The 57,671-nt window shown below is 56.9% G+C and carries 49 protein-coding genes and 2 tRNA genes (2 of these 51 cut by a window edge); 30 read left to right on the forward strand and 21 right to left on the reverse strand.

Annotated elements, in window-relative coordinates; translation table 11 throughout:
* From PKC29_05070 to PKC29_05090, 5 genes are all read left to right on the forward strand, one after another.
* Positions 1 to 847: the 3' portion of a TRAM domain-containing protein gene (locus PKC29_05070; protein HML94782.1), read on the forward strand. The gene continues 188 nt to the left of window position 1, outside the view; only the last 847 of its 1,035 coding nucleotides appear in the window; its start codon lies beyond the left edge, outside the window; it ends in the stop codon at positions 845 to 847.
* 1 nt (position 848) lies between these two features.
* The gene (gene ispD / locus PKC29_05075) at positions 849 to 1,550 is read left to right on the forward strand and encodes a 2-C-methyl-D-erythritol 4-phosphate cytidylyltransferase (GenBank protein HML94783.1); all 702 of its coding nucleotides are present in this window, start codon (positions 849 to 851) and stop codon (positions 1,548 to 1,550) included.
* A 28-nt stretch (positions 1,551 to 1,578) separates the two neighbouring features.
* Positions 1,579 to 2,055 carry a 2-C-methyl-D-erythritol 2,4-cyclodiphosphate synthase gene (gene ispF, locus PKC29_05080; protein HML94784.1) on the forward strand — a complete coding sequence of 159 codons (477 nt, stop codon included), beginning with the start codon at positions 1,579 to 1,581 and terminating at the stop codon, positions 2,053 to 2,055.
* Between the two features lie 140 nt (positions 2,056 to 2,195).
* Complete coding sequence (locus PKC29_05085; GenBank protein HML94785.1) at positions 2,196 to 4,562, forward strand: ComEC/Rec2 family competence protein; 2,367 nt, start codon at positions 2,196 to 2,198, stop codon at positions 4,560 to 4,562.
* 9 nt (positions 4,563 to 4,571) lie between these two features.
* The gene (locus tag PKC29_05090; protein HML94786.1) at positions 4,572 to 5,042 is read left to right on the forward strand and encodes a hypothetical protein; all 471 of its coding nucleotides are present in this window, start codon (positions 4,572 to 4,574) and stop codon (positions 5,040 to 5,042) included.
* A gap of 42 nt (positions 5,043 to 5,084) precedes the next feature.
* Here the strand turns inward: PKC29_05090 and PKC29_05095 are convergent, their stop codons facing one another.
* On the reverse strand, positions 5,085 to 5,840 hold the full coding sequence (locus tag PKC29_05095; protein HML94787.1) for an ABC transporter ATP-binding protein: 756 nt from the start codon (positions 5,838 to 5,840) through the stop codon (positions 5,085 to 5,087).
* Between the two features lie 243 nt (positions 5,841 to 6,083).
* On the opposite strand from PKC29_05095, the gene PKC29_05100 reads away from it, so the two are divergent.
* Both PKC29_05100 and PKC29_05105 read left to right on the forward strand, forming a co-directional pair.
* A complete protein-coding gene (locus tag PKC29_05100) occupies positions 6,084 to 6,707 on the forward strand; it encodes a methyltransferase domain-containing protein (protein ID HML94788.1) in 624 nt (207 codons plus the stop codon).
* A gap of 346 nt (positions 6,708 to 7,053) precedes the next feature.
* The gene (locus PKC29_05105; protein HML94789.1) at positions 7,054 to 7,833 is read left to right on the forward strand and encodes an acetoacetate decarboxylase family protein; all 780 of its coding nucleotides are present in this window, start codon (positions 7,054 to 7,056) and stop codon (positions 7,831 to 7,833) included.
* A 137-nt stretch (positions 7,834 to 7,970) separates the two neighbouring features.
* Here PKC29_05105 and PKC29_05110 read toward each other — a convergent pair whose 3' ends face one another.
* Complete coding sequence (locus PKC29_05110) at positions 7,971 to 8,471, reverse strand: DUF4168 domain-containing protein (GenBank protein HML94790.1); 501 nt, start codon at positions 8,469 to 8,471, stop codon at positions 7,971 to 7,973.
* Between the two features lie 380 nt (positions 8,472 to 8,851).
* Here PKC29_05110 and PKC29_05115 point away from each other — a divergent pair, with 380 nt between their 5' ends.
* Positions 8,852 to 10,411, forward strand: a complete 1,560-nt coding sequence (locus tag PKC29_05115) for a cobalamin-dependent protein (protein HML94791.1) — start codon at positions 8,852 to 8,854, stop codon at positions 10,409 to 10,411.
* 54 nt (positions 10,412 to 10,465) lie between these two features.
* On the opposite strand, the gene PKC29_05120 is transcribed toward PKC29_05115, so the two are convergent.
* Positions 10,466 to 12,040, reverse strand: coding sequence for an aryl-sulfate sulfotransferase (locus PKC29_05120; GenBank protein ID HML94792.1), 1,575 nt, complete (start codon positions 12,038 to 12,040; stop codon positions 10,466 to 10,468).
* Positions 12,041 to 12,592: 552 nt separating this feature from the next.
* Between PKC29_05120 and PKC29_05125 the strand changes: the two genes are divergently transcribed.
* The 3 genes from PKC29_05125 (at position 12,593) to PKC29_05135 (ending at position 14,831) form a co-directional block, all read left to right on the forward strand.
* On the forward strand, positions 12,593 to 13,330 hold the full coding sequence (locus PKC29_05125; protein HML94793.1) for a cytochrome b/b6 domain-containing protein: 738 nt from the start codon (positions 12,593 to 12,595) through the stop codon (positions 13,328 to 13,330).
* An 11-nt stretch (positions 13,331 to 13,341) separates the two neighbouring features.
* Entirely contained in the window at positions 13,342 to 13,851 is a 510-nt protein-coding gene (locus PKC29_05130) for a helix-turn-helix transcriptional regulator (protein ID HML94794.1), read from the forward strand.
* Positions 13,852 to 14,345: 494 nt separating this feature from the next.
* Positions 14,346 to 14,831, forward strand: coding sequence for a DM13 domain-containing protein (locus PKC29_05135; GenBank protein ID HML94795.1), 486 nt, complete (start codon positions 14,346 to 14,348; stop codon positions 14,829 to 14,831).
* A 286-nt stretch (positions 14,832 to 15,117) separates the two neighbouring features.
* On the opposite strand, the gene PKC29_05140 is transcribed toward PKC29_05135, so the two are convergent.
* Positions 15,118 to 15,194, reverse strand: a tRNA-Ala gene (locus PKC29_05140).
* A gap of 593 nt (positions 15,195 to 15,787) precedes the next feature.
* On the opposite strand from PKC29_05140, the gene PKC29_05145 reads away from it, so the two are divergent.
* On the forward strand, positions 15,788 to 16,492 hold the full coding sequence (locus PKC29_05145) for a DUF4336 domain-containing protein (protein ID HML94796.1): 705 nt from the start codon (positions 15,788 to 15,790) through the stop codon (positions 16,490 to 16,492).
* Positions 16,493 to 16,543: 51 nt separating this feature from the next.
* Here the strand turns inward: PKC29_05145 and PKC29_05150 are convergent, their stop codons facing one another.
* From PKC29_05150 to PKC29_05180, 7 genes are all read right to left on the reverse strand, one after another.
* Entirely contained in the window at positions 16,544 to 18,028 is a 1,485-nt protein-coding gene (locus tag PKC29_05150; GenBank protein HML94797.1) for an AAA family ATPase, read from the reverse strand.
* A gap of 68 nt (positions 18,029 to 18,096) precedes the next feature.
* The gene (locus PKC29_05155) at positions 18,097 to 19,644 is read right to left on the reverse strand and encodes a 2-isopropylmalate synthase (protein HML94798.1); all 1,548 of its coding nucleotides are present in this window, start codon (positions 19,642 to 19,644) and stop codon (positions 18,097 to 18,099) included.
* Between the two features lie 95 nt (positions 19,645 to 19,739).
* Positions 19,740 to 20,498, reverse strand: coding sequence for a Nif3-like dinuclear metal center hexameric protein (locus PKC29_05160; protein HML94799.1), 759 nt, complete (start codon positions 20,496 to 20,498; stop codon positions 19,740 to 19,742).
* A 47-nt stretch (positions 20,499 to 20,545) separates the two neighbouring features.
* Positions 20,546 to 20,809, reverse strand: coding sequence for a GlsB/YeaQ/YmgE family stress response membrane protein (locus tag PKC29_05165; protein ID HML94800.1), 264 nt, complete (start codon positions 20,807 to 20,809; stop codon positions 20,546 to 20,548).
* Positions 20,810 to 21,014: 205 nt separating this feature from the next.
* On the reverse strand, positions 21,015 to 22,418 hold the full coding sequence (locus PKC29_05170) for a YncE family protein (GenBank protein ID HML94801.1): 1,404 nt from the start codon (positions 22,416 to 22,418) through the stop codon (positions 21,015 to 21,017).
* Positions 22,419 to 22,604: 186 nt separating this feature from the next.
* Complete coding sequence (locus PKC29_05175; GenBank protein HML94802.1) at positions 22,605 to 23,981, reverse strand: sigma-54 dependent transcriptional regulator; 1,377 nt, start codon at positions 23,979 to 23,981, stop codon at positions 22,605 to 22,607.
* 47 nt (positions 23,982 to 24,028) lie between these two features.
* Positions 24,029 to 25,312 carry an ATP-binding protein gene (locus PKC29_05180; protein ID HML94803.1) on the reverse strand — a complete coding sequence of 428 codons (1,284 nt, stop codon included), beginning with the start codon at positions 25,310 to 25,312 and terminating at the stop codon, positions 24,029 to 24,031.
* A 303-nt stretch (positions 25,313 to 25,615) separates the two neighbouring features.
* Between PKC29_05180 and PKC29_05185 the strand changes: the two genes are divergently transcribed.
* The 3 genes from PKC29_05185 (at position 25,616) to PKC29_05195 (ending at position 27,954) form a co-directional block, all read left to right on the forward strand.
* Positions 25,616 to 26,407, forward strand: a complete 792-nt coding sequence (locus PKC29_05185) for a LysM peptidoglycan-binding domain-containing protein (protein ID HML94804.1) — start codon at positions 25,616 to 25,618, stop codon at positions 26,405 to 26,407.
* A 214-nt stretch (positions 26,408 to 26,621) separates the two neighbouring features.
* Positions 26,622 to 27,203, forward strand: coding sequence for a tetratricopeptide repeat protein (locus tag PKC29_05190; protein HML94805.1), 582 nt, complete (start codon positions 26,622 to 26,624; stop codon positions 27,201 to 27,203).
* Positions 27,204 to 27,396: 193 nt separating this feature from the next.
* Complete coding sequence (locus PKC29_05195; GenBank protein HML94806.1) at positions 27,397 to 27,954, forward strand: OmpA family protein; 558 nt, start codon at positions 27,397 to 27,399, stop codon at positions 27,952 to 27,954.
* Positions 27,955 to 28,052: 98 nt separating this feature from the next.
* Here the strand turns inward: PKC29_05195 and PKC29_05200 are convergent, their stop codons facing one another.
* Both PKC29_05200 and PKC29_05205 read right to left on the reverse strand, forming a co-directional pair.
* Positions 28,053 to 30,134: a DUF11 domain-containing protein gene (locus PKC29_05200; protein HML94807.1), complete on the reverse strand. Its 2,082-nt coding sequence runs from the start codon at positions 30,132 to 30,134 to the stop codon at positions 28,053 to 28,055.
* Positions 30,135 to 30,628: 494 nt separating this feature from the next.
* A tRNA-Gln gene (locus PKC29_05205) sits at positions 30,629 to 30,702 on the reverse strand.
* Between the two features lie 114 nt (positions 30,703 to 30,816).
* Between PKC29_05205 and PKC29_05210 the strand changes: the two genes are divergently transcribed.
* From PKC29_05210 to PKC29_05225, 4 genes are all read left to right on the forward strand, one after another.
* Complete coding sequence (locus tag PKC29_05210; protein ID HML94808.1) at positions 30,817 to 30,996, forward strand: hypothetical protein; 180 nt, start codon at positions 30,817 to 30,819, stop codon at positions 30,994 to 30,996.
* 13 nt (positions 30,997 to 31,009) lie between these two features.
* Positions 31,010 to 31,366 (forward strand): preQ(1) synthase, encoded by a 357-nt coding sequence (gene queF / locus PKC29_05215; GenBank protein ID HML94809.1) that lies wholly within the window; start codon positions 31,010 to 31,012, stop codon positions 31,364 to 31,366.
* 102 nt (positions 31,367 to 31,468) lie between these two features.
* A complete protein-coding gene (locus PKC29_05220) occupies positions 31,469 to 32,281 on the forward strand; it encodes an ABC transporter permease (GenBank protein ID HML94810.1) in 813 nt (270 codons plus the stop codon).
* Positions 32,282 to 32,288: 7 nt separating this feature from the next.
* Positions 32,289 to 34,373 (forward strand): transglycosylase SLT domain-containing protein, encoded by a 2,085-nt coding sequence (locus PKC29_05225; protein ID HML94811.1) that lies wholly within the window; start codon positions 32,289 to 32,291, stop codon positions 34,371 to 34,373.
* Here PKC29_05225 and hisH read toward each other — a convergent pair.
* Together hisH and hisB are read right to left on the reverse strand one after the other, a co-directional pair.
* Positions 34,370 to 35,011: an imidazole glycerol phosphate synthase subunit HisH gene (gene hisH, locus PKC29_05230; GenBank protein HML94812.1), complete on the reverse strand. Its 642-nt coding sequence runs from the start codon at positions 35,009 to 35,011 to the stop codon at positions 34,370 to 34,372. The genes PKC29_05225 and hisH overlap by 4 nt on opposite strands.
* A gap of 8 nt (positions 35,012 to 35,019) precedes the next feature.
* On the reverse strand, positions 35,020 to 35,610 hold the full coding sequence (gene hisB / locus PKC29_05235; protein HML94813.1) for an imidazoleglycerol-phosphate dehydratase HisB: 591 nt from the start codon (positions 35,608 to 35,610) through the stop codon (positions 35,020 to 35,022).
* A gap of 107 nt (positions 35,611 to 35,717) precedes the next feature.
* Between hisB and ybeY the strand changes: the two genes are divergently transcribed.
* Positions 35,718 to 36,149 (forward strand): rRNA maturation RNase YbeY, encoded by a 432-nt coding sequence (gene ybeY / locus PKC29_05240; protein HML94814.1) that lies wholly within the window; start codon positions 35,718 to 35,720, stop codon positions 36,147 to 36,149.
* A gap of 9 nt (positions 36,150 to 36,158) precedes the next feature.
* Here the strand turns inward: ybeY and PKC29_05245 are convergent, their stop codons facing one another.
* The 3 genes from PKC29_05245 to thiL are packed head-to-tail and all read right to left on the reverse strand — an operon-like array spanning position 36,159 to position 39,705.
* Positions 36,159 to 37,391, reverse strand: a complete 1,233-nt coding sequence (locus PKC29_05245; protein ID HML94815.1) for a hemolysin family protein — start codon at positions 37,389 to 37,391, stop codon at positions 36,159 to 36,161.
* The gene (locus PKC29_05250) at positions 37,381 to 38,724 is read right to left on the reverse strand and encodes a hemolysin family protein (protein HML94816.1); all 1,344 of its coding nucleotides are present in this window, start codon (positions 38,722 to 38,724) and stop codon (positions 37,381 to 37,383) included. Before PKC29_05250 ends, PKC29_05245 begins: the two co-directional genes overlap by 11 nt.
* Positions 38,725 to 39,705, reverse strand: a complete 981-nt coding sequence (gene thiL / locus PKC29_05255; protein HML94817.1) for a thiamine-phosphate kinase — start codon at positions 39,703 to 39,705, stop codon at positions 38,725 to 38,727.
* A gap of 216 nt (positions 39,706 to 39,921) precedes the next feature.
* Between thiL and PKC29_05260 the strand changes: the two genes are divergently transcribed.
* On the forward strand, positions 39,922 to 41,454 hold the full coding sequence (locus PKC29_05260) for a hypothetical protein (protein ID HML94818.1): 1,533 nt from the start codon (positions 39,922 to 39,924) through the stop codon (positions 41,452 to 41,454).
* A gap of 530 nt (positions 41,455 to 41,984) precedes the next feature.
* Here PKC29_05260 and PKC29_05265 read toward each other — a convergent pair.
* Both PKC29_05265 and PKC29_05270 read right to left on the reverse strand, forming a co-directional pair.
* Positions 41,985 to 45,113 carry an efflux RND transporter permease subunit gene (locus tag PKC29_05265; GenBank protein HML94819.1) on the reverse strand — a complete coding sequence of 1,043 codons (3,129 nt, stop codon included), beginning with the start codon at positions 45,111 to 45,113 and terminating at the stop codon, positions 41,985 to 41,987.
* Positions 45,114 to 45,153: 40 nt separating this feature from the next.
* A complete protein-coding gene (locus PKC29_05270; protein ID HML94820.1) occupies positions 45,154 to 46,392 on the reverse strand; it encodes an efflux RND transporter periplasmic adaptor subunit in 1,239 nt (412 codons plus the stop codon).
* Positions 46,393 to 46,801: 409 nt separating this feature from the next.
* Between PKC29_05270 and PKC29_05275 the strand changes: the two genes are divergently transcribed.
* The 7 genes from PKC29_05275 to PKC29_05305 all read left to right on the forward strand — a co-directional run bounded on the left by PKC29_05275 (position 46,802) and on the right by PKC29_05305 (position 53,404).
* Positions 46,802 to 47,134 carry a metalloregulator ArsR/SmtB family transcription factor gene (locus tag PKC29_05275; protein ID HML94821.1) on the forward strand — a complete coding sequence of 111 codons (333 nt, stop codon included), beginning with the start codon at positions 46,802 to 46,804 and terminating at the stop codon, positions 47,132 to 47,134.
* An 85-nt stretch (positions 47,135 to 47,219) separates the two neighbouring features.
* Positions 47,220 to 47,786, forward strand: coding sequence for a rhodanese-like domain-containing protein (locus tag PKC29_05280; protein HML94822.1), 567 nt, complete (start codon positions 47,220 to 47,222; stop codon positions 47,784 to 47,786).
* Positions 47,787 to 47,843: 57 nt separating this feature from the next.
* Positions 47,844 to 49,247 (forward strand): MBL fold metallo-hydrolase, encoded by a 1,404-nt coding sequence (locus tag PKC29_05285; protein HML94823.1) that lies wholly within the window; start codon positions 47,844 to 47,846, stop codon positions 49,245 to 49,247.
* A gap of 22 nt (positions 49,248 to 49,269) precedes the next feature.
* Positions 49,270 to 50,091, forward strand: coding sequence for a sulfite exporter TauE/SafE family protein (locus PKC29_05290; GenBank protein ID HML94824.1), 822 nt, complete (start codon positions 49,270 to 49,272; stop codon positions 50,089 to 50,091).
* A 125-nt stretch (positions 50,092 to 50,216) separates the two neighbouring features.
* A complete protein-coding gene (locus PKC29_05295) occupies positions 50,217 to 52,169 on the forward strand; it encodes a sigma 54-interacting transcriptional regulator (GenBank protein ID HML94825.1) in 1,953 nt (650 codons plus the stop codon).
* A gap of 195 nt (positions 52,170 to 52,364) precedes the next feature.
* Positions 52,365 to 52,631: a hypothetical protein gene (locus tag PKC29_05300; protein HML94826.1), complete on the forward strand. Its 267-nt coding sequence runs from the start codon at positions 52,365 to 52,367 to the stop codon at positions 52,629 to 52,631.
* 68 nt (positions 52,632 to 52,699) lie between these two features.
* On the forward strand, positions 52,700 to 53,404 hold the full coding sequence (locus tag PKC29_05305; protein HML94827.1) for a class I SAM-dependent methyltransferase: 705 nt from the start codon (positions 52,700 to 52,702) through the stop codon (positions 53,402 to 53,404).
* Between the two features lie 122 nt (positions 53,405 to 53,526).
* Here PKC29_05305 and PKC29_05310 read toward each other — a convergent pair whose 3' ends face one another.
* On the reverse strand, positions 53,527 to 54,702 hold the full coding sequence (locus PKC29_05310; protein HML94828.1) for a tetratricopeptide repeat protein: 1,176 nt from the start codon (positions 54,700 to 54,702) through the stop codon (positions 53,527 to 53,529).
* Positions 54,703 to 54,844: 142 nt separating this feature from the next.
* Between PKC29_05310 and PKC29_05315 the strand changes: the two genes are divergently transcribed.
* Both PKC29_05315 and PKC29_05320 read left to right on the forward strand, forming a co-directional pair.
* Positions 54,845 to 56,368 (forward strand): YifB family Mg chelatase-like AAA ATPase, encoded by a 1,524-nt coding sequence (locus PKC29_05315; protein ID HML94829.1) that lies wholly within the window; start codon positions 54,845 to 54,847, stop codon positions 56,366 to 56,368.
* A gap of 380 nt (positions 56,369 to 56,748) precedes the next feature.
* Positions 56,749 to 57,671, forward strand: partial view of an imelysin family protein gene (locus tag PKC29_05320; GenBank protein ID HML94830.1) — the 5' portion only. 160 nt of this gene lie beyond the right edge of the window; the window shows 923 of its 1,083 coding nt (coding positions 1–923); it begins with the start codon at positions 56,749 to 56,751; the stop codon falls past the right edge of the window.

Below are 57,671 nucleotides of genomic sequence, written 5' to 3' on the forward strand. Positions count from 1 at the left end.
CGGAATCGTAGCCGCCTCTTTCGCCTTTATGGCCGTGAACAGCGTTCTCGCGCGCCTTGTTCTGCCGGAGGGGATAGTCTCCTTCGTATCGGCAGTCATTTTACTCACGCTCTTTAACATCGCGATAACCGTGGGCTACAGGAAGGGGAAGGAAATCGACCAGCAGCAGTCCTCCGCTTCGAAGCAGCGCTCCCAGCAGCAAAGGACGGCGGCGGTCGAGACGAAGATACTCGACACGAGCGTCATCATCGACGGCAGGATAGCCGATGTCGCCGAGGCCGGGTTCATAACGGGCCCGATGATAATCCCCAAGTTCATCATCAAGGAGCTCCAGCACATCGCCGACTCCTCCGAGCCCATAAAGCGCGTCAGGGGAAGGCGCGGGCTCGACGTCCTGAAGCGTATGCAGAAGGACATCCCCAACGTTTCGGTCAAGATAACGAACCACGACTTCCCGAATATAAAGGAGGCCGACCTCAAGCTCGTCGAGCTCGCCAGGAGGCTCCGCGGCATCATCATAACGAACGACTTTAACCTGAACAAGGTGGCCGGCCTTCAGAACGTAAAGGTCCTCAACCTGAACCAGCTCTCCAACGCCCTCAAGCCCGTCGTCCTTCCGGGCGAAACGATGCACATCCACGTGGTCAAGGAAGGAAAGGAAGAGAACCAGGGCGTGGGCTACCTCGAGGACGGTACGATGGTCGTCGTCGACGACGCGAGAAAATATCTCGGCGACGAGATAGACGTCTCCGTCACGAGCGTGCTCCAAACCCCCACGGGAAGGATGATATTTTCCCGCGTGAAGGACGACGACGGCAGGCCGATGGTGTCGGATTCGCGTGGCTGAGATGACCGCCTCGGCGATAATAACCGCCGGTGGAAGGGGTGCGAGGTTCGGCTCGGGCGCGCCGAAGCAGTTCGCGGCGCTCGGCGGGAAACCGCTCCTCGCTCATTCCGTAGAGACCTTTTCAAGTCTGGACATCATAGGCGAAATCGTGCTTGTCGCGCCCGATGACTGGGTTCCCTACGTCGAGGAAATGATAGCCGGTATCCCGGGCTCGCGGGTGAGCCGGGTCGTCCCGGGGGGTCCCGAAAGGCAGCATTCCGTCGAAAACGGCTTAAGCGCCCTTTCCGGCACGCCCGAAGTCGTCGTGATTCACGACGGCGTGCGGCCCTTCGCCGAGGCCGCGCTCATAGAAGAGGTGATACGCGAGGCCCGCGCGCACGGGGCCGCGCTCGCCGCACTGCCGGCGGGCGATACGGTCAAAAAGGCCGGAGAGACGGGACTCGTCGAGTCTACGGTCCCCAGGGACACGCTCTGGCTCGCACAGACCCCCCAGGCCTTCAGGTACGGCGTCCTCAGGGAGGCGTTCGAGAGGGCGCGTAAGGACGGCTTCCTCGCCACGGACGAGGCGCTCCTGGCGGAGAGGATCGGAGCCCGTGTAAGGCTCGTCAGGGGCTCGCCTCTCAATATAAAAATTACGACGAGGGAAGACCTCGCCCTCGGCGAGCTTCTCCTTAAGCTCAGGGCCGAAGACGGCTCGGAGTAAACACGCGAGGGTGGTATACTGACGCACGATGCAGAGGATAGGATTCGGTTTTGACGCGCACAGGTTTTCGAGCGAGACGAGGCTCGTCCTCGGGGGCGTCGAGGTGCCCTTCGAGCTCGGGCTCAGGGGCCACTCGGACGCCGACGTGCTGACCCACGCCATATGCGACGCCCTCCTCGGCGCGGCCGCCGAGGGCGATATAGGCACACACTTCCCCGACAAGGACCCCAAGTGGAAGGGCGCTTCAAGCCTCGTCTTCCTGAAAGAAATACTCTCCCTCCTTGGCTCCAAAGGCTATAGCGTCGTAAACATAGATACAGTCATCGTGTGCGAGAAGCCGAGGATATCGCCCCACGTGGCCGGAATAAGAAGCTCCCTCGCAAGAGCGACAGGCCTTCCGGAGGGCGTCATCAGCGTAAAGGCAACGACGACCGACGGCATGGGGTTCACAGGGCGCGGCGAGGGCATCGCCTCCTACGCCACCGTGCTGCTGGAATCCGCCTGAAGCGCAGCCCGTCCGGACGCCGCTGACCTGATTGCAGGCTCACCCGCCGCCCGGGAAATCCACCGTGCACGTTAGGCAGGTATTTGAGTAACGGCCCCACTTCGTCATATAATTGATTACCTTCGCCCACGGCCGCGCCCATGATACGCCCCGACAAAAACGCCCTCCGGAGATTCTCGTACGGATTCCCGATAATCCCGTCCCTCGCGGGTCTCGTCTTCGGAATACTCCTCGCCGGGTATTTCCAGAACCCCTGGCCCTGGATCGTGATACTCGCGCCGCTCTCGGGGGCCGCGGCCCTGTTCGTACCCCCGCTCAGGTTCCTCCTGCTCGTCCCGGTCGGCATGGTGCTGGCCGCGCCGGCCCCTTATCACCCGGTGGACACGATCGAATCCTGCGCAGGGAGGAAGGTGGACGTCGGCGGCTCGCTATACTCTTCGCCGGAGAAGAGGGAGCGCGGCTCGCGGATGTTTATCGACGTCGATTACGTGATAGAGGACGGCGTCGTAAAGCCCGCGACGGGACGGACGGCGATATACTCCGACACGCTCGCCCCCGGCCTTTCCTACGGCGACAGCGTGCGCGTCATAGGGGTCAAATTGAGGCCGATAGAGAACTTCCGGAACCCGGGGGCTTTCGACATGAAGGCCCACTTCGGGAGGCAGGGGATCTATACGACGGGATACGTCGAGGGCGCGGAGCGCATAATCTCGTTCGGAAGGGGCGAGGATTACGGGCCCGTTCTCCACGGCCTCGACAGGCTCCGGCACAGGTACGGGAATTTCGTGAGGTCCAATTTCCGTCAGCCCGCGAGCGAAGTGCTGAACGCGCTGACAATCGGCGAAGACGGCGGCATCCCGAATGAGCTGAGGGCCGAGTTCTCGAAGTCCGGCGTCGCGCACGTGCTTTCGATATCCGGGCTCCACGTGGCGGCCGTCGCCGTCGTCTTCTTCTTCCTTTTCAAATGGCTCCTCAAAAGGTCCGAATACGTGATGCTGAGGTGGAGCGTTTCCAGGATCGCGGCCGCGCTCACGATACTCCCGCTCTTTTTCTACATGGCCCTCGCGGGCTTTTCGACGCCTACCGTAAGGGCGTTTATCATGATTTCCATCTTCCTCGTCGCTATAATAGCCGGGAAGAACGAGAACAAGATAAACACCCTCGGCGTCGCCGCGTTCGTAATCCTCCTCGTGCGGCCCGAGGCGCTTTTCGACCTCTCGTTCCGGCTCTCGTTCCTGGCCGTCCTGGGAATACTCCTCGTAAACAGGTTCTACCCGTTTGGGCTCGGAACCACACGCGACTTCGTCCTGACAACCGTCAAAACCACGTGCGCCGCCACGTTTGCGACCCTGCCGCTAGTGCTGAATTCATTCGGCGTCCTGCCAGTCGTTTCCATCCCGGCTAACCTCATATTCGTGCCGCTGGTGGAGCTCCTGATAGTCCCGCTCGGGCTCGTCTCGTTCGCCCTGTTCCTCCTCTCACCGTACGTCGCGTCGCTATTCATATGGCTGAACATGCTGTTTACGGAGATGATGGTCTTCGGCATAGGGCTCTTCCTCAAAATCCCGTACTCGTCGGTATCGGTCCGGCCGCTGGGGGCCGTTCAGCTCACGCTCTACGCGGCGCTCGGCGTGGCGGCCCTCCTCGCGGCAAGGCGCGCGAGGGCGAGATACGCCGTTCCGGTGCTCGCTATTCTCTTTCTGATCAGCGCGGCCTGGCCCGCGGTGTCGAGGCATTTCGGCGGTGGCGTGACCGTAACTTTCCTCGACACCGGCAGGGACAGGAGCACAGTCCTTTTCGAGCTCCCGGGCGGGCGGAACGTCCTCGTGAGCGGCGGCCCGGCGAAGCCGGCCGGGAGCGGCTTCATCGACAGCGCCGTCATCGGCGGGTTTCTCCACGGGAGAGGCGTCAACACCATCGACTGCCTCGTCCTGACCTCGCCCGGGAAAGACGTCCTCGGCGGCGGGGCGTACATCGTCGAGAACTTCGGCGTAGGCAAAGTCGTTACGGACGGCGACAGGCTCGAAGGCGCGCTCTGGGAGGCGATCAGGGAAAGCGGCGCCGAGTGGGAGAATCTTAGAAGCATCGGCGAGATCGACGTGCCCGGCGGCTACAGTATAAGCGTGATGCGCCCCGAAGGCTGGGAAGCCGTCGAGGACTCCGCCGGTCCGCGTCCTCTGGCGCTCAGGCTCGAAGCCGCCGGGGCGAGCTTTCTTCTCGCGGAATCGCTGGACGGGGAAGACGGGAGATCCCTCGGGGAGATATACGGCGGGGAGATCGAAAGCACCGTCCTTTTCATCCCGGGAACGCCGGACGGCGGTTCCGGTACGGTGCTGGCCGGGCAGGTCAAGCCGCGCATCCTCATTACGGAAGGCGGAGAGTCGGCCGCGCCGGAATCCCCAAAGACTTACAGCATTACCGAGGACGGGGCCGTAACCGTAACGGCGGACGGGGACGCGATCACGGTAAAATCGTACGAGGATGAAAGGGCCTTACGCCTTGAGTAAACTTCAGGCATGAGAAGATTCCTGTTCCCGCTTATAGTGCTCGCAGTAGCCCTCGGCTATATGATGTTCCGCCCCGGCGACGACCCGAGCGACATAGAGGAGCTATTCGACAGGATGGCCGAAGCGGCGCGGGCGAAAGACCTCGAAGGAGTGATGGAGGGGTTTTCGCTCCAGTACAAGGACGGCTCCGGGGCGAGCTACCCCGTCGTGAAGAATATAGTCTCCGAAACGTTCGAAAAGTACGGCGAGATAGACGCCGCATATTCGGACTTCGAAGCCTTCCTGAGCGCCGACGAGCACGGTAATCCCGAAGCCTACATCAGCGTCGGAGTCGTTGTGACTGCCGCCGATAACGGCGAGACGAGGGAGCTTCTCGGCAGCCCCGGCCGGCCGGAGCGCATCAACGTAACCCTTAAGTACTCGGCGATAAGCGGCTGGAAGATAGATGCCGTCGAAGGCCTCGACGGCGAGCGTCCATAAAGCCTGAACGGGGCCCCCGCTTCCGCAGTCCGCGCGCGGCGGCTAATCGTCGGCGCTGTCCATGCGGCCGTTGATGAAATCGCTCAGTATTTCGATGTCCGTATTCTTCGCCTCTTCGACGGTCCCCGTGAAAATGATCTTTCCCCGGTAGAGAAACGCTACCCTGTCCGAAATCTCGAACGCGCTCTGAACGTCGTGGGTGATTATCACGCCCGTTATGCCGAACCGCGCCTGCATGTTCCTGACAAGCTGGTTTATTCTGCTTATGTTAGGCGGGTCGAGGCCGGTCGTGGGCTCGTCGTAAAGGAGAATCTTCGGGTTCATCGCCAACGCCCTGGCGAGCCCCACCCTCTTTTTCATACCGCCGCTCAGGTCGGACGGCATCTTGTCTTCTATCCCGGGGAGGCCCACGAGCTCGAGGTTACGCGCCACGACCTCCTCGATCTCGTTTTCGGGAAGCTCGGTATTTTCCCTGAGAGGATAGGCGATATTCTCCTGGACCGTAAGCGAATCGAAAAGGGCGGCCCCCTGGAAGAGCATCCCCATCTTCTTTCTCACGTGGACGAGGTCCTTTTCTTCGAGCGGCACTATATCTTCGCCCTCTATTATCACCTTCCCCGATTCGGGCTTCAGAAGCCCCGTTATCTCTTTAAGCAGCACGCTCTTTCCCGAGCCGCTGCCCCCGAGGACGGTTATATTCTCCCCGCGCCTTATAGAAAGAGAAAGCCCCGTGTGGACTTCCTTCGGTCCGAAGGACTTATAAACGTCTACTAGGTCGATTATTATTTCGTCCGGCATGAGAATCCCGTAAAGGCCGCTTGAATTTACGGAAAAGGGTAATATTATCTCCGTGAATCAAGTGGGATTGTAATTATACGCTCATTGTTTGTCAAAGAAAAAGGGCTTTGCATCGAGAGGAAAATCTTCGATTCCGGAAATTGACATTTTATTTTGCCCGGTGTATATACATGGCTTATTGAAATGTTGGCTGCCTGACGGTTACACACGCTGGGACTCCACTGCATCTCCGGGAAGAACTATATGAAGCGGACGAATATGGGTGTTGAAACAGATCTGGAATACAACCTTAAGTTCTTTACACAATTCATAATTCACCCCACCAAGACAGGCGCCATACTGCCGTCGAACGAAAAGCTCTGCGAGCTGATGACGGATATTGCCGACCTCAACGACGTTTCCGCGGTAGTCGAGCTCGGCTCCGGTACGGGCGTAATCACCGAGAAAATCCTGAGAAAAAAGGGGCCCGAAACGAAGTTTTTCGCAATGGAGATCAACCCCACCTTCGTCGAGGCAACCAAAAGGCGCTGCCCGGAAGCCACCGTCTACCAGTCCTCGGCCGAAAATGCGGGGTATCATCTCGAGCTCCACGGCGAAAGCGGGTGCGACCGCGTAATAAGCAGCCTCCCCTGGTCGACTTTCGACTACGAAACCCAGGAGCTCATCCTGAACTCTATATACGAAACCCTAAAGCCCGGCGGGAAATTCCTGACGTACGCCTACTCGCTCGGTCTCCTCTTCCCGTCCGCGTGGAGGCTAAGACGCCTTCTTAAAAGCAAATTCGATAAGGTGGTCAAAAGCAGCATCGTATGGAGCAATATCCCCCCCGCGTTCATCTACATATGCGAGAAAGCGCCGGCCGAATAACTTTTCACGGCCCGTATAGATAAGTCTTGACATGTCCATCAAAATTTGATAAGAATATTTGTGTAGCCGATTGACCTTTCTTCGATTGAATAAAGGAGGATTGGAGGATGATCAATATCGGCGTTTTTTACCTTCCATTTATTTCCGGGCAATCATGTAAAGGATTGGAGACTGCATAGCACGGGGGGTTCTTTGGAACTGCCCGTTCGGAGTGTGTGTGTTTTATCCGGGTGCGGCCTTAATGCGCCTGTACGCCCGTATCAAAAACACCCTTGAAATATCCACCCCACTCGTATTAAGATTGACTGTAGTTACACAGTAATTCCCGCCACATAGGAGAAATGAGATGAGGAGAATAGCAAGAACGCATCTGTTCGTGTTACTGGTTTTGCTCGCCGCCGTGTCCGTTCCGGGCGGCAGGACTGCGGGCGCCATGGACGTGGCCGACCTGCCCGCCCCCCAGCTTGTGACAGGCGCATGGATGTTCATGGCGGCATACAAGGCCGACCCCGAGGCCTTAAAGGCGCTCCTTCCCGAGGGCCTCGAAACCACGGGCAACATTGTCATCAATATGTACACCGTCCCCGAGGCGGCGCAGACATCCGGCTTCGGCGCGTATACGCTGACATACCTCACCGTGGAGCTCAAGGGGCACGATTCCTACATAATGAACTCCGATACGACGATACCGGGAAGGTACTTCGTCTACTACTTCAACAGCTCGCCCTTCATGCGCGACTACACGAAGCGTATAGGCATCCCGGCCGAGGAAGGCATGACCACGACGACGGTCGAGGACGGCAAGCTCACGGCTACGCTTACGGTAGGCGGCCGGAAATTCATCGAATCCACGGCCGAGGTCGGGAGCGAGCTCGGTAATTTCGGCGGGGGTCACCTCAACTACTTCGGCCTCCTCGAAACGGAAAAAGACGGGAAGACCGTAAAACAGGTCGTCAAGTATCCGATACCCTGGAACGGCGGCACCGTCGATATAAAGAACCCGAAGATCACCTTCTCGGTCCCCGAAGACCATCCGCTGAGCAAGATAAAGCCCGAGGGTGACCCGGTCTGGGCAATATGGACCAAGGGCAGCTTCGTTTACCCACAGTATGTTGTCGTGGATTAACTGAACGCGAAGATAGAATGGATATCCCCCGCGGTGCGCATACGCCGCGGGGGATATTTACAGGTTGACTTAGAAGAACGGGGCTCTGCCGCCGGTTTCCCGGAATGCCGGAATTGCAGGCCCGACTTCTCGAGCGGCTAATTCTTCTGCATGTCCTGAACCTTCTTCATCAGGCCCGGATCCTGCTGCACGGCTTTTGCTATTTGCACATACCGGTTTACGTCCAGCCCCTCCTGTTCGATAATCTTAATCTGCTCGGTTTGCGCGCCCTGCTGGATGGACTGCACTTCCTTCATCGCCTTATTGTAGTTGTCCAGTTCTTTCTCCGATACTGCATTTTCCGTGTCGGCGGCGGGGTTCTGCTGCAGAGTATTTATCTCTACGAAGCGGTTGGGCTCGAGCCCCTCGTCCTGAATGGCCTTTACCATCTTGCCTTCCGACTCTTTCTGTAATTCTTCGACCTTAACGGCCGCTTTGACGAAGCTCTCCAGCTCCTGATCGCTTATGCCGGCGTCCGGGGCTTCCTGCTGCTGTAACGCCGGCGGCTGCTGGGCCGGGGGAGCTTCCTCCGCATGTAACGAATACGCTCCGGTAACGACAAGCATCAAAACAAACGTGTAAAACATCTTGCGAAACATAAACTGCCTCCTTATGCCTTTATTCCCAAGGCTAAATGACCGCACACGTCATCTCAAGCATTTTTTGGAAGCCGGCCGGCGCGAAGGTGCGTCATTATGAAATAGCGAAACGTCCCTGACATTTCTCCGAACCGGGGGCAGTCCGGACAATGCCTTACCCGACAGATTGAAATCCATTCGCCCGGCAGGGGGGGGAAATTCGCATTGCTTTATAATGTTGGATAGTGTATGGTTTCCTTTAATCAACGTGGGCTATATGGGATCCTTGGATTGTATCCAATCTTCTTCTGAGGTCTGCAGAAAAATATCTGGTAGACCTTTCTGAATCTATACCTTTCCTGACCCAGATTGGACCTACTGCCGGGTTGTATGGGAGCTGGATGCGCAAACTCAGGATAGGAATTGTCGATTTCATAACCAAATCACCGAATCACTCTCTCTGGGCACGCGTAATGCATGCGAATTTCATGGGCATCATGCCGCAGGTCATAGCCAGATGGTGCGAAAACGCCGGACACGAAGTTGATTATTTCATCTTCACCGGTCTCGAAGACCTCGCCGAGGACGCCCCAAAAAACGTAGACATGGTCTTCATAAGCGCCTTCACGCAATCCGCCATACATGCCTACGCGCTGAGCGGCAAATACAGGAAAGAGGGCGTCGTCACGGTACTCGGCGGCCCGCACGCCAGGTGCTATCCCGAAGACGCCGTCAAGTATTTCGATTACGTCATGGGCGTTACGGACGAAGAGCTTTGCAGGGAGGTCCTGGCCAACTGCTCGCAGTACAGGCCCATAGGCGTGCAGCTCGCGGCGAAGAGCTCGCCCCGGCACCTTCCCGGCGTGAGGGAGCGCTGGAAATTCATATCGAAGGCGCTCGAAAAGACGACACGTCTTTTCAGGGTGGTCCCGATGATAGGGAGCCTCGGGTGTCCCTATACCTGCAGCTTCTGCATCGACGCGAACGAGCCCTACCAGCCTCTCGATTTCGAGGTGTTGAAAGAAGACCTGAGATTCATTCTGACAAAAATTAAGCGCCCGCTGGTGAGCTGGTACGACCCCAACTTCGGCGTCCGGTTCGACGATTACATGAACGCCATAGAAGAAGCGGTTCCCCAGAACAGCATAGACTTCATAGCCGAGAGCAGCCTCTCGCTCCTGTCCGAGCCCCATCTGAAGCGCCTCCGGCAGAACGGCTTTCAGGCCCTTCTCCCGGGCATCGAATCGTGGTTCGACATGGGGAACAAATCCAAGACCGGCGCGAAGCAGGGCATCGACAAGGTAAACGCCGTCTCAGAGCACATAAACCTGATATTGAGTTATATACCCTACGTGCAGACGAACTTCGTCGTGGGGCTCGACAGCGACAATGGCCCAGAATCCTTCGAGCTGACAAAGAGATTCGTCGACAAGGCGCCGGCCGCTTTCCCGGCGTATCCGCTCATAACGGCGTTCGGCAGGGCCGCCCCCCTTAACCTCGAATACCAGAGCGACGGCAGGGTGCTCCCGTTCCCTTTTCACTTCCTCAACAACAACCACGCCTCTAACGTAAAGCCGAAGAACTATTCCTGGCCCGAATTCTACGATCTCCTTATAGGTCTCGCACAGTATTCCTATTCGTGGCGCGCCATATACAACCGATTCCGCGCGACACGGACGAGGATACCCCGGTGGATGAACCTCATGCGCGCGATATCCACCGAAGGCTCGGGCAGGCTCAAGTTCTACAGGAAGATCAGGAAATTCCTCGACGAAGACATACAGTTCAGGGCGTTCTTCGAGGGCGAGACGCGCGTCGTTCCGCAGTTCTACGTGGACATGATAAAGAAAGACCTCGGAAAGCTCTGGCATTATCTCCCCGAAGACGGGATATACCACGACCCCAACGCCTACCTCAAATCAGAGATGGAAAAGAGGCAGAAGAAAGCCCGGACGGCGTAGAGCCGCCCGGTTTTTTTCAGTGTCTTTGTCCTCGGATAATACCTCCGGAAATTCCTACGGATAAACCCCCGGGAGCCTTTCGGCCCTGTATATAAAGTTGTTCGGGTCGCTGATCTCGAATACCTTCACGGGCGGCGTCGTGTGCGTCACCTCGGCGATGACCGCGGGCGTGCGCCCTCCGAATGTTATGAGCACGTTTCCCGTATGCGGCAGCTTGTCGGCGTCTCCCAGGAAGCCCGCGAAGATCGGCTCCGGCGAAAATCCCGTGGACTCCCAGGCTATGGAGACGTCCATCGAAGACTCGTCGATGCTGTATTCGATAGCCCTGCTGAAGTTCTCCGGATATACCGGCTCGAACGGGCTCGAACGGAAATTGCCGTTGTCGAAGAGCATTATATTCCCCTCTTCCGTGATCATCGGTGCGTGCTGATGATACTGGAAGAAAAGCTCGTCGTCCGTGTCGGGGTTTAAGAGGAACGGGCCGAAGACGTCCGGGTCCCAGTTCGAATGCGTGCCGAGAATCCATATAAGCCCGCCCGTCTGCCTGTCTATTTTTATCACGGCGTCCTGGTGCCGCATGGATATTATGAGCGAATCGTCCCTGGTGTCGTGGATGACGGCGTTTGCGTGAGCCCAGTCCCTCGTCGGGCCTTCGACGCCGAAATAATCGTGGAAGAACCAGTCCCAATGACCGAGTAGAGAGCTGTAGTTAATACGGTACGGGTCGATTATGTCGAGGAGATGGTATTCGTTCACCACCGTCCCGTCGGGCGCGAACTCGACTATAACGTCTCCGACGACGTTCGCTGTTTCGAGGGGAGCGGCGGGATTGGTCGTGCTCGAAGGATAGTCCGGATACTCCCTCAGCTCGCCGCTCAGCGTCAGGAAATTCCCGTTCTCCATCGCAAAGACCTCGTGGTGAAACGCCGCTGCGTCTACCGGTATACCGCCCGGGGAACCCCCCGACGTCTGTGCCGTGTACCAGCTCCTGACTGTGTTTCCCAGCATGTCGATCTCGATTATGTCGTGAATAGGGAGGAGAAGGAGCAGATTCCCGTTCGGCATTCTCCTCACGTCTCGGTCAAGCGACGAGGAACCCTCCGGTATCCTGTAGTACCATACGACCTCGCCTGTCTCGTCCAACATTATCAGGAACCCGCCGGACTCGAAAAGCGTCACGCCCGGCTCCATGAGCCCGGGATCGCTCGTAACTTCGAGCCGGGGGAAATTCTCGGGCAACTGGCCGGTTACCGCTTCGAGTGATTTTTGGAACACCGTCTCGCCGGCCTCGTCCACCGCGCTTACGAGAACCGTATTCGTCCTGCCCGGCCTGAGGCCGAGCACCGGAAGGGAGTGGTGGGCGGCGAGTCCCTCGAATTCCACGTGTGACGTGTTCGTGCCGTCGCTGATGTCTATCGCTATCCTGGTTTCGACGGGCGTATTCACTTCGAGCACTCGGCTCAGCGGGGCCCTTTCGTTAGCCGGCTTTATCTCGGCCGAAGGCTCTTCGACCGGGGGCCCGTTCAAAAGGATATTGTCGCCGCTGCATCCCGATATGCTGAGAAAAGCGACCAGAACCAGCAGAGATAAATGCACGATTACGCGCCGCGTATTTAAAAAGTAAACCATCAGGCAGACCCTCCCTTATAAATCGGCCTTGGCTTTTGGAGTTTTTAGAATAGACCGGATTGGTCACATTATCGCATATAATGTAGCTGCAATGCAACATATGTTGTAGCATTAGCGCTACAACGCGTAATACAAACACTACACGTCAACCCAAATTGGATGAATCGGAAGGGACTTACACCGAAAAAACGGGCGCTTTAAGCGCTAACCGAAAGGGGAGTCCGGAATAAATGAATAGAGGAAAAACGTGGTGGAGATGAGGGCAACCGAACCCTCGACCTCCATGTTGTGAAGGCCAATTTAGCGAGTCGTGCGTGCAGGCGCACACATTCGCATCGATTGGTTTTATTCAGTCCGCCAATATCGAATATGATTAATTGTATTGCATCAATTAGTTCGGATTTGAACGCGTACCAGCTTTAACTCCTCCCAACGTCCCAACCTCTATACACTAAAAACTGTAAATACGGCTTTATACACCATATGACCGATGCGGAATTACCCCTCCTTCCATATATTTAAAAGTGAAATTTGAATATCGGGAGGCTTACAATGAAAAAGATTTTTGTTTACGACCTGCCTACGCGTTTCTTTCACTGGCTTTTCGCTTTCCTTTTCGTGGCGGCTTTTGCCATTGCAAAAACCGTGGACGACGAAAGCCCGCTTTTTAGCTACCACATGCTGGCGGGTATAGCCATTGCGTTTTTACTGGTGCTGAGGTTTATATGGGGATTTATAGGCACGACCTACGCGCGTTTTTCATCCTTCAAACTAAATCCCATCGAGCTGATCGTCTACTTTAAAGACGCGGTCGTCTCCAGAACCAAATCATATCTCGGTCACAACCCGGCTTCCAGCTACGCGGCGGTGATCATGTTTGCCTGTGCTATCGGACTGGCCGTCTCTGGTATATTAATGGCTAACGGCGGCGAAAACGATACACTTGAGGAGCTCCACGAGCTGCTGGCTAACATATTCCTGATTTCTGTTATTATTCACGTAGCCGGCATCGTCTTTCACCATCTTAAGAAAAGAGATTCTTTATGGTCGAGCATGCTGGACGGCAAAAAGAAGACAGGTTCGGGCGCCCCCGGTATTGCCGGCACGAGGCCGGTTGCGGGGCTGCTTCTCGTGGTTCTTTTTGTATCGTGGCTCGGGTATTTGGCTGCTAACTACGACAGCAGCACTCGGACCTTGAATATACTGGGAACCGAGCTAAGACTCGGAGAAGCGGAACATGGAGCAGAGGGCGGTTATGGAGAACACGGCGAAGAGCACGATGACGACTGAATTTGCATAAAATGACCAAAAAAGAACGACTTGTAATATCCGCTATTTTGGTCCTTATAGCCGTTCTGACTTTTATAGATATCTTCAATGACTATCTGGAGGGGGTAGCATTCTGGCATATCTCGGTTGAAACCATAATAGGGTTAGCGGCGCTGGCAGGGGTTTACTATCTGATAAAAAGCCATTTTACCATGCAGCGTACGCTTGAGAAGGAGAAACGATTCTCGAATGAGCTTAATATCGAAGCTCAAAAATGGAAGCGCGTATCGAAGGCTTATGTGGACGGATTGAGTGTTGAAATTAACAAGCAGCTGGACAAATGGGAGCTTACCAACGCCGAGAAACGGGTCGCATTCCTGCTGTTAAAAGGGCTCAGCATAAAGGAAATAGCAGATTTGAGAAAAACAAGTGAAAAAACCGTCCGCACACAGGCGAATTCTATCTATTTCAAGTCCGGGCTCCCGGGCCGTTCCTCGTTATCAGCCTTTTTCCTCGAAGACCTGCTGCCTCCAAAACTATAAGTACTCTTGCTATCAATGCTTGTTTTTGCTCCTTCACGCTCCATACAAACGCGCTGCGAAGGTGAAAGAGTGATATAGCGATAGCAAGTTAGAAATTGTGAAAACATAGGTACGTGCGATTTGTGCTATAGCGCCGGCCAGCGTTAAAAAGCAAGTGACCATTCGAGTGGCCGTGATTTCCATGCCCATTCGTTTCTGGAGTGTTGACATCCCGTTGGTCGGATACGCCGCCCTACTCCCGTTATATACGAGTCCGGGCAGGATGTCATCCCATGCCCCGGCCGCGTAATAGGTACAAATTAAGCCCGTGTAACCGGTTTTTGATTTGCAATCTGTATCTGTACGACAGGAATATCCGGTCCGAGCTTCTTATGTGAATAAAGCAATTATACGGTTTCTTAAATCTTTCGCTAACAACCGGTCATCTAATCCTGCAACAAAGCCTGAAAACCGGACAGTGCTCTTCAGGCAGGATCGAGAGGAGGCTTTTCATCATGAAAAAAGTATTTGTAATCGGAGGGATAATCGTAATCATCGTCGCCTGGTATCTGTTCAGACCGGAGAAGCTGTTCATCGACGAAAGTGTAAATGAAGGGTTCCCCTCTCGGTACTCCGAGCAGAGTGATGATTCCCCTCGGGTCGTATCGGAAGGCGAATTCCACGGCGTGGCTCATGAGACCAGCGGAACAGCCTCTATCTTTAGGCTGCCGGAAGGAAGCTATGTGCTCAGGCTCACAGATTTTGAGACCTCGAACGGCCCCGACGTGCGGGTATATCTCGGCCGGGCGGAGGATGCCAACGACAACGACACCGTAACGAATGCAGGTTATATAGAGCTTGGGGCCCTGAAGGGTAACGTTGGAGATCAGAACTACGACATACCCGCGGATACCGACCTTGGGAAATACCACTCCGTAACTATCTGGTGCAAAAGATTCGCAGTCAACTTCGGTACGGCTCCATTAACGGTAAAGAACTGACGCTTGGAGCCTGGGTGATGCCGGCGAATAACCATTACGATGTGATAGTTATAGGAACGGGGGCGGCTGGAGGGAAAACTCTGGCCTATTCGACGCCCGTTTGGAATTAGTAAGGCCCTCTATCGTTTCTTGAGCCGCTCCCGGGATAAATCAATTGTCACGGACTCGGCTCACAGAGCGTGGAATTCGTTGCCTAAATGCCGTTTACGCGAAAGCATGAATAACACATCCCTGGACGGTTGGAGATTTACAATCAGGGGAAGGTGATGTAAGTCACTGATATTATTGGTGGAGATGAAGGGAATCGAACCCTCGACCTCCGCGTTGCGAACGCGGCGCTCTCCCAGGCTGAGCTACATCCCCACGGAAAGGACTCAAAAAAAATTTCTAGATATCTGCTCTATCATGCGAATTGAGTCTAATTAGGATTAGACGATGGTTTGAAATCCGATACTTACATATCTCCCATGTAAGCTACTAGCATACATAATAATTACCAGAAATAAATAGTGAGAGGTTACTAAAAAAGCAAGTTAACCCCGGGAGACCTCCCTCCTTGCATGCGCCGGCATGGCCGGAAGGAATTTCATCCCCAACCGCGGTCTCGGGATAAACAAGCTCCCGCATTCTTTTCTGGAAATGAGCCCCCGTATAAATACCGGCAAAGGCAATCACGAATAAAAAAGAACCTGACGCGCCTAAGGAGAGGAGCTTCCAGAAAAAGTACGAGCCGCAATGGGACTTCGGTATAAATACTGCATAAGACTTTTGCTCTGTCGTAGCCTGCCCCCTATACCATATTCAGACAAGTTTTCGATACAATCCTACGTAGGAAGTGGCTTGGCAGGATTACATGCCATATAATTCAACGTATCGAGGTACTCTCGACGTTGACTGCTTCCCGGATTTTTTGACACTAAATTTATGGCATATAAACTCAGACCGTGGGCATAAGAATGAGCGCGCTTCTGCTTGAATTCGGATCGGACATCTGGGTGGGTGAAGGCCCGGTGGTGCCCTTTTTTCTCGGCTTCCGGTACCCGACCCGTATGGCGGCGATCCGATTGTCCGACGGAAGCCTGTTCGTATGGTCACCTATAGCGCTTTCGGACGAGCTGAAAGGCGAGGTCGATTCCCTGGGGCCAGTCCGCTACCTGGTTTCCCCCAATTTCCTCCACCACCTTTTTCTGGGGGAATGGAAGTCCGCCTATCCGAATGCCCGCCTCTTCGCCTCCCCGGGACTACGCAAGCGTCGGAAGGACCTCACCTTCGACGGAGACCTGGCCGATACACCCGACGAGGGTTGGGCGGCCGACCTGGATCAGGTCCTTGTGCACGGCAGCTTCGTGATGACGGAGGCCGTCTTCTTCCATCGCGCCAGCCGCACCGCAATGTTCGCCGACCTTATTGAAAACCTGCCGCACGACTGGTTCGGCGGCTGGCGGAAGTACATAGCCCGCCTCGACGGAATAATAGAGCCGAATCCCGGCGCTCCGCGGGAATGGCGCGCGAGCTTCATCGATCGCCGGAGAGCCCGCGCCGCGCTTGGACGAATTCTCGACTGGCCGATCGAACGGGTGCTGATAGCCCACGGCAAACCCGCGGCCTCGAACGGCAAGGCCTTTGTCCGAAACGCCTTCACGTGGCTGCCGGGGTCTTAACTTCATTGAAACGACTGAAAACCCGGAGGGGAATTGAGCGAACCATTGCGCTTACCTCGACGCCTTCACCGCCCTGTTAGACGCCCAGCGCTCGAGCTTGGATATCTCCTCGCGCATAGTCGTCGAAAGCGGCACTATGGACGAGGCCGCTATGATGAGCTCCCTGTCGGTGAGCTCCTTCTCGCGCGAGAATGATTCGAACAGCGCCGATATGACGGCCTGCTCTATCTCGGCCCCGCTCAGCCCCTCGGTATTTTTAGCGAGCGAATCGAGGTCGAAGTCGTCCGGATTCTTGCCGCGGTTAAGGAGATGTATCCTGAATATCTCCCTCCGCTCCTTCTGGTTCGGGAGCGTGACGAAGAAGATTTCGTCGAACCTTCCTTTTCTCAGGATTTCCGGCGGAAGAAGGTCTATCTGGTTCGCGGTCGCCGTGACGAATACGGGATACTTCTTTTCCTGCATCCACGTGAGAAAATATCCGAATATCCTCGACGTCGGGCTGTCGCCGGATTTCTCGCCGCTCCTCGTTATCCCCGCCTCGATCTCGTCTATCCACAGGACGCACGGCGACGTCGCTTCTACAGTTTTGATCGATTTTCGAAAGGCCTCTTCCGGGCTCCCCTGCGATTCGCTGTACACCTGGTTAAGGTCGAGCCTGAGTAGCGGCAGGTTCCACGACGTCGCTATCGCCTTCGCGCAGAGGCTCTTCCCGCAACCGCTTATACCCATGAGCAAAACCCCCTTGGGGACGTCGAGGCCGAACTCCTTCGCCTCGCTCGAAAACGCGAGCCTCCTCACGTCGAGCCACTCTTTTATGTTTTCGAGTCCGCCCACCTCGTCTATATCGACGCGGCTCCTGACGAAATCGAGCGTGCCGGTCTTCCGTACGAGCTGCGCCTTCTCTTCGAGAAGCGCATCGACCGCTTCGTCCCCTAGCCCGTCCCTTCCGACGAGCGTACGTCTTAAGGCGAGCTCCATTTCGAGCGCACCCAAACCCTGGAGCGCGTTTATGGAAGCCTCCCTGAACGTCGGGCTCATCGAATTCCGGAGCGCCTCGCCCGCATGCGATTTAATAATGTAGTCGAAGATCTTCCCCGTCTCGGCCCTGTCCGGAAGGTCTATGTCTATGACGGCCATTTCCTTTTCGAGCTCTGGGGGGATGGCGACGCTGCTTGCGAGGATAAAAAGCGTCTTCGGAGTTTTTCTGAGCTTCTGGTACGCGTCCTTCAGCTTCCGGACCACACGCGGATCGCCGAGGTAAAAGCCGATGTCCTTGAAGAAGTAAAATCCCTTTCCCGGCTCTTCGAGGACCCTGTCGAGCGCTTCGATAAGTCCCTTCGATTCGCTGAAAGGTCCCGAGCCGTCGCTGAGCCCGTCCGTGCACGACCAGACCGAAAACCGCGGCGAGTCCGGGTACAAACCCTTCCCGATGGACCTTATCGTGTTCTCTACCCGCTCCTCCTCCCACGAGACGAGATAGATAATCGGGTACCCTGCCCTCACGAAGGTTTCGATTGTTTTTGTGGGGAAAGCCATACCTGTCTAAGTATATAGCAGACCGCGCGGTAAACACCCGGCTAATTATAAAACCGGGGCGCTTCGCCCTACATACCCTGAGACACGACCTTCTTCGGGTGCTCTTTCCGCCAGCGGAGCTTGTTGAGGGCGTTTATGTACGCCTTGACGCTCGCGACGACAATGTCCGTGTTGGCGCCCTGCCCCTGCGTGATTATGCCCTCGTCGGCGACCCTCACCGTCACCTCGCCCTGCGCGTCGATGCCCTCGGTAATGGAGGCGACGACGTAGGTTTCGAGTACGGGAGAAAGCCCCGTCGCTTTCGACACCGCCTGGTAGGCCGCGTCCACGGGGCCGTCGCCGCTTTCGGAAACGGTTACTTCGTTCCCGTCGATGAGGAGCTTCACGGTGGCAACGGGATGCATGTCCGAGCCGCCCGAGTAGTTGGCGGATATGAGCTTGTAAAAATCCGAGGACCTTACGAACTCCTCGCTGATTAGCGCCTCGATGTCCTCGTCGAAGACGTATTTCTTCTTGTCGGCGAGGTCCTTGAACTTCTTAAACGCCTGTTCGAGGGCGTCGCCTTCGAGAAAGTATCCATACTCTTCCAGGCGGTCCTTGAACGCGTGCCGTCCGGAATGCTTTCCGAGTATCAGCTTGTTCGAGGGAATGCCCACTTCCTCGGGGTCCATGATTTCGTATGTGATTCTTTCCTTGAGCACGCCGTCCTGGTGTATCCCGGCCTCGTGGGCGAACGCGTTCGCGCCCACTATCGCCTTGTTCGGCTGTACGCTCACGCCCGTCACCTGCGTAACGAGCCTGCTCGTCGGGTACAGGTGCTCGGTGTTTATCCTCGTCTTATACGGGTTCCGGTCGTTACGGACCTTGAGCCCCATGACTATCTCTTCGAGCGATGCGTTGCCCGCCCTTTCGCCGAGGCCGTTTATCGTGCACTCCACCTGCCTCGCCCCCTCTTTGATGGCGGCGATTGAGTTGGCGACGGCAAGGCCAAGATCATTATGGCAGTGTACGCTCAGGACAGCATTATCGAGTCCCGACACCCTTTCCCTGAGCGTCCTTATTATATAGGTGAACTCCTCGGGAACCGTATAGCCCACGGTATCGGGGATGTTTATGATCTTCGCCCCGGACCTGACGGCGACGTCCACGGCCTTACACAGGTAGTCGAGGTCGGTCCTCGTCGCGTCCTCGCACGAAAACTCGACGTTCTCGGTGTAGTGAGTCGCATGCTTCACGGCGGTGCTTATGATTTCCAGCACCTCGTCGCGCGACTTTCTCAGCTTATGCTTCAAATGAATGTCGGAGGTGGCGATGAAGGTATGAATCCTCGGATACTCCGCCCCCTTGACGGCCTCCCAGCCCCTGTCGATGTCGTTGAAGTTCGCCCGGCAAAGGCCGGCTATCTCGCAGCCGCGTATCTTTTCGGCGATGATCTTGACCGACTGGAAATCCCCCTCGGACGAAATGGGGAACCCCGCTTCGATTATGTCGACGCCGAGCTTTTCGAGCTGATGCGCCACCCTGAGCTTCTCTTCCGCGGTCATGCCGCAGCCCGGGGCCTGTTCACCGTCTCTCAAAGTTGTGTCGAATATTCTAACGACGTTGTCGCTTCCCATTTCTGAAACCTCCTCGATTTAAGATAGTCTAAGCATGCGGGAGAGTTCTGTCAATGTTGGGAAACCGCGCCCCGCCGTCCCTTGAGGGCGCGAAATCAGAGTCCCGTCGGGAGGTCGATGAAAACAGTCTCTACGCCGAACTGCCCCGAGACGATCTTCGAAAGGGCCTTTAAACCTATGGTCTCCGTCGCATGGTGACCGGCGAATACGACGTTCATCCCGGCGTCCTTAGCGGTGTAGTAAACTTCTACGGCGTCGCCGGTGATGTATAGATCGATCCCTGCGTCCATTGCCTCGTAGAATCCGCCGTAGCTTCCGCCGCCGGTGCATACGGCTATCGTCTTCACCTGCTCCGGCCCGAAGGCGAGCGTCCTGCACTCGGCGCCGAGGCCCTCCGCGAGCCTGGTTTCTATCTCGGCGACCGTGCGGGCGTTCTTGAGCCGCCCCGTCCATCCCACGTTCTTCCCGCGGAAAGGCAGGAACTCGTCCTCGACCTTCGCCCCGAGGAGCTTTAAAATCTGGACGTTATGGCCGACTTCCTCGTGCCTGTCCAGGGGCAGGTGACTGCAGTAAAGGGACATGCCGTTTTCGAGGAGGATTCCGACCCTGTCCAGCATCCATCCGGCGAGAGACGGATTACGGTTGGTCCAGAAGAGGCCGTGATGGACGACGACCATATCCGCCTTCTCTTCGGCGGCCCGCTCGAATGTTTCGATCCCGGCGTCTACGGCGAAGGCCACCCTTTCGACCTTCTCCTTCCCCTCGACCTGAAGGCCGTTCCACGACGTGTCGTCGATGTCGCCGGTCCTGAGATAGTCGTCCAGGAACCGGGTGATTTCTTTAATATCGGGCATAGGTGAAATGATACTCGCTTAACGCCCGATTCCAAGCTGTGGGCCGCTCAGGCCGACTTGCCCTTCACCATGCGGTATATGAGCAGGAGCACTATGGAGCCTATGACGGCGAATATGAAGCTCCGGAGATTAAACCCCTGCTGAAAATCCGCATCTCCCAGCACCTGCGTCGCGATAAGCCCCCCGATGAACGCCCCGACTATGCCTATGATAATGGTCCAGATGAACCCGCCCGGGTCCCTGCCGGGCATAAGGAGCTTTGCGACGGCGCCCGCTATGAGGCCGAATATTATCCACGATAGAATCCCCATACCTTTAACCTCCTTAAGAGCGTTTAAATAGATATTACAATTTTTCATTGCAAGGTCCAAGCACTTTCGCCCCCCACCCATCGGTTCGCCACCGGCAGCAGCTGTCGGCAGCGCGCCGCAGATACAGGAGAATCTGAACGTATATGGCCCGGCCCCGCTTTAATCCACGGGGGGCCGGGCATCCGGTAAAATTCGGCAAGTACCGCTATTCGGCTTTATTTGGAGAGGCTTTCCTGTAGAATCTCTTCGCCAGCATCATGGCGGGGATTATAAAATAAAGCAGGTAAGAGAACGCCGTTCCGGTGGTGTCTCCCGAGGATAGGGAGCAGCCGCCGCCCCCGTTTCCGCCCGTATCGCCCCCGATAGTCGGGTCCTTGTAATCGTGTATGCCGTCGCCGTCGGAATCGACAGGGCTCTTCGGGTCGGGTCCCGCTTCTTCGGCGTCGGTTGCGCCGTCGCCGTCGGAGTCCGTATCGAGCGAATCCTTGACGCCGTCCCCGTCCGTGTCTTCGCTCCCCTCGACTGAATCCGGAATACCGTCACCGTCGCTGTCGCCGTCCGATATCGCTATCGCGAAGGGGCTCCCCGGAAGGCCGCTCACGGTCGCGGTAACGGAGCTGCTCTTCGTATCGATGACTGAAAGCGAATCGCCATCGCCGCCCACGTAGGCGCTGCCGCCGTCCGGGGTGAGCGCGATTATGGACGGCTCGCTGACGACCGTGCCGGACACGGTGGAAACGGTGCACTCGGGCCCGCACGATTCGACCTCGAACACGGATACGGACTGGCCGTTCATATTCGCGACGTAAACCGTCTTCCCGCCGGGGGTCACGGCGAGCCCCTCGGGGCTCATGCCCACCTCGGCGATATCCTCGATGAGGTTCTCCATGGATATGTTCATGCCGAGCACCTGGTTTTCGCCGAATATCGATATGAAGAGCGTTTGACCGTCGGGGCTCGCGGCAAGCCAAATTGGCCCGCACGCCTGGTCGTGTCCGCACGTAACCGGGACGTTCTCCTTAAGCGTATTATCAGACGTATCTATAACCGAAACCCCTGTATTCGTCGCAACGTAAACGTAAACCGGGCCCGCGCTTGATGTCGGCGTCACCGTGATGGACGGTGTCGACGAGCAGTTGTTCGTCCCGTCGCTGTCGCACCCTATGTCTATGCTCGAAACTGCGCTCGTTCCGAGGTCCACTACCGTAACGCTGCTCGCCCCGGCGTTCGCTATGTAGAGCGTGCCGCCGTCCGGGGTTATGACGAGACCGAATGGATTTACGTCGGGAAGATGTATCATCGAGTACGACGGGTTATCGTCCGGCGAATCTATAACATGAACGGTCTTATTGAGATCGACCGCGTACACGGTGCCGCTGTCGGGATTGACGGCTATGCCCATAAGGCTCGAAGCTATAGTAGGATCGAGGCTGCCTTTAACCTCGTTGGTCGAGGTATCGACGACGGTTATCGAATTGCCGAGGTCGGTTATATAGGCGAGCGGCGTCTGCGCCCGGGACGGCGCGGCAAAAACCAGAAGGGCTGCAGCGAATGCGAAAAACAGAAGTGCGAGACGGTTTCCGCTTTCCGCGATGTTTTTCAAGAGCATTGGCGTTTTCCTCCACGTTTCCGAATTCAGGATTTCAAATCGATATTCGAATTCCCTTCGCAGGAACAGGTGCCTCATTCAGAAATAGCCGTAAGCCCCGGCGGGAGTTTCGCATACCCGCCGGGCGCCGTCCCTGCACTATAATATACGTCACCACGGAGGCAGCCGGTTTAAACCTTTTTCAGCTCAGTTCAAAAGGTCCATCTTTATCATGCGGTTCCGGAGAATCTGTCTCGTCACGCCGAGCATTTCGGCCGCCTTCGTCTGGTTCCAGTCGGTGAGCTCGAGGGCTTTTTTTATGACCATCTCCTCGACGCTGTCGAGCGTCATCTTGTCGAGGTCGAGCTCGAAGAACATCTTGCTATCGTCGTTGTGAATCTTGACGCCCTTCCCCTGCTCGTCGAGCTGAATGTACTTGGGGTCGAGCACGTTTCCCGTGCTGAGGAGAACCGCCCTTTCGATGGTGCTGCGGAGCTCCCTGACGTTGCCCGGCCAGTGATAGCTCATGAACGCTTTTTCGACTTCTTCCGGCACCGTATCTATGGTCTTGTTGAAATCGACGTTGAAGAAATCTATAAAATGCTTCGTGAGAAGCGGGATGTCTTCCCGCCGCTCCCTGAGCGTCGGCATTTCGAAATTAATGACGTTCAGCCTGTGGTAGAGGTCTTCCCTGAACTGGTTATTCTCGACGAGGGTTTTAAGGTCCTTGTTGGTGGCGGCGACTACCCGGACGTCTACCTTTATATCCCGCTTCCCGCCTATTCTCCTGAAGGTCCTTTCCTCTACCACCTTCACGAGCTTTGCCTGAAGCGTCGGGCTCATGTCGCCTATCTCGTCGAGGAATATGGTGCCGCCGTTCGCGTCTTCGAGTATGCCGGTCTTCATCTTCTTGGCGTCGGTGAACGAGCCCGCCTCGTACCCGAATATCTCGCTTTCGAGAAGCGTTTCCGGTATTGCGGCGCAGTTGAGCTCTATTATGGGCTTTTCGGCGCGGACGCCGTTATGATGGAGCACCTTCGCCGCGAGCCCCTTGCCCGTGCCGCTCTCCCCACCTATGAGAATCGTCTTGGGGTCCGTCGTAACCAGCTTCTCGAAAAGCTCGATTATATTTTTAACGGCCTCGCTCTTCCCTATGATGGAATGAAATCCATACTCCTTCTGCTCGGTCTTGAGCCTCATGTCGAGGTTTCTCTTGAGCCTCGCGTTATCGAGCGCGTTTTTTACGATGACCTTGAGCTTGTCGAGGGAAAACGGCTTTTCTATGAAGTCGTAGGCCCCCTTCTTGATAGCCTCGACCGCCGTATCCACGTTCCCCTGGCCGCTCATGAGAATCGTTACCGGGGCGGGATCGACGGCGCTTAGCTGCCCGAGGACCTCGAGGCCGTCCATGTCCGGGAGCTTGTAATCGAGAAGGACGAGTGAAGGATTATCCCTTTTGGCCATGAGTACCCCCATGTCGCCCATGCCGGCCGTATTCACGACGTATCCTTCGTCGGTCAGACCCTCTTTAAGTCCGGCGCAGAGAAATTCCTCGTCGTCTATAATAAGTATCGTTTCGCTCATTCACCCCTCGCAGCCATCGTTATTTCCTGTGACATGACTCTCAAAATCTACGCGGAACCCGTTTCCATCGCCGGGAGCTCTTCGTCCCGCTGCGTGTAAGGAATTATAACCGTAAACTGCGAGCCCTTTCCCTCTTCGCTCGAAACCACGATCTGGCCCGAGTGGGATTCGATAATCTTTTTCGATATGGGTAGACCGAGCCCCGTGCCCTGTTTCTTGCTCGAATAAAACGGCTCGAATATTTTTTCGATCTCCGACTCGGGAATCCCGGAGCCTTCGTCCCGTACCGTTATTCGGAGCGTGTCGTCCACGCTCTCTGTCTCGACCGAGACAGGGCCCTTGCCCGGCTCGGTGCTGTCGATCGCGTTTATGAGGAGATTGATTAAAACCTGCTGGCATTTTTCGTAATCCAGACGGCACGGCGCTGCGGCCCCGTGCTTTATGTTCAGCGATACCCCTTTCCCCTCTGCGCGTGGCCTTACCAGAACGACCGACCTTTCCACGACCTCGTTGGGGTCGATCTCCCGGAAATCCATCTTCTTCGACACGGACAGCTGCAGAAGGTCCCTCAGTATGCCGTCGAGCCTTCGAACCTCCTTCAGCACCTCCGTTATTGAATGCTCCTGCTCCTCGCTCCCCACCTTCCCTCTCATGATTTCGAGCGCGACTGTAATGCCGGAAAGCGGGTTTTTTATTTCGTGGGCTATCCTCGTCGCGAACTCTCCTATTATCGCCAGCCTCTCGGCGCGTATCAGCTCGTTCTGCTGCTCCCTTATGGCGAGCGTTGCCTCGTCTATCTTCTCCCTCAGCGTTTCGTTAAACCTCTTCGTTTGCTCCAGGAGCTCGAGGTTACTGTTGTGCGTATCCTCTATATTCCTCAGCATGTCGTTAAAGGACCCTGCGAGCTTCGATATCTCCCCCGTCCCTTCGAGGCCAGTTATCCTGTACGAGTAATCCCCCTTCTTCACGGTCTGCGTGGCTTTGACGAGCCTCTCGACAGGCCTCGTGATCTTCCAGGGGAAAAGAACCGCTATCATGCCGCCGAAAAGAAGCGCCGCCCCCACTATGACCAGGAGAAAGGTATAGTTGTACTTCACCTGCTCGCCTACGATCGTAACGGCCTGCTCGACCATCTCCTTTCCGAACCCGGCCTCCGAATCCACATCGGAAGACGGATTCGCAAAGAGCTTATAGAGCGTGGAATAGCGGCCTTCTAGATTCTCCGCCGCCTCGTTCAGCTTGTGCGCGTTATAAAGGGATAGTCCTCCGGCTATAAGCATGAGCGTAAGCATCAGCGCGAAACCGAGTCTTATCTGAGTACTTAAATTCAATTCCCCGCTCCTCTATATATAATGAAGCGCAAACTTCCGCCGCCTCTTCCCGCGCGCTTTCGAATCCGCATACCCCGGAAGAGACGCGTTCCCCGCGAATTATCAGGTCAGATGCGAAGTGTACAAATCGGTACACTGCCGATTGTTTATATGATTACTAAAACCCAACCCCACATATTACAGTAAACAGTATAAAACATTAGCAACCAACTATGAATATTGAATCTTTGGAATGCCTCCGCATAATTGGCACGCCCCTTGCACTTTATCACGGTCAAAACCAATGCACAGGAGGCATTTACTATGAGACATTTACTAGTAACTTCACTATTATTGACGGGACTTACGCTCGGCGGTGTAAGCGCGGTTCACGCCGAGGGCAATTACGACAAGAACGCCCCCGAACAGGAAATGACGCAGCCGAGGACCGACTCGGACTTTTCCGGCGAGGGCAGCCAGTACACCGTTCAGGAAGGCGATACGCTCGCGAGCATAGCCGAGGAGCATCTTGGCTCGGCCGACCAGTGGCAGCTGATTGCCCAGGCGAACGATATAAGCAACCCCGATCAGCTCGAGGTAGGACAGACTCTGACCATACCGGCGAGCGGCGAGAGGTCGGACACCGGGAACCTTTCCACCGACAGCTCCTCCATGCAGAGCGCGAACGACATGAACAGCCCTGACAACTCCGATTTACAGGCCAGTGATATGAACGACCCTGACCGTATACAAAACCGCGGTGACATGAATGATCCTGACAGTGCGACCATTCCAGGCGGCGAGAACGTTGCGGAACCTGATCAGGAAACGTACGGGGAAACGGCTCGCGACTTCGAGAGCGACAAGGTAAACGACCCTGCAGCCGAGAACGATTCCGCCCTCGACCAGCAGCAGGAAATCAGGGGTGAGATAACGGAAATAGCGTCAGGCAACGAGTCCGTCACCCTTAAAGACGAGCAGGGAATGACGCATAATCTCAAGCTCGAAGATGAAGGCATAGTCGACGGGGTTTCGGTAGGCGACTTCGTTAAGGCCGAGATTGAAGGCGGAACGGTAGTTTCGCTTGAGAAAGTAGACAGAACCGCTTCCAGATAACAGAAGCGCTCAAAGAAAGACTCTCACACTTTCATCCTCTGGGGCGAATCGAATCGCCCGGATACGGGCCGGCATGGGCAACAAACCCATGTCGGCCCTTTTTTTCATTTTCGCCCTGCCGGGCGCATAACTTTGACAACCCATGCTTTATATCAAATAATTTCTTCTCCGGGTTTCCGGAATAAAAAGGCGATCCGGGGAGGAAAAGCTGAGAATGAAATATTTCCGATATACGACGCTTGCGTTGTCGTGTTTTCTTACCGGGTGTATCACGGCCCCCGGAACGATACAGGAGCTCAGCGAAAGGCAGGAGAATCTCGAGGCCGAAGTAGGCCGCATGTCGGATACGCTCACGGACGTCCAGCGGAAGCTCGAGATACAGAGCGCGCGGATCCGGAACCTCGAGCAGAACTATTCCGATATATACCTGAAGCTGGACGAGCTCCGGGCCGAGCCGCCCGCAAGCGAGCCCCCCGCATCCGCCCCCGAGGGGGGGGCCGTGGGTCCGCCGGCGCCCACCGCGGTGCAGGCCGAGAAGGACCTTTACCTCAAGGCCGGAAAGCTCTACAACCAGGGCCAGTTTTTAAACGCCATTCTCGCTTACCAGGTATTCATAGATACATACCCCGACGACAGCCGCGTGGCCGACGCCTATTTGAAACAGGGCCTTTCGCTCGTCAGGATCGGCCGAAAGGACGGGGCCAAGTTTTTCTTCAGGACCCTCATAACGAGGTTCCCGAACACCCCCGAAGCGCAGAGGGCGCGTGAGGAGCTGAAAAGTATCGATTCCGAATAGCCCGGGGCGGTAATTTCTGTACCTTTTCGTACAATTCCCACTGTCTTCATCCGTACCATACGGCTTTCCACGGCTCGAGCTGTATCGCTAAGCCGCTTCCATTATTAAACATTTGCCGCGTTACCATTCTGGCATGACGGTTGCACTATAGTCATCGCAAAACATACTGCCATGATTGGAAGGAGGCATAAAAATGGATAGGGTTAACACATTGGAAGCGATTTGGAACAAAATTACTGGATACATAGTCCCGGGAACCCTGGGTGTTCTCATGATATACGGGGTCGGGACCTCGGTCTTGTCCCAGCAGTCGATAGGCTCCGAGCCCGAGGGCGAGGCGCCGTCATACGACGCCCTTTCAGGCGCCGCGGCGTCCGACCCGTACACCCCCGAGCTGAAGGACATATTCTTCGATACGAACAGCCATCTTATAAGGGAAGACGCAAAGCCGGTCCTCGATGAAAACGCCGAGGCGCTCAGGAGCGAGCCCGACACGTTCGTCGTTATAGAAGCGCTCTGTGATTCGAGGGAATCCTCCGCTTCGAGTCTCGGGATCAAGAGGGCCGAGAGCGTAAAGGACTACATGGTGAATCAGGGAGTCGGGCCCGAGAGAATAATCACGGCCAACAAGTGCAACATCTACGACATGCAGCTCGTAAGGAGCGTGGATACCGAGAGGCTCGACAGCAGGGTACGCTTCATAGCCCTCGACCAGATTAAGCGTAACGAGTCCTACGCCTTGAACAGATAACCGTATAAGACATATTCTCCTTATCTCCGGATAAAAAAAAGCCGCCCCGAGGGGTTTTCGTCCCCGGGGCGGCTTTTTTATTTGAGCTCTCCTTCAGCCTACATGCCGCGGCTTCTTCTTCCGCGCTCCTGCCTCCTCAGGAGATAAACGGCCGCGATCATCAGAAGCATCGGCAGAATCATCATCGCCCATCCCGAAAGGGTCGGGACGGCGGTCGCCTCCCCGGGTCCACCCGGCGGAGGGAACGGACTCTCCGTAGGCTCCGACGGAGGGTCCGAAGGCGTAGGCCCCGGAGGGGCCGGATTCACGTCTGTATTCTCCTCGTCGGAGTTGTCCCCCGGGTCGGGGTCGTCCACGTCGCTTGTAACGGTAACGTTGTTCGAAGCTACCCCCGGTATCGTCGGTATGATTATTATCGTCGTCACGACGTCGCCGCCGCCGGCTATGTTCTGGAGATCGCACGTCACGACGCCGCCCGCATGCTCGCAAGACCCCTGCTCCGGGTTTGCGGAAATGAATATCGCCCCGGCCGGGAGCGTATCGGTCACGACTACGTTAGCCGCCACGTCCGGTCCGGAATTGGATACCGTAACCGTGTACGTAAGCTCCTGATCGACGGTGGCCGGATTCGGCGAGCCCGTCTTGGTAACCGAAATGTCCGCGCTTTCCGGCTCGGCCTCGACGGCCGTCGTTTCGGTGTCGCTGTTGTTGGCAGTGTTCGGATCGTTAAGGCTGCTGCCGACTGTCACGCTGTTGACGGCGTCCCCGATCGCGGTCGGAGTGACGGTCATCGTAATCACTACGGTCTGGCCGGGGTTCATGGCGCCTATAGCGCACGTTACGACGCCGGCGGCCTCGTTGCAGGTCCCCTGTCCGGGATTGGCCGAGCCGAACGTCACCCCCGCCGGAAGCGTATCGACCACTTCCGCGTCGGTGACCGGGTCGGGACCGAGGTTCGAAACCGCGATTGAATAGGTCAGGTCCTGGTTCACGATTACGGGATTGGGGCTCGACGTCTTGGATATCGAAAGATCGGCGTCCGTCGGCTCGCCTCCCGAGCCCTCGACGGTGGTCGACTCGGTCGACGAATTGTCTGTCGGGTCGGGGTCGGGCTGATCGCCGGAGACGACGGCCGTGTTGGCTATAACGCCCGTCTGGGTCGGCGTCGCCTCTATCGTGACAGTCGCGTTTCCGCCGTTCGTTATCGTCCCCAGGCTACAGGTAAGCGTCGTTCCGACGAGCGGGTTGCAGGTCCCCTGGCTCGGCGTAATCGTGCCTATGGTAAAGCTGGCCGGCAGTACGTCCGTCACGGTGACGCCCGTCGCATCGTCCGGCCCGTCGTTCGTGACAGTTAGCGTATACGTAAGGGTGTTATTCACTACGACGGGATTAGGAGACGATGTCTTTACCATCGAAAGGTCCGAGGAGCCCTCCACCTCGTTACACACGACTTCCGCCTGCGACTGCGCGATTACGATGTCCCCGCTCAGGGCGCCGATCAGGGATAGCACGGTATCCGTCAGGTCGATGCGTATCGCGTTTACGGTTATACCGCGGCTGTTGACGCCGTCGCCCGTGATTATCTGCTCGTTTAAAACCACCCTTATTCCGAGGAGGTTAATGAGCTCGAAATTCGGAGTCGGACTGGAGTCTATCGTCAAACCCAGCCCGAGCGTCCCCCCGGCGCCGGCGTTTTCGATCGTAGTGGTGCCGGTCGCGGTCAGCGTTTCGTCCGCACAGCTGCCCGTGACTTCCGCCGTGGTCGCCACCGTATCGGCACCGATCGTGAGAAGGGGCAGCAGGCCGACTATGCTCAGGTTAAGGCCGTCCACGGTCGAGCTCGACGAGGTGGTATCGTTTCCGATGTCCGAGCTCGCCTCGGTCGACAAGAGACCTGTGCTCAGTATGCTGCCCACGAGCCCTGAAGACAGGCTCGCGCTGAGGACAGTATCCGAATCGGTATAATCCGGCGGCGCGCTTCCGGCCGACGGGGCTACGGGTCCGAGGTCTATGCTGACCGCGGGTCCGATCAGCGGCAGCAAATCGAGCTCTGCAAATACGCCGTAAGCCGAGCTGTTCCCCTCGGTCTGAGCGAGGGCGCCGCCCGCGAGTGAAAGAAAAGACACAACGAATAAAACCGAAAATACGAAGCTTCTGCTAAAGAATCCCAGAGTTCTCATCTCATCCTCCTGTGTGGGTCTATTGGGGCTATTCTATTCCGCTATTTAGAGATTACATTAGCTCATTCACTATCTAGGCAATTATACCACAACAAAAAATAAGTGCCAAATCTTATCATTGTTAATTGTTATTTACGTCAATGAGGAGAAAAATTGTCGATGTAGACTTTTTTTGCGGCGCGAAACCCATTTTCGCAAGGATTGCAGCGAAAAAGGGCGGCCTACGAAGCAAGTGCGGGATAGAAAAACGGGAAAAAGAGATTTCCGGAAAGAGGGAGCAGCCGGGGGAATCTTAAAGGGGAAAAGAGAGAAGCTGTTTACAGCGGACTCCCCATTTCACTGTTTTAACCCTCGATCTCCCATTCCAATATCTACCGACGGAACAGGTTCGGCCGTGCCGTGGGGTAATAAATAATCGGCCTCGAAACCTTGCCAACCGCCGCACCGGAAGACCCCTGAGACCTTTCAATAGGGGATTAGAGGGATAAAGGTAATGGCTGGGGCACTAGGATTCGAACCTAGACTGATGGATCCAGAGTCCATAGTACTACCGTTATACTATGCCCCAGCAGAAGGATAATTAGTATTTATAATAACACATATCGAGTCAAGTGCCTTGAATGACCACATGTATTCGATACAATAGAGTAACGGAATATTCAGTCAGGCAAGGAGAAAGGCGATGCCCGCAAAGACGCTGACAATAAGCGCCAAAAAGAAAACGGAGCTCAGGGCCAGGGTCGACAAGGCCGTAAAGGACGCCGCCAGGCAGGGATTTATTTTTGTAAAGTCGGGGTACAGGGAAGACAAGGTAAAAAAATCGAAAGGCGGTTATGAAATCGAGATAGAAGTTCATTCCTAGATTTCGCCCGGACATGGCAGAGCCCGAATTTCACAAGCTGGAGACGTTCGAGAACCGGTACCCGGACAGGGAATACGAGATAGATATATCCTGCCCGGAATTCACCTGCGTCTGCCCCAAGACGGGCCAGCCGGACTTCGGAACTATAAGGATAAAGTACGTCCCGGGCAGGCTCTGCATAGAGCTCAAGTCGCTAAAGCTGTACATATATTCATACCGTAACGTCGGCACGTTCCACGAGCACGTGACGAACAAAATCCTCGACGACATAGTCTCTGCGTGCGGCCCCGTAAGGGCGGAGGTCACGGGAGACTTCAACGTGAGGGGCGGAATAAAAACCGTCGTCACGGCTTCTTACGAAAGGGATTGAGGCCTCCCGTTCCGGATTTTTAGGAATCCCGGCCGAAATTATTTCTCAATTCATCCTCGTGGGGTTAATATCTTTATATACCACCCGGAGGATGCCGAACGCTTGCTTTTAAAGGCTCAGATAATAATCACGGCCGTCATAATCCTGACAATAATCGGGATCGCCGTGGCCGCGCCCTACGTCGCGCCCTATAAATACGACGAGACGGACTTCCGGAACGCGCTCAGCAAGCCAGGCGGAAAACACCTCCTGGGCACGGACCAGGAAGGGAGGGACATGCTGAGCCGGATCATCTACGGCTCGCGTGTCTCGATAGCCGTAGCGCTCGGGACGGCGGGCATAGCGCTCGTAATCGGCACATTTTACGGCGCCGTGTCGGGCTATGTCGGGGGCAAGGTGGACGAGCTCATGATGAGGGTGGTGGACGTATTCTATTCCCTTCCCGACCTTCTTCTTATCGTTCTCATCACGCTGGTCATAGGAAGGGGCGTCCTCGGAATAGTGCTCGCCCTCGGCCTCACCGCGTGGATGAGGGTCGCGAGGATAGCGCGCGGAAGCGTCCTTCAGCTAAAGGAAGTCGAATACGTCCAGTCGGCCAGGAGCCTCGGCGCTTCTCCCGCGCGAATCCTGGGGGTCCACATTATCCCGAACATACTTAGCCCGCTGATTATCACGCTCACGTTTTCCGTTCCCTATGCGATCCTGGCCGAATCTACACTCAGCTTCCTCGGCCTCGGGATAGCCCCGCCCGAATCGAGCTGGGGGACTCTCGCGAGCACGGGATGGCAGGGCATAAGGACGTTCCCCCATCTCATCGTCTTTCCGAGCCTCGCTATTTTCATTACGGCTTTTTCATTTAACCTATTTGGAGAAGGTATAAGGGATTATCTCGACCCCCAGAGAGTAAGGAGGTAACTTTCCGATGTACACCCGTAATTCGAAATCATATATAAAGTACGGCGCCTCCGTTCTGGCGCTTTGCGCGCTTTCGTTTATCGTTCCGGGCCCGGATTCGTCTGCCCAGATAAACTGCCAGTCCGAGATATACCTGCCCGCCAAGCCCGACGCCAAAGACAGGTTCAAAAAGGGCTACTGCTTCATCCAGGTGGGCCGGTTCCAGGAAGGCGTGACGAGGCTCGAGGGCGTCGAAAAGGAGCTCCCGACGGTGGCTGATTACGTCCTCTACTACCAGGCCGCGGGATACGAAAACCTCGGGAATTATCCGCAGGCCTCGCTGCTTTTCAACCGCGTGCTGACGGAATACCCCGGAAGCGGCGTCAGGAAGAAGGCCTTCGAGCGCCTGGGCAACATCTACATGCAGTCCGGCGATTACGCCAACGCCGAGAGGATTTTCAGGGCGCTTTACGCCGAGGAGGGATCCCGCGGCTCGAAGTCTGCGTATCTTTACAGCCTCGCGGAGGCCCTCGAAAAGCAGGGCCGCTACCCCGAGGCCGTGACCGCGTACAAACAGGTCTGGGTGGAATACCCCGAATCCAAAGAATCGTCCCCGGCGCAGGCGGCGGCCCGCCGCGTGAGCACCGCCGGCGGGGTGGCGTTCGTTCCCACGGAGTCCGACTACCTCCAAAGGGCCGACACCCTTTTTAAATATTCGAGGTGGTCTTCTGCGGTACAGAACTACGAGATGGTCACCTCCAAAAGCACGCAGGCAAGGACGAACATGGGAATCGCCATGGTCAACGCCGGGAGGCTTAACGAGGCCGAGACGGTGCTGAGCACGATCAACTCGCCCGAGTCCCTCTTCTGGAGGGGTAAGCTTAAATCCAAGCAAGGGCTCGACGGCGAGGCTGCGTCGCTCTACTCACAGATAAGCACCCGCTTCCCGTCGAGCGAGCTCGCTCCCGAGGGGCTTTACAACGCAGCAAGGCTCTACCAGATCAACGACCAGAACCAGAGCGCGATCAAGACCTACGACGTCCTCATAAGAACCTACCCCAAGAACAAGTACGCCGAGGACGGCGCATGGAACCTCGGCTGGATTTATTACAGGAAGGGAATGTATCCCGAGGCGCTCGCGACGTTCTCCGCCTTCACCGATTCGTCGTCCTCTTTTAACGCCTCCAACGCCCGCTACTGGAAGGCGAGGACCCTCGAAAAACAGGGCAGAAGGGACGAGGCCCTTGCAGAATACACGGCCCTCGCCGCGCTCACTCCCCCGACGTATCACTCCTACCTCGCGCAGCAGAAAACGGGCGTCACCCCCGCCTTCGCCAACGTAAATCCCGAGACGACGGCACTCGGCCCCGAGGCTGCCGCAAGGAAGCAGAAGGCCGAGCTCCTTATCGAGCTCGGGCTGCCGGATGACGCGAGACTCGAAATAGAGAAGATGGAGAGCGCCGCCGGGACGCAGGAAGAGTTCGTCGCCGTGAGCCTCCTTTACGCGAAGGTAGACGACTATAACAGCTCGATAAAGGTCGCTCAGGACATCGGTCTCCCCCAGGCCAACAGCCTCTCGTTCCCGAGGGGGTTCAAGGATATAGTCGGCCCCTACGCCAGAAAGTACGGCGTCGACGAGCTTCTGGTTTATTCCGTCATAAGGGAGGAGAGCAGGTTCCAGAAGGACGTCGTCTCGCCCGCCGACGCGGTAGGGCTGATGCAGCTCATACCGCCCACGGCGAGGACTGTCGCGAGGCAGATAGGCCTCAGCGGCTTTACGGTCGAGATGCTTACGATCCCGCGCATAAACATCGAGATGGGCATATTCTATCTGAAGCAGGTATTGGACGAGTTCGGCGGCGACGTCGAGCTCGCCCTGGCTAGCTACAACGCCGGCCCCAACCGCGCCGCCACCTGGAAGACCCAATACTACGGGCTCGAAAAGGACGAATTCATAGAAGAGATTCCGTTCCGCGAAACGAGGAACTATATAAGAAGGATCCTGAGAAGCTACGGCGCGTACAAGGCGATCTACGGGAGCTCGGCCTCGGCGGCGGAGCCCCCGGCAAAAACGGCGCCCGGGACGAGCGGTGCGAAATATCCCGTGAACTAGGCCGAAGCGGCCTTAATCTTTCCGCCCGTGAGCGCCGCGAAGTTCCTGAGTATGCGGAGGCCGTCGGCGCTGCTCTTCTCGGGGTGGAACTGGCAGGCGAATAGGTTTTCCCCGGCGACGGCGGCAGTAAACTCGACGCCGTAATTCGACGTGACCGCGACGACGCCCGCGTCCTTCGGTACCGGGTAATAGGAATGGACGAAGTAGAACCAGTTTCCGTCCGGGATTCCGGCGAGCACCGGGCTTTCCTTCCTTATAAAGACCCTGTTCCATCCCATGTGCGGGACCTTGAGCCTCTCTTCTTCGGAAGGAGAGAATCTCACCACTCTCCCTTCGAGGATGCCGAGCCCGGGAACGTCCGGGGATTCGTCGCTCCCCTCGAACAGCACCTGTAGCCCGAGGCAGATACCCAGGAACGGCTTGCCCGAATCTACGTGCTCCTTTATGGGGTCCACGAGCCCGTACCCGGCCAGGTTTCTCATACAGTCGCCGAAAGCGCCGACGCCCGGCAGGACGAGCCCGTCAGCACGTGATATCTCGTGCGGCTCCCTCGTTACGGACGCGTCGATACCCTGGCTGAGAAACGCCTTCCCGACGCTTCTTAAATTCCCCATTCCGTAATCTACTATGACGATCATTGCTTTATTTAGAGCGTGCCCTTGGTCGAGGGCACCGACGACGACCTCGGGTCTATGCCGGAGGCCTTGTCGAGCGCCCGCCCGACGGCCTTGAATACGGCCTCTATGACGTGATGGAGGTTGTCCCCGTACCTGAGCTCGATGTGGAGGTTACAGAGTAGCGTATTCGAAAATGACTTGAAGAATTCCTCGCCTAGCTCGATGTCGAACTCCCCGACCTTCGTCTTCGGCACGGTAACGTTATATACGAGATACGGCCGCCCGCTGAGATCGACCGACGCGAAGGCGAGCGTCTCGTCGAACGGGACGAAGGCCTCCCCGAACCTCGTGATCGACTTCTTGTCCCCGAGGGCTTTTAGGAAGGCGTCCCCGAGCGCGAGGCCGACGTCTTCGACCGTGTGGTGGAAATCCACTTCTATGTCCCCGACCGCCTTTATGTCGAGGTCGAAGTAGCCGTGCCTCGAAAACTGCGCCAGCATGTGGTCGAAGAACGGTATTCCGGTGTCTATGTCGAAATTTCCCTCGCCGTCGAGGTTTATCTCGACCTCGACCTTTACCTCCGAGGTTACTCTTTCAGTCCTTGCTTTCCTGTCGGCCATAATTGCTAAGAATCATATCAGAAATTATGTGAGTGTCCAATGCCTGCGCGCACTTAAAACCGCCGGGGTGTTTCGCGTGAAAGCCGCACCGAGTACAATATAGCCCCATGAAAATCGCTCTTACCGACGAGACGGGCGAGCTCGACGCGAGCTACAGGGCACGGGTCAAAAAGATTGCCGGTGCTGTACTCGGGAGTCTCGATGTGGACAAAGCCTCCGAGCTCTCAGTCACGTTCATCGGCGACGCCGAAATGCGGGCGCTCAACAAATCCTGGCGGGGCATCGACCGCGCAACCGACGTCCTCTCCTTCCCCCAGGACGGCGAAGGCCCCGTCCCGCTTCTTGGCGATATAGTGATCTCGCTCGATACGACGAGGCGTCACGCCGTCAGATACGGCAACACATTTCACGAGGAAATAAAAAAGCTCATAGTCCACGGCATACTCCACCTCCTCGGGCACGACCACAAAAAAAAGAAGGAAAAAGAGATAATGCGGGGCCTCGAAGAGGAGCTATTGGAGGAAATAAGAGAGCTCTAGCGGACCGGGCTATTTCTTCTTTTTTTGAACCACCCTCACCTCGTCTATAGAGCGCGAGGTCGCCTTCGTAACCGTAAACTGCCACCCGCCGTGCTTTATCTTGTCCCCCGGCCTCGGGATAGTGCCCGACTGCGTAAGCAGGAACCCGCCCAGGGTTTCGTAGTCGTCGCTCTCGGGTATGCCGAGCGCGAGGTCGTCGTTTATTACGTCTATCTCTATCTTCGGATTTACGAGATACTCGTTCTCCCCCGTCTTCCTCCAGAGCTTGACCCCCTTGTCGTACTCGTCCTCTATCTCGCCCACGACCTCTTCGAGGATATCTTCGAGGGCGATGATCCCGACGGCCCCGCCGTACTCGTCGACGACGACCGCGAGGCCCGCTATACCTTCTTTCATCTCGTCGAGGAGCTCGTCTACGAACTTAGACTCGGGCACGTAATAAGGCGGGCGGGCGAAGCTCTTCACCTTTTCGTCCGGGCTCTCGCCGAGGAGGTAGAACGAATGAAGCATGCCCGTGATGTTGTCCACCCTCGACGAATAAATCGGTATGCGCGTATGGCCGGTCTCGTTTATCATGCGTATGGCGTCGCGGACGGTGGCGTCCTCGCTGAGCGCGCTTACGTGAATGAGGGGGATCATTATCTCGGCTACCGTCGTCTCCGAGAACCTGAATATCCTCTTTATCATCCTGTCCTTGTAATCGACCCTGGGGACGGTCGTGTCGCCCTCTATAACCCCTATGAGCTCTTCGCGGGTGACGAAGACGCTCTTCGTGCTCCCGATGAGCGTGAGAATCTTCTTCGTGAAAACGTTGACCACCACAAGAACAGGGTAGAGAATCCACGAGGCTACGATGAGAGGATATATCGCCCAGAGGATGACAGTGTCCCTTTTTCTCTGAAATACCGCCTTGGGGACTATCTGCCCGAATATGACTATGAGAGGGGAGAGGATCGCGATGGCGTAGAGCTCAGACCCCTTGCCGTATTCCTTTTCGAAGTAGAGCGTCATCACGACCGTGCTCGTTATGAGCGCGAGGTTTATGCCGACGAGGGTCGTGCTTACGAACCGCTCTATCTCGGAGAAAGCGTTCATGACGAGCTTTGCGCTCTGCGAGCCGCGGTCGGCGAGCGACTTAAGCTTTATCTTGTCGCACGAGACGAGCGCTATCTCCGAGCCCGCGAAGAACCCCTGGACGACGAGCGAAACGGCGACTATGGCTATGACTATCTCAAGCGACATCGGCCACCTCCTCGCCCCTTCTCTGCACCCTTATCTCCGTTATGCGTTTCCCCGAAATCTTGCTCACCTGGAACGTAACCGCGCCGTACGTGACGCTCTCTCCTTCCTTGGGAAACTTCCCGAACATGTCGAAGATGAACCCGGCCACGGTCTCGTGGTCCTCCTCTAGCGGAAGGACGGACTGTTCGAGCCCCTCTCCGAGGCTGTCGAGCCCGCCGAACCTCAGCACCATGAAAAGGTACGTATCGTTAAACTCCTCTATCTTCATAGTGCCCGGTATGATGAACGCGTCCCCCTCGCTCCTCACGTCGCTTTTTTTCAAGACGCTCCTCTCGTCCTCTATCTCCCCGAAGAGCTCCTCCAGTATGTCCTCGAGCGTCACTATACCGTCGAACCGGCCGTACTCGTCGACGACTATGGCGATGTGATTCCTCTCGTGCTGAAATTCCTTCAGCAGGTCGAACGCCATCTTCGTCCTCGGGATGAAGTACGGGGGCCTTAAAAGGCTTCCGAGATTCCCCCCGCCGGAGAGCTCGGACGTAAGGAGGTCCTTCGAATAGAGAACCCCTACGATATTGTCCTTGTCCCCGTCGTAAACGGGCGTCCTCGAAAAGCCCCTCTTCTTTATCTCGTATATGGCGTCCTTCCTCGCGGCGTCGAGCGGCAGGACGAAGCAGTCGACGCTCGGAGTCATCAGCTTGTACGCGGGGACCTCTTCCAGCTTAAAGAGGCTAATGACGAGATTCATCTCCTCGTCCGTTATCACGCCCTCCTCGCTCCCTATGTCCACGAGCGCCCTCACTTCGTCCGTGGTAAAACCGTTTGTATGCTGATACTCCATCTTGCCGCCGAAGAGCCTCGTGAATCCCATCGAGAGGATCACCAGCACCCACCTTATCGGCGTTATCACGGTGTGAAAGAAATTAAGCGGATACGCGACGAGCCTCGATATGATGCGGGGATACTTCACCCCGAGCGTCTTCGGGCCTATCTCTCCGAGCAAGAGAAGGCTCGGCGACGCTATCGCGATGGAAAGTATGGTGATCGTATTTTCGGACATCCCCCCGAAGAGCCTGCTCACCGTTATCCCGATTACGCTCGCGTAAGCGACGTTCACCACCTCGTCCGCGAAAAGTATCGTGACTATGAGCTTGTACGGCTCGTGAAGGAGCTTCTCTATATACTTCGAGCTCTTCTTCCCTTCCTTCCTCAGGCTTTCGAGCTGGTGCCGCCCGAGTGAGAATAAAGCGCCTTCAGACGTGCTGAAAAAGCCCGAGGCTATGAGAAGGAACACTATGAGAAAAAGATGATATGTCAGCGCAGCTTCGCCCATTTAACTTCCGGAATGAACAAAACCTCCGTCTTTCAAGGCTATCTCGTTGCCGCCCGAATCGGTTATCGTCAACGCGGCGTCATGCGAGACGTCCCCTATTTCGGTGATTTCTATGTTAAGCATATCGGATATTTTCTTTATTTCCCCGCGCCTTTCGGGGGGCGACGTGAAAAGCAGCTCGTAATCCTCGCCGCCCGAGAGCGCCGGGCCGTAAAAATCGTCCGTATACTCACCGGCGAGCGCGCGGTAATCGCCGGACAGCGGAATTCGCTCGACGCCGACCCTCGCGCCGACGCCGTGCGCTACGGTTATGCGCGTAAGGTCGAGCGCGAGCCCGTCGCTCACGTCTATCATCGCCGTCGCCAGCTTCCCGTCGGCAAGCGCCTTGCCGAGCTCGAGACGCGGCTTCGGCCGAAGGTGCCTCTCGACGAGGCGGCCCTTCCCTTCCTTTCCGCCCTTCTTCAGTATCCCGAGCCCGAGGGCCGAATCCCCGAGCGTGCCGCTCACGTATATCACGTCTCCGGGCGAGGCGCCCTTTCGAGTGACTACGCACTCCGGATCGACGAAGCCGAGGACCGTCATGTCGAGGAAAATCTTCTCCGATGAGCTCAGGTTCCCGCCAACGAGCCTGACGCCGAATTCCTCCTCGGCGGATTCGAAGCCGCGCATGAGCCCTTCGAGGAAAGCGCCGTCCTCGCGCTTCGTGTAGCCGAGCGAGGCGAGTATATATTTCGGCGCCCCGCCCATGGCGCCGACGTCGCTCACCGAGACGGCGACGGACTTGCGCGCGAGGTCTTCGGGGGAGATGAGGGACCTTACGAAGTGAACGTCCTCCACCTGGCAGTCGGTCGTTACGAGGAGGAGCTTCCCGGGCTCCGTGCGGAGAGCCGCCGCGTCGTCGCCGATCCCAACCTCTATGCCATTTCGACTGCCGGAGAAACGCTCGCCGATCAAACGGAGAGCGTCGAGCTCGTTTATCATTTCAGATCAAAGTCCGGGGGCAAATATACTCGATCGAATAATCCGGAATTTATAGTAATGTCTTCAGGAGATGTTTTAACGGAATTCTGATTTCGGCCGCACAAATGGGGATCAGGGTCTTTCATAATTCGCTATCATTTAAATAATTACTTCGCATGAGTCGAATTAAAGTTTAGGATATTCGCTATAACATGTCAACCTGAAACGGATGCCGAAGTGACGCCCTGGTCCCATTTTTCGAGACTGACCCTCGCGGCCCTGATCCTGCTTTGCGTGAAGCTCGCGCTGGCCCTCTATCTCTACAGTCTCGGTTTTCTGAGCCTCTCGGCGGACGAGTACTCGCGCGGGATGACGGCCGCGAGATGGGCGCTCGACGGGGACCTCCCGCTCGGAATATACATGAACGCGTGGCTCCCCTTCGAGGCTTACGTCAACGGGCTCGCGCTCAAGGCGTGGGGCGACGTCATCTGGACCCCCCGCATAACGGTATTCATCTTCTCCTGCGTCCTCCTCGTTTATTTCCTCAAGCTCGTCCAATACCTTTTCAGATCGCTCGTCGCAACGATCACGGCCGGCCTCCTTCTCGTCTTCACACCCTGGTTCGTCTGGCTCAGCGGAACGCCCATGCTCGACGTCTACTACCTCGCGCCGTTCGTCGCGGGGCTTTACTACGTTGCGAAGTGGATGGAGGAAAGACGCGGCGCTTTCCTCCTCGCGGGAGGATTCCTTTTCTTCCTCTCGACCGGCTTTCACAGCCAGGCGTGGATTCTCGTAAACGCGGCGAATATTTTCATCGCGGGCTTCGCCGTCCGCTCCATAAGGGAGAGGAGCTGGAGAGCCGTTTCAGAGCTCGCCGGTTTCTTTCTCCTGGGCAATCTCTTCATCATTATCTATCTGCCTATCGAGCACGCCGTCACGGGCGAATGGCTCTACATGTTCAGGGACCACGCGGCGAGAACCCTCCCCTACTACGCCGACTACGACGTCTCCCTCTGGAAGAAGCTCACCTACTACCCCCGGCTCGTGTACCATTCCGCAAACTGGCTGATGTGGCTCTTCTTCCCCGTGGGTATACTTGCGGCCCTGAGAGCGCGGCCAAGGGCCGCCGTGCTACTATTACCGCTCGCCGTCGGTATCGTCTCCCTGGCAGTCTATTCGGTCTACAACGTCTTCTCCGTCCCGGCGTCCGCCGCGCCCGGGCGCTATGGCCTCCCGTTCTTCATACTCTTCGCCCCCTATTCCTCCCTCGGCATTTACACCGTCTCCTTCCTCGATCTCCGCGCGCCGGTTTCGTGGCTCCTTCGCGGCGCGGCGGCGGCGCTCGTCGGCTATCTCTTGTGGACGAGCTTCCTCCAGCTGCCCGATTACGAAACGAAGAACGCTCGCGAGGCGGTGAACGTCGGCCTCTTCGTCAGGGACGCGATGGACGGAAAATGGCCAGGCGGCGACGGCACGATAATGATCGAGCGCGCGTACTGGGACTTCCTCTATATAAGGCTCGCAGTGGAACACTTCGCCCTCGTTCGTTTCGACAGGCCCGTTACCGACGAGTACGCCGGCACGCCGTCCGACCTTCTCTCCATGAGCGACGCCGAAATACTCGCCCGCGTGAAAAAAGAGAAGACGAGGTTCATAATCGTGAGGGATTCCGCGCTCAGGGAAAGGCTCTCACGGCTCGGCTTTTTGCGAATTGCGAGGGATTCAGACGAATGGGCCGCCTTCGAAGTCGGCCCGGGCGTGACGCGATAGGTCTTATCGCCCCTCTATCCCTTGAGGGAACGGATGCGAACGAGTGAGCATTCAGACGTCCCGGCCCGACTGCAGAGAAGCCCGTCCGGTACCGGTCGAAAGTGACCACAGCTAAAACCGGGTCAAGGGTGAGAGTGTACCTTAAAACAAATCAATCCAGGTCTGTCATTCCCAACGATTTCGAGCAAGCGAGGAATCGGACACCCCGACCTTGAAGTGCAAACGCTTATCCAGTACCGCTCGAAATCTGCCTTCTTTAGTATCATGCTTTTACTTGTCGCGGCGAAGCCGGGTCGGGAATCCAGCCTTTGCTTTTGGCTTTCATCCCCCTTAGAAAAAGGGGGGAACGTAGGGGGGATTTAATCTGCCATTCCTGCGCTTGTCGCGGCGAAGCTTTGCGTAGCCGGAGGGGTCTGGGGGGATTTAGGCTAGATTCAGAATCTACTCTGTTACCAGGCCCATTCCGTCACTGCGAGGGTGCTTCGCACCCCGCTGCAATTACCGCTAAAATCGCCGGCTCGTAACGGCGGCTACCGCCCGGCGTAATTCTCCTCCGCGCCCTTCCTACGGAGCCGTGAGAGCGAGAGGCTCGGGATATAGGTCTGTAGCCTGTCCATGTATACGTAAAAGACGGGCGTCAGGTAAAGCGTGATAAGCTGCGAGAAGAGTAATCCGCCCACGACGGTAAGACCGAGCGGCTGGCGCGACTCCGCTCCCGCGCCGTGGCCCAGCGCGAGCGGCACCGCACCGAGAAGAGCGGCCATCGTCGTCATCATGATCGGGCGGAACCTTATGAGGCACCCCTGGTATATAGCCTCCACGGGGCTCTTGCCCTCCTTTCTCTGGGCTTCGAGAGCGAAGTCTATCTGCATAATGGCGTTTTTCTTCACGATGCCTATGAGCATGATGAGACCGACGAACGCGTACACGTTGAGCTCTATCCCGAAAATAAGGAGAACTACAAGCGCCCCGAACCCGGCCGAAGGAAGGCCCGAGAGAATCGTTATCGGGTGGATGAAGCTCTCGTACAGGATTCCGAGTATGATGTAAATTACGAGTATGGAGAAGACGAGAAGGAGCCCGAGCCCCTTGAGCGACCTCTGAAACTCCTGCGCCACGCCCTGGTAATTAGTGCTCATGTTCGCGGGCAGCGTCTCCTCGACTATCCTGTCGATTTTGCCGACGGCCTGGCTGAGCGACACGCCCGTCGTAAGGTTAAAAGATATCGTGACGGCCGGGAACTGGCCGTAATGGTTTATGGTCTTTGGGCCGATGTTCTCGGTGAACCTGGCGACGGTATCGAGGGGTATCAGGCTTCCGCTCGACGACTTCACGTATAGTCTCGAAAGGGCGTTTATGTCGTCCTGGTACTCGGGCTTCAATTCCATGATGACCTGGAACTGGTTCGTCGGCGTGTATATGGTGGATACCCACCTGTCGCCGTAGGCGTTATAGAGCGTGTTCTCGATCTCCGCGGCCGTAACGCCGTGGGCCGACGCCTTGTCCCTCATTATTTCTACGTTCACCTGGGGGTTCGCGATCTCGAGGTCGCTCGTAACGTCCTTGAGCTCGGGGAGCTCGCTCATCTTCGATTCGAGTATCGGAACGTACTCGTAGAGCTCTTCCATGTCCGGGCTCTGTATCGTGAACTGGTAGAGGCTCTTCGTAAGCTGTCCGCCTATCCTTATCTCGGGCTGGTCCTGCATGAACGCGCTCACACCGGGTATCTCCGCGAGCTTCGGCCGAAGCTCGTCTATTATTTCGAACGAGCTCGGCCTTTCGTCCCTGGGCACTAAGCGGAGGAACATCCTGCCTTGGTTGGTCCCGGTGGTCCCGCCGCCCCCGCCGACCCTCGAAAAGAATCTGTCGATGTAAGGGCTCTCCATTATGACGTCGCTTACCTGCCGCTGGTATTCGACCATCTTCTCGAAGGATGTCCCCTGCGGGGCCTCGGTCATCGTGAATATCGAGCCCTGGTCCTCGTTCGGCAGAAATCCCTTCGGGATTATCACGAAGAGGTAAACAGTGACTACGAGTATGAGAACGTTCAGCATAAGAAACATGAACCGGTGCTTGAGCACGAGCCCGAGGCTCCATTCGTACGCCCCGAACATGCCGTCGAAAAAGCGCTCGACGGCGTTATAAAGCCGTCCGTGCTTCTTGCCCGATTCCGGTTTCAAAAACCTGCTGCAAAGCATCGGGGTCAGGGTGAGCGAAACGACCCCGGAAATGAGAATCGCGGCGGTAATGGATACCGCGAACTCCTTGAAGAGCCTGCCGATAACCCCGCCCATAAGGAGCACCGGTATGAATACGGCCGCGAGGGACAGCGTCATCGACACGAGGGTGAAGCTTATCTCCTTCGAGCCGTCGAGGGCCGCCTGGAGGGGCTTTTTCCCCATCTCCATGTGCCTCACGATATTTTCGAGCATGACTATGGCGTCGTCCACGACGAACCCTATGGCCAGGATGAGCGCCATCATCGAAATGTTGTTCAGGCTGAAGCCGCAGAGATACATCACTATGAAGGTGCCGACGATAGAAAGCGGGAGCGCGAGGCTCGGTATTATAGTGGCCGAAACGTTCCGTATGAAGAGGAATATAACCATCACGACGAGCCCGAGAGTGAGCGCCATGGTGAAGTTGACCTCGTCCATCGACTCCCTTATAGACTGCGAGCGGTCGTAATGAAGGGTAAGGTTGACGGACGGGGGTATATAGTCCTTCAGCGTGGGTATCACGGCTTTTACGGCGTCCGCGACGGCTACGGTATTCGTCCCCGGCTGGCGCTGGATAGCGAGGATCACGGCCCTCTCGCTTGAATTCTTGTTTACAAACCACGCGGCGTTCTTGTCGTCCTCGACGCTGTCCATAACGTTCCCGAGCTCTTTCAAACGGACTGGAGAGCCGTCGCGGTAAGCGACTATGACATCCCTGTACGCCTCGGCGTTGTGGAGCTGCCCCGTGGCCAGTATGGTGTAGGACTTGTCCGGGCCGTAGAGCGAGCCCGTCGGCATGTTTACGTTAGACGCGTTGACGGCCGCCTCGACCTCGTTTATCCCTATCCCCTTGCTGCTGAGCGCGTTGGGGTCGAGCTGTATGCGGACCGCGTATTTCTTCGAGCCGAATATCTGCACCTGGGCGACACCGCTCACCATCGAAATACGCTGGGCCAGTATGGTGTCGGCGTACTCCGTAAGCTCCCAGGGCTGGAGCGTCGGCGACGTCACCGCGTAATACAGTATCGGCTGGTCGGCCGGGTTTACTTTCCTGTAAGTGGGCGGCTCCGGCATGTCCCGCGGCAGGAGCCGGCTCGCCCGCGCTATGGCGGTCTGGACGTCCTGCGCCGCCGCGTCGAGCTGCCTTTCGAGATTAAACTGTATCGTTATCTGCGTCGAGCCGAGCGAGCTGACGGACGTCATCGAGTCTATGCCCTCTATTGTCGAGAACTGCCGTTCGAGCGGCGTCGCGACAGTGGACGACATTGTTTCGGGGCTCGCCCCCGCGAGGCTCGCCGAAACGAGTATGGTAGGGAAATCCACGTTCGGGAGGTCGCTCACCGGAAGGGCCCTGTAGCCGATTATGCCGAACAGGAGTATGGCGGCCATAAGGAGCGACGTCATAACAGGACGCCTGATGAATATTCCGGAAAGGTTCAAGGGCAAGCTACCTCGTTGTACGTGATCCTGCGATTACAGGCTACTTCATGCTTACGTCCGAGCCGTCCCGCGAAAGGACTTCCGGACTGTCGTTAACCCTGACCTTCATCCCCGTGACGAGCCTCAGCTGGCCCTCGGTGACGACGATCTCACCGGGTTTCAGCCCCTTCGTGATGACGACCTCCCTGTCCACCCTCGCGCCCGGGACGACAGGACGCGACTCGACGGTGGAATCGGGCTTCACGACAAAAACGTAATCCCCGCTCTGGCCCGACTGGACGGCGCGCGCGGGCACGACGGTCACGTCCTCCTGCGTCGTGAGGTTAAGGGATACGTTCACGAACTTCCCCGGCCACAGCGCCTCGTCGTCGTTTTCGAATACGGCCTTTAGCCTCACGGTTCCCGTCGATTCGTTCACCCTGTTGTCTATGAAGCTGAGCGTCCCTTCGGCCGGGGGCCTGTCGCCCGGGCTCACGCCGACAGCCTCCGTATCCTTATCCATCGCCGCACTCCCGCCGTCCTTCCGGCTGGTATAGGGTATGGTAGCGTAAACCTTGAGATCGCCCGAGGCCGCGAGGTATTCGCGAATGAGCGCCAGAAAATGCTCGGGGACGGAGAAATCGACGAACACGGGCTTTGTCTGGTTTATAACAGCCAGGAGGGTCGTGCGGGTTTCGACTGTATTGCCCTCGTGAACGAGTATCTCGCCTATGCGCCCGTCAATCGGCGAGCGTATCGAGCAATACTCGAGCTCAAGCTTCGCGTTAGCGACTGCGGACCTGTCGGCGTTGACGGACGCCTTGAGGGATTCGAACTCCGCCTTCACCTGGTCGTACTGCTGGGCCGATACGACCCCTTTGTTTATAAGGTCCTCGTATCTTACGGCGTTCTGCTCCGCGTTCTTCATCATTGCGGTATTGCGGGCCATGTTGGCCTCCGCCTGCCGGAGCGCGTTTTCATAGGGTCTCGGGTCGATTAGAAAAAGAAGGTCGCCGCTTTTAACGTTCTCGCCTTCCTTGAAGTAAACGCGGGAGAGCTGCCCCTCGACCTGGGGCTTTATCTCGACGGTCGAGTACGGCTCCACGTTTCCTATGGCGCTCAGCCTTACGGGGACGTCCTTGCTCGTAGCGCGGGCGACCGTCACGGGCACCCCTTCACCCTGTCCCCCGCCCGGGGAGCCCTCCGCCTTCGAGTCTCCTCTGTCGCATGAAAGGGACAAGACCAGCGCCACTAACGAAGTGAAAAAAAGGAGACCGCTTCGCCTGAAAACGCGGGGCATCCGGGTTTTCCTCCCGTGATCGCGTGCAAATTCCTCGTTATCCATTTTATAATCTGAAATCTCGGCCTCGCCGCGCATCCCGGACAATGGGCGTAGGGACTTTCCTTCCGCCGTGCCCGACCCGCCGGGAGCCTTAAGCCACTGGTATGATTAACATTCTCATACAGGCGTCGGCAAACCTGCCCGCTGTAAGTAATTGCTTACCAAGACTAGATAAAACTGCATCACAATCCGCGCGAAGTCAATTAATTTGTCGTTAACCCCCGCGCCGGAATCCATAAGCACCGGCTGTATTTTTTTCGATTCAGCCGCGCGTAACTCTGCGCCGCCGCGCCTCCCCGAAGGCGGAAATGAATCCGGACCGTACGAATACTATTGACAGTTCGGAATATTGCGATATATTATGAACATGGAAAACATAACTTCACAAAATGCGGACTTTCCGCGCCTGACCGGTCTCGATTCGCTGGCGCAGGCCGCCGAATGCCTCCGTGTGCTTGCCCACCCCCATCGCCTGAGGATGATCCAGATGATGCTGGCCGGCAGGTTTACGGTAGGTGAGCTCGCCCATGCGTGCGAGCTGCCGACGGCAATGGCTTCGGAGCATCTTCGCCTGATGCAGCGCTGCGGCTTTCTAAGCAGCGAAAAGGAGGGCAGGAAGGTGTTCTACCGCGTATCCGACCCTCACATTAAAAACCTCATGAAGTGCGTCGAGGAGCGCTGCGGGGAGGCCCTCGCGTGAAGGGATATTTTTTTGCCGTAATATTCGGGAATATTCCGATATATCGACTAATCAGCAACCAAACGATGTTCGAAAGGAGAACGAAATGAGCGTACAAACGATTACACCGAAGAGGCTCTCCGAGCTGAAGGCTGCCGGGGAAAACGTCCAGCTTATCGACGTCAGGACCCCCGCCGAGTTCCGCGAAATACACGTCGGCTTCGCCCGGAATGTGCCGCTCGACCGGCTGGATGCGTCCGGCCTCGCCGAAGGCGGCCGTATATACGTCATGTGCCGGGCGGGAAACAGGGGCAGGGAAGCCTGCGAGAAGCTCTTTAACGCCGCCGGAGTAGACGTCGTAAACGTCGAGGGGGGCGTGCTTGGATGGGAGGAAGCCGGGCTCCCCGTCGTTCGCGGGAAGAAGACCATATCCCTCGACCGCCAGGTGCGGATTGCCGCAGGCTCTCTCGTCCTTTTGGGGGCTCTGCTGTCCGTCCTCGTAAGCCCTTACTGGATAATACTGCCGGCATTCGTGGGGGCGGGGCTCGTATTCGCGGGCGTAACGGACACCTGCGGCATGGCCATGCTCCTGGCCCGCATGCCGTGGAACCAGGTCGGGGAAAACCCCGGCGGCGCATCCTGCGGGAAGAACCCGTCCGCCCTCGGGGGATAGCGCCGCCGGAATTTGAGGAACGAATTTACGCGAACAAATATAGAAAGGAGAAATCAAATGCTGCTTAAATACTTTTACGATCCCGGGCTGGCCCATGCATCCTACCTCGTCGGCTGCCGGCAAACCGGCGAAGCCGTGGTCATCGACCCGGGCAGGAGCGTAGATCAATACCTCGAAGCCGCGGAACTCGAAGGCCTTCGCATAGTCGGCTCCGCCGAGACGCACATACACGCCGACTTCGTCTCCGGGTCGTGCGAGCTCGCCGACAGGGTCGGGGCAAGGCCCTACCTCTCCGACGAAGGTCCGGCCGAGTGGAAATACCTGTTCGCCGGCCGCTACGACACGCAGCTCCTGAAGCACGGCGACTCGTTCCGCGTCGGCAGGGTCCGGCTCGAGGCCGTCCACACGCCGGGACACACGCCCGAGCACATATCCTTCCTCCTTACGGACGAAGGCGGCGGGGCGGACGAGCCGATGGGGATTTTCACGGGCGACTTCGTCTTCGTCGGCTCCATAGGCAGGCCCGACCTCCTCGAAACGGCGGCCGGCGTAGTCGGCAGCGCCGGGAAAGGCGCGCGGCAGCTCTATCGTTCGCTTGACATTTTCAGGGGCCTCCCCGACCACCTCCAGGTATGGCCCGCTCACGGGGCGGGAAGCGCCTGCGGCAAGGGCCTGGGTGCGATCCCGTCGAGCACCGTCGGCTACGAAAAACGCTTTAATCCTGGGCTCCGGTTCGAGGACGAGCAGGAGTTCGTCGATTATATCCTCTCCGACCAGCCGGAGACGCCTTACTACTTCGCCGTCATGAAGCGCGTCAACAAAGAAGGCCCGGCGCTCATCCGCACGCTGCCGCCGGTAGAGGCCCTCGACCCCGACCTCCTGGCCGAGGCTGCCGGCCGGTACGTCGTGATAGACACCCTCCCCGCGGCGGAGTTCGCGGAGGCCCACGTTCCGGAGACGATAAACATCCCTGCCGCGTCGCTCGTCAGGTGGGCGGGATTTCTGGTCGATTACTCGCGGCCCGTTTACCTCCTCGCGGACGAGGCCTCGATCCCGGCGCACCTTAGCCGCCTCCGCTCCATAGGCATAGACGACGTCGGCGGATATTTCGACGCCGGGGCCGTCGGGCAAGCCGGGCTCAGAACGGAGTTCTACGAATCCGCCTCCCCCGAAGAGCTTCGCCCCGACATCGAAAGGGGAGAGGTTACGGTCCTCGACGTCCGCGCGGCGACCGAGTACGGGGAAGGACACATCCCCGGAGCCGGGCACAAACTCGTGGGCAAGCTCCTTCGCGAAATGAACGGGGTCGAACAATCGAAGCCCGTGGTCGTCCACTGTCTCGGGGGCGAGCGCTCGGCTATAGCGGCGAGCCTCCTTCAGCGCGCGGGATACGACGTCGTCGATATGAGCGGCGGATACAGGGCCTGGACGGCGGCCGGGTTCCCGACCGAAAGGGGCTGATTTCACAAGGTAAAGGAACCGCATGCCGATAACCAGCCTCATATTCGGAGCCCTCGTCGGTCTCTCCCTCGGCCTCACGGGCGGCGGGGGCGCGATCTTCGCGGTGCCGCTCCTTGTATACGGAATGGGCCTCTCCGCGAAGGACGCCGTGGCCACATCCCTCTCCGCCGTGGGGGCCATCTCGACGGTCGGATTCCTCTCACACTGGCACAGGGGCAACGTCGAGCTAAAGACGGGCCTCCTCTTCGCCGCGGCCGGCATGGTCGGGGCGCCCGTCGGGACGTGGATCGCGGGCCTCCTCTCGCAAACCCTTCTCCTTCTCCTGTTCGCCGCGTTGATGGCGGTCGTCGCCGTCAGGCTCTGGCAGAAGGCGGGGGCGGTCCAGAACGAGATGCGGATCATGGAGGGAAAAGACTGCATGGCCGCCGGCCCTTCGTGCGAGCGCGACCCGGCTGGCGTCCTCATAATGAGCTCCTGCTGCGCCGTCCTCCTGGTCGTAATCGGTGTTATCACCGGCGTCCTCTCCGGCCTCTTCGGGGTCGGCGGCGGGTTCATCATCGTCCCCGCCCTCGTGCTCTTCAGCGGCATGTCCATCCACCGGGCCGTGGGCACGTCCCTCATGGTCATCGTTCTCATAAGCGCGGCGGGCGTCATCTCGCAGATTTTTGCCGGGCGAATCGTCTCGGGAGAGGTCACGCTCCTCTTCGTCGCGGGCGGCGTCGCCGGGCTCTTCGCGGGACAGGCCGCCGGGCGCAGGCTGTCGGGCCCTTCCCTCCAGAAGGTCTTCGCCCTCGCCATACTCCTCGTGGCCGCCTTCGTCGTCGTCAGGAACATACTCGGCTGAGCCTGTATTCCACGCGCGCCGGTCGGGCGCTTCGACGCATTCGCCGCCTTACCGTAGGCCCTAGGAATCCGGGCTCTCCATGGATTATAATCTAGGGATATTCCGAGCCTTCGTGCCGGCCGTATATGGAAACACAGCGAGTCCCATTTAAGGGCGTAGAGGAAAACGAGGCGATACGCTCCATTCTCGAGGGCACCTCATCCGAAGTCGGGGAGGCGTTCTTCGATTCGCTCGTCGAAAACCTGTCCAAGGTCCTTCACACGTACGGCGCATGGGTCACCGAATACCTCGAAGACACGAAACGCCTCCGGTCGATAGCGTTCTTCCTCGGCGGAAACCGGATCGATAGCTTCGAATATCCGGTCACTGGCACGGCCTGCGAGGTCGTGGTCGAGGAAAGAAGACTCGTACACATACGGGACAGGCTTTTCGAAAGGTTTCACGGAAACCCCGAGCTCGGCAAGGCCCTCCCAAATTTCCGGGCCGTAAGCTACCTGGGGATACCCTTTGAGGACACTGACGGGACAATACTCGGACACCTCTCCGTCATAGACCAGCTTCCCATACCCGAGGACCCGCAGGTCTTTAACGTCTTCCGCATATTCGCCAACCGCGCCAGCGCCGAGATGAGGCGCGTGCGTGCGGAGAAGGAGATACTCCAAAGGGAAGAGAAGCTCCGAAGGCTGTTCGACAGCGCCATGGACGCGATAATCGAGTTCGACAGCGATTTCAAGGTGACGAGTCTCAACCCCGCGGCGTCGAAGCTGTTCGGATACGGAAGCGGCAGAATGCAGGGAAGGCTCTTTAACCTGCTCCTGACAAAGGAAAGCAGCGCGAAGCTCTTGCGCATATCCGAGTTTCTCGACGCGAAGCCCGAGGGGGAAAAATTCATCTGGATACCCGAAGGCATAAGGGCCGTAAGCGAAGCGGGGGCCGAGTTCCCGGCCGAGGCCACGCTTTCGAGCTACGTCATGGGAAGCGACAGGTTCTACACGCTCATACTCCGTAACGTGAACGAGAGGCTCGAAGCCGAGCAGAAAATCCGGTCGCTTGCCAGCATGTCCGAATATCTCAAAGAGGAAATAAAATCGCTCACCGAAGAAAACGGTATAATCGGCGATAGCGTCTCCCTTAAAAACGTCCTCGAAGACGTTAAGAAAGTAGCCGCTACCGATGCGACGGTCCTCGTACTGGGCGAAACGGGGACGGGCAAGGAGCTCATAGCCAGGTCTATCCACTCTTCGAGCCGGAGGTCAGAAAAACCCTTCGTGAAGGTCAACTGCCCGGCTATACCTTCCAACCTCATAGAGAGCGAATTCTTCGGACACGAGAAGGGCGCGTTCACCGGCGCCACCGGAAAGAGAGAGGGCCGCTTCTCCATAGCAGACGGCGGAACGATCTTCCTCGACGAGATAGGCGAGCTTCCGCTCGACCTTCAGTCGAAGCTCCTGCGGGTGCTCCAGGAGGGTGAGTTCGAGCCCGTGGGCAGCTCCGGGACCGTCAGGGTAAACGTCCGCGTCATCTCGGCGACCAACAGGGACCTCCTAAAAGAGGTAAAGGAAGGGAGGTTCAGGGAAGACCTCTACTACAGGCTGAACGTCTTTCAGATAGAGCTTCCCCCTCTCAGGGAACGCGCCGAAGACATAGAGAAACTCGCCCGCGCGTTCGCCGACAAATTTTCCGCCCGGAACGGGATAACGCTCGCCCCCCTCTCTGCCGACGACATCGCCCGGCTCAGGGCATACCACTGGCCCGGGAATATAAGGGAGCTCCAGAACGTTATAGAGCGCGCTGTCATCACGTCCGCCGGCGGTAGAGCGAATTTCGAAAGGGCTTTCCCGGGGCTGAGGGACAGGTCCGCCACCCCGGAGACCGCACCCGGAGCCGACGCCGGCCCGGACGTCGTACTCTCCGACAGTGATTTAAAAGAGCTCGAGAAGAACAACATACTCCGCGCCCTCAAGAAAGCCGGATGGAAGGTGTCGGGCAAGGACGGCGCGGCCGCAATGCTCGGCATCCCCTCCTCGACGCTTAACTCGAAGATAAAGGCCCTCGGCATCGAGATACCCTCCAAGTAACCGGCTCGACTCCGTTCTATTGAAATCCCGCCTCCCGGAGTAGCGAGAAATCGCGAATAGCGAAATTCCGACATACGAGAATTTTTCTCGTTGACTCCCTAAGGCTCTGTCATACCTGCATTTTTTCGATCTCGCCTCGCCTGGCACGCCCTTTGCGCTTAAGCCCGGGCAAATAAACAAAAGGAGGTGATTGAAGTGAAGACATTGATCGCGGTTATGACGCTTGGGTTCACGCTCGGTTTCGCGTCTCTTTCATCGGCTGCGGATTCCATGGGGCTCTACACGGACGCCCCGGCCGTGAAGGATGTAAAGACCGAAACGAGGGGCGGCGAAGTCGAGTCGAGCCCGATGAGCTTTTACCTGGCTCCTGCCAAGGCGCGCATCCAGCACGACTCCACGAAAACCGCCGCGAGGACCGAAAGCGATGAGAACACACTTCTCGTATTCAGCGTCAGAATTTAAGACGGCGCTAAAATGGCGGGGGCCGAAAGGCTCCCGCTTTTAACAAACTAAATCATAAGGAGAGAACAATGAGCAACATACAGAACATAGAAACAGTTAAATCGAGAATGAAGGATGTTTGGAATTCTGGGGATTACGGCAAGTTCGCAACGTACATGGAGCCGGGCGCCGTCGAAATCCTGAACGAATGGAAAATAGCTCCGGGCAAAAAACTGCTCGACGTCGCCTGCGGGGCCGGGCAGATATCCATACCGGCGTCCCGCGCCGGTATCAATGTTACCGGGGTCGACATAGCCCCCAACTGGGTCGCCACGGCCCGCGCCCGTGCGGCAAGCGAAGGGCTCGACGCCAGTTTCGACGAAGGGGACGCCGAGGGCCTTCCATATAAGAACGACACTTTCGATGTCGCCGCTACCCTCGTCGGGGCGATGTTCGCACCCAGGCCCGAGATGGTGGCTTCGGAGCTTGTCAGGGTGACGAAGCCGGGCGGCAGAATACTCATGGTCAACTGGACGCCCGAGGGATTCGTCGGCCAGATGTTCAAAACGATTGGCAAGCATCTGCCGCCACCTTCTGACGTGCCCTCTCCCCTTCTCTGGGGAAACGAAGAGGTCGTAAAGACGCGCTTCGGCAACACCGTAAGCCACATAATACTTACGAAGAAGATATATCCGCTCTGGCACTATCCTTTCAGTGTGCCCGAGGTCATTCAGTTCTTCTTTGAGAATTACGGGCCTACCAATTCAGTTCTATCACGCCCTCTCACCGTTTAGCTCGGAAATAATGATCACGAATCTTCTATACAGGAACAGCTGCGAGCGCCAAGCGCGGTACTAGCTCCCTAACCTTACTATAATATCCGGGGCGCTGCCAGATAAGGAGTCCACAGCATCCTCTATTTCTGACAGTATTTGGTCAATAATTCCTCTGCCCTGGAATACCCCATGTTGAATGATTTTTTGGCGTCTTTACAGCCTGATTCCGTATTGCCCAATATAATCCTGGCAAAGGCGCTGCCGTAATATGGCTTTGGATTTTCAGGATCGAGGTCGATGGCCCTGGTGAAATCGGACAATGCTCCTTTATAATCCTCGAGGAGAGCCTTGCTCGTCCCCCTGCTCTCGTAGGCCTGCGCAAACCTCGGGTCCCACTCTATCGCTTTATCATAGTTCGCCACAGCATCCCGGTATTTACCCATTTTATAGTAGGTAAGCCCAACATTGTAATAAGCTATCGCCGATTTGGGCTGGAGCTCTATCGCTTTATTGAAATCCTTGAGCGCTCCCTCGTAGTCTTTCATATTGGTTTTGGCGTAACCACGGTTGATGAACGAGTCGGCATACCTGGGATCAATTTCGATCGCTTTCGTGTAATCCGCCAGTGCGCCTTCGTAGTCGCCCGCCTGTTCCTTAATGTTCGCCCTGTTAAAGTAGCCGGTGATGAATTTCGGGTTGAGCTCTATCGCTTTATTAAAATCCTCGAGCGCCCCTTTTGTGTCGCCGCTTGCCAATCTTGCGTTCCCACGGTTGTTGTAAGCCATTTCGAGATTCGGCTTGAGCTCTATCGCCTTGGTATAGTCGGCTATCGCGCTTTTTTTGTCACCCAGCTTCGATTTAGCGGTTCCCCTGTTGTTGTACGCCATGGCAAAAGCGGGATCGAGCCTTATCGCCTCATCGTAATCCTCGATCGCACCTGCCGTATCTCCCAGGTCGCCTTTGATATTTCCGCGGTTATTATATGCCAATGAGTTTTCGGAATTGAGCTCGATGGACACGTCAAAATCAGCCAGCGCGCCTTGTAGATCACCCATCTTACCCCTGGTCAGGGCCCTGCTGTAGTATGCCCGGGCCGAATCCGGGTCAACCTCTATGGCCTTGGTAAAATCCGCAACGGCCCCCTTTAAATTTCCCGACTCGGCTTTTGTAATCCCGGCCTCGATAAAATCCTGGGCCTTATCGGCCCGGGCGGCAAGGGGAATGAGTATCAAGGCCAGAAGCATCAGAACAATCTCGGGTCTTCTCATGCGAATACATTTTAATTGCTTTTCGCCGGCATCATAGCGTTTAATCATTTAACCGCGGCATCCGTCCCTCGAAACGGCAAAAGACATTCGGCCTTGAGCCCCTCTCCCACATAATTCCGGCTGCTGCTGCGTTTTTCATCCCGGCTCCTACCATTTATAAATAATTAAAGGTTATAATTAGCCCGTTATTATGATTTCCAAAATCCTTTCAAGCGCCGTCCTCGGAGTAGACGCATATATCGTTGAAGTCGAAGTCGATCTCGCGTTCGGCGTTCCGCAATTCAACACGGTCGGCCTGCCTGAAGGCGCGGTCAAGGAAAGTAAGGAAAGGGTAAGGGCGGCCATAAAGAACTGCGGATACGAGTTCCCGGCGAGGAGGATCACGGTAAACCTCGCCCCGGCCGACATAAGAAAGGAGGGTTCGGCCTTCGACCTTCCTATATCGCTCGGGATACTCTCCGCGACCGGCCTCATAGAGCAGGACCTTCTTCAAGACTACGTCATACTCGGCGAGCTCTCTCTCGACGGGAGAGTAAAGCCCGTAAAGGGGGCGCTGCCGAGCTCGATACGCGCGCGAGACACGGGACTCAAGGGAATAATCCTCCCGAGGGAAAACGCCGAGGAGGCCGCGGTCGTCGACGGAATAGAAGTCCTGGCGGTGGAAACGCTCCAGGACACCGTCGAGTTCCTCGCGGGAAAAAGGGTTATTGAGCCTACTGTAATCGACGTAGATTCCGTTTTCACCGCGGCCAGGAGCTATGACATCGACTTTCACGAAGTGAAGGGACAGGAGCATGTAAAGCGCGCCCTCGAAGTCGCGGCGAGCGGGGGGCACAACGTCCTCATGATCGGCTCCCCCGGCTCGGGGAAGACCATGCTCGCGAGGAGGCTTCCTACGATCCTCCCCGACATGAGCTTCGACGAGGCGCTCGAAACGACGAAAATTTACTCCGTTTCCGGACTCCTTCCCGACCACTCTTCGCTATATGCGACGAGGCCCTTCAGGCCCCCTCACCATACGATAAGCGACGCCGGACTCATAGGGGGCGGTGCGGTTCCGAAGCCGGGAGAGGTGAGCCTCGCGCACAACGGTGTGCTCTTTTTGGACGAGCTCCCGGAATTCAGGAAAAACGTCCTCGAAGTCTTGAGGCAGCCTCTCGAAGACGGCGTCGTCACAATATCGAGGGCCATAACCTCGATAACGTATCCCGCGCGCATGATGCTGGTGGCCGCCATGAACCCATGCCCCTGCGGCTATCACGGCGACCCGCTAAAGGAATGCAGCTGCAGCCCGATGCAGATACACAAGTACAGGGCGAAGGTATCCGGCCCCCTTCTCGACAGGATAGACATACACGTCGAAGTCCCGCCGGTAAGGTACAGGGAGCTTATCGAGGATACGAGGGGAGAAACCTCGGCCGATATAAAAAGCCGCGTCAACGCCGCGCGCGAGATACAAAAGGCGCGCTTTAAAAGATCCAGAATCCATTCGAATTCCCAGATGTCGCCCTCGATGGTGAGGAAATATTCGAAGCCCGACGACAAGGGCGCGAGCCTACTCCAGGCCGCGATAGACAGGCTCGGGTTAAGCGCGCGCGCGTACGACAGGATACTCAAGGTCTCCCGCACGGTGGCCGACCTCGACGGGTCGGAAAACGTCCTCGCCCATCACATATCCGAAGCCATACAATACCGCTCGCTCGACAGGGGCTGAGCCGAAATCAGGCCGCCCGACGGCGCCGTTTGCATCTCTCCGGCCTCTGTGCAACCCACTCGAAAACTCCGGACAGGGGTCAAAACCTGAAAAACCGCCCTCTAACGTCCCTCCCCAACGAGAATTTTTTCGCCCCGTCTTTTTTCATTTCAATCCTATTATTGCTGTTACACGCATCGAATAAGTACTACATTATATTAAATAAAACAATCAGTTACTGGTAAAGCTAATAACTACCAGCTAATATCCGCTCTCAGCCAATCACTTATTATCATTGATTTTTTTCTTGACAGAATTCTCATACCTCATTATTATGAACATGATTTTGAATATCAAACTAATATAATGGCGTAATTGTGCTTGAATAAAGGAGGGATTGCATGTACACAAGAGCGAAAGTCTTGACTCTTATTCTTTCAATTTCATTTCTATTCATGGCGGCCTGTGACGGCGGCAGCTCGAGCTCGGACGGACCAGGCCCGGGCCCGGACCCAAATGAGCAGCTTATTCAGAACATACTCGACGATTATGTCGACGGCGTGGTGGTAGGAACTTACGGATTGTTACAGGAAAGGGCGACAGCACTCAGGGAGGCGTGCGAAGCCCTCGAAGCAGACAGGACACAGCAAAATCTCGACGCCGCCAAGGCGGCTTGGATATCGGCCCGAATCCCGTGGGAGCAGAGCGAGGCGTGGCTCTTCGGACCCGTGGACTTCAGGGGCCACGACCCGGCTCTCGACAGCTGGCCGGTCAATAGAACGGACCTCGACGCAGTCCTCGCGAGCGGTGATGCCCTCACCCCGGAATTCGTCAGGAACCTCGACCCGACCCTCAAGGGATTCCACACGGCCGAATATCTTCTTTTCGCGTTCTCGATCGATCAGCTCGGCGACAGGGAGTTCGAATACCTGATAGCCGTCGTTACCGACATCGAGATCACGGCCACTGAGCTTCTTAACGACTGGACCGCGGGGCCCGACCCCTTCGGCGACGTCATGAAGACAGCCGGAAGCAATACGGTCTTCCCGTCACAGGTGAGCGCGCTCGAACAGATCATAGAAGGCATGTCCATCATTCTGGACGAGGTCGCCAACGGAAAAATCGCCGAGCCCTTTGACAACCAGGACGTCGAAGCCGTCGAAAGCCAGTTCAGCTTCAACTCGAGGGCCGACTTCGCGGACGACATAAGGGGAGTTCTTTACTCTTACACCGGCGACCAGCCGCTGCTGGGCATTAACGGCACCGGCCTCGACGAGCTCGTAGCCGAGACGGATCCCGATCTCGCGGCGAGGGTGGAAAACGA

The sequence above is a fragment of the Thermodesulfobacteriota bacterium genome (assembly GCA_035325995.1).
Taxonomy (GTDB): Bacteria; Desulfobacterota_D; UBA1144; order Nemesobacterales; family UBA2774; genus JADLGH01.

What these genes read in the sequence shown, in the direction of transcription:
- ispD (HML94783.1), top strand. Translation starts at nt 849, where the DNA reads ATGACCGCCTCGGCGATAATAACCGCCGGTGGAAGGGGTGCGAGGTTC.
- ispF (HML94784.1), top strand. Translation starts at nt 1,579, where the DNA reads ATGCAGAGGATAGGATTCGGTTTTGACGCGCACAGGTTTTCGAGCGAG.
- PKC29_05085 (HML94785.1), top strand. Translation starts at nt 2,196, where the DNA reads ATGATACGCCCCGACAAAAACGCCCTCCGGAGATTCTCGTACGGATTC.
- PKC29_05090 (HML94786.1), top strand. Translation starts at nt 4,572, where the DNA reads ATGAGAAGATTCCTGTTCCCGCTTATAGTGCTCGCAGTAGCCCTCGGC.
- PKC29_05095 (HML94787.1), bottom strand. Translation starts at nt 5,840, where the DNA reads ATGCCGGACGAAATAATAATCGACCTAGTAGACGTTTATAAGTCCTTC.
- PKC29_05100 (HML94788.1), top strand. Translation starts at nt 6,084, where the DNA reads ATGAAGCGGACGAATATGGGTGTTGAAACAGATCTGGAATACAACCTT.
- PKC29_05105 (HML94789.1), top strand. Translation starts at nt 7,054, where the DNA reads ATGAGGAGAATAGCAAGAACGCATCTGTTCGTGTTACTGGTTTTGCTC.
- PKC29_05110 (HML94790.1), bottom strand. Translation starts at nt 8,471, where the DNA reads ATGTTTCGCAAGATGTTTTACACGTTTGTTTTGATGCTTGTCGTTACC.
- PKC29_05115 (HML94791.1), top strand. Translation starts at nt 8,852, where the DNA reads ATGCGCAAACTCAGGATAGGAATTGTCGATTTCATAACCAAATCACCG.
- PKC29_05120 (HML94792.1), bottom strand. Translation starts at nt 12,040, where the DNA reads ATGGTTTACTTTTTAAATACGCGGCGCGTAATCGTGCATTTATCTCTG.
- PKC29_05125 (HML94793.1), top strand. Translation starts at nt 12,593, where the DNA reads ATGAAAAAGATTTTTGTTTACGACCTGCCTACGCGTTTCTTTCACTGG.
- PKC29_05130 (HML94794.1), top strand. Translation starts at nt 13,342, where the DNA reads ATGACCAAAAAAGAACGACTTGTAATATCCGCTATTTTGGTCCTTATA.
- PKC29_05135 (HML94795.1), top strand. Translation starts at nt 14,346, where the DNA reads ATGAAAAAAGTATTTGTAATCGGAGGGATAATCGTAATCATCGTCGCC.
- PKC29_05145 (HML94796.1), top strand. Translation starts at nt 15,788, where the DNA reads ATGAGCGCGCTTCTGCTTGAATTCGGATCGGACATCTGGGTGGGTGAA.
- PKC29_05150 (HML94797.1), bottom strand. Translation starts at nt 18,028, where the DNA reads ATGGCTTTCCCCACAAAAACAATCGAAACCTTCGTGAGGGCAGGGTAC.
- PKC29_05155 (HML94798.1), bottom strand. Translation starts at nt 19,644, where the DNA reads ATGGGAAGCGACAACGTCGTTAGAATATTCGACACAACTTTGAGAGAC.
- PKC29_05160 (HML94799.1), bottom strand. Translation starts at nt 20,498, where the DNA reads ATGCCCGATATTAAAGAAATCACCCGGTTCCTGGACGACTATCTCAGG.
- PKC29_05165 (HML94800.1), bottom strand. Translation starts at nt 20,809, where the DNA reads ATGGGGATTCTATCGTGGATAATATTCGGCCTCATAGCGGGCGCCGTC.
- PKC29_05170 (HML94801.1), bottom strand. Translation starts at nt 22,418, where the DNA reads ATGCTCTTGAAAAACATCGCGGAAAGCGGAAACCGTCTCGCACTTCTG.
- PKC29_05175 (HML94802.1), bottom strand. Translation starts at nt 23,981, where the DNA reads ATGAGCGAAACGATACTTATTATAGACGACGAGGAATTTCTCTGCGCC.
- PKC29_05185 (HML94804.1), top strand. Translation starts at nt 25,616, where the DNA reads ATGAGACATTTACTAGTAACTTCACTATTATTGACGGGACTTACGCTC.
- PKC29_05190 (HML94805.1), top strand. Translation starts at nt 26,622, where the DNA reads ATGAAATATTTCCGATATACGACGCTTGCGTTGTCGTGTTTTCTTACC.
- PKC29_05195 (HML94806.1), top strand. Translation starts at nt 27,397, where the DNA reads ATGGATAGGGTTAACACATTGGAAGCGATTTGGAACAAAATTACTGGA.
- PKC29_05200 (HML94807.1), bottom strand. Translation starts at nt 30,134, where the DNA reads ATGAGAACTCTGGGATTCTTTAGCAGAAGCTTCGTATTTTCGGTTTTA.
- PKC29_05210 (HML94808.1), top strand. Translation starts at nt 30,817, where the DNA reads ATGCCCGCAAAGACGCTGACAATAAGCGCCAAAAAGAAAACGGAGCTC.
- queF (HML94809.1), top strand. Translation starts at nt 31,010, where the DNA reads ATGGCAGAGCCCGAATTTCACAAGCTGGAGACGTTCGAGAACCGGTAC.
- PKC29_05225 (HML94811.1), top strand. Translation starts at nt 32,289, where the DNA reads ATGTACACCCGTAATTCGAAATCATATATAAAGTACGGCGCCTCCGTT.
- hisH (HML94812.1), bottom strand. Translation starts at nt 35,011, where the DNA reads ATGATCGTCATAGTAGATTACGGAATGGGGAATTTAAGAAGCGTCGGG.
- hisB (HML94813.1), bottom strand. Translation starts at nt 35,610, where the DNA reads ATGGCCGACAGGAAAGCAAGGACTGAAAGAGTAACCTCGGAGGTAAAG.
- ybeY (HML94814.1), top strand. Translation starts at nt 35,718, where the DNA reads ATGAAAATCGCTCTTACCGACGAGACGGGCGAGCTCGACGCGAGCTAC.
- PKC29_05245 (HML94815.1), bottom strand. Translation starts at nt 37,391, where the DNA reads ATGTCGCTTGAGATAGTCATAGCCATAGTCGCCGTTTCGCTCGTCGTC.
- PKC29_05250 (HML94816.1), bottom strand. Translation starts at nt 38,724, where the DNA reads ATGGGCGAAGCTGCGCTGACATATCATCTTTTTCTCATAGTGTTCCTT.
- thiL (HML94817.1), bottom strand. Translation starts at nt 39,705, where the DNA reads ATGATAAACGAGCTCGACGCTCTCCGTTTGATCGGCGAGCGTTTCTCC.
- PKC29_05270 (HML94820.1), bottom strand. Translation starts at nt 46,392, where the DNA reads ATGCCCCGCGTTTTCAGGCGAAGCGGTCTCCTTTTTTTCACTTCGTTA.
- PKC29_05275 (HML94821.1), top strand. Translation starts at nt 46,802, where the DNA reads ATGGAAAACATAACTTCACAAAATGCGGACTTTCCGCGCCTGACCGGT.
- PKC29_05280 (HML94822.1), top strand. Translation starts at nt 47,220, where the DNA reads ATGAGCGTACAAACGATTACACCGAAGAGGCTCTCCGAGCTGAAGGCT.
- PKC29_05285 (HML94823.1), top strand. Translation starts at nt 47,844, where the DNA reads ATGCTGCTTAAATACTTTTACGATCCCGGGCTGGCCCATGCATCCTAC.
- PKC29_05290 (HML94824.1), top strand. Translation starts at nt 49,270, where the DNA reads ATGCCGATAACCAGCCTCATATTCGGAGCCCTCGTCGGTCTCTCCCTC.
- PKC29_05295 (HML94825.1), top strand. Translation starts at nt 50,217, where the DNA reads ATGGAAACACAGCGAGTCCCATTTAAGGGCGTAGAGGAAAACGAGGCG.
- PKC29_05305 (HML94827.1), top strand. Translation starts at nt 52,700, where the DNA reads ATGAGCAACATACAGAACATAGAAACAGTTAAATCGAGAATGAAGGAT.
- PKC29_05310 (HML94828.1), bottom strand. Translation starts at nt 54,702, where the DNA reads ATGATTAAACGCTATGATGCCGGCGAAAAGCAATTAAAATGTATTCGC.
- PKC29_05315 (HML94829.1), top strand. Translation starts at nt 54,845, where the DNA reads ATGATTTCCAAAATCCTTTCAAGCGCCGTCCTCGGAGTAGACGCATAT.